Raw genomic sequence first — 57,671 nt, 5'->3', positions numbered from 1 at the left:
TTCAGAATGTGGAGGGAAGAATTGATATTGAACATGTCGGGTTTGCCTATGAAGGAGATCAGGATGTGCTTCAGGATGTTTCTCTTCATATTAAACCAGGTGAAACGATTGCTTTTGTCGGCTCATCAGGCGGAGGAAAGACAACACTCAGTCAGCTGATCCCGAGATTCTATGATGTTACAGAGGGCAGTATTTCAATTGATGGTATGGATGTAAGGAAAGCAACGCAGGAATCTCTGCACAGAAACATTGGTGTTGTGCAGCAGGAGGTATTTCTTTTTGCGGACAGTATTGCAGAAAATATCCGATATGGAAAGCTGGATGCAACGATGGATGAGATCATCAGAGCCGCAAAGATGGCAGAAATCTACGATGACATCATGGAGATGCCAAAAGGGTTTGATACGAATGTCGGAGAGAGAGGAGCACTCCTTTCCGGAGGGCAGAAACAGAGGATTTCAATTGCACGTATTTTTCTCAAAAATCCGCCGGTGCTTATTCTTGATGAGGCAACCTCAGCACTTGACAGTGTGACAGAGGCAAAGATTCAGGAAACCTTCGAAAAGCTTGCGGTCGGAAGGACAACGATCATTATTGCTCACAGACTTTCTACAGTAAAAAATGCGGATAAGATTGTGGTGATCGAGCAGGGTCAGATCGTGGAAAAAGGAACACATGAGGAGCTGATGAGGGAGGCTGGTATCTATGCTTCTCTGGTCCATACACAGGAGTTAAAAGAATAAACAATATATATAAATACAAAAATATAAAAAATTTTAAAAATCTGCTTGCATTTTCTGGAAAATATGATATTATAGTAAATGCATTACAGATGCGGGTGTAGTTCAATGGTAGAACACCAGCCTTCCAAGCTGGATACGTGGGTTCGATTCCCATCACCCGCTTTTTTGCTACAATAAAATACTCCCTGACGATTCAGAACCTTATTTTTCATAAAAGGAACTGAAATGCCAGGGAGTTTTTTGGTTAAAAATGGAATTAGAAAAATTATCCTTCAATCACTTCTTTAATTGCATTGTAGAGTTCGTCATATGTCTCATATGCCGGGATTTCCGGATATTCGGATTTGATGGCATCTGTGCTCTTGAACAGGAATCCTGCCTTGCTTGCCTGGATCATGCCGAGGTCGTTGTGGCTGTCACCGCTGGCGATGGTGTCATATCCGATAGACTGCAGAGCTTTGACGGTTGTGTATTTGGATTTTTCGCAGCGCATCTTGAAATCGGTGATTTCACCGTTATCTGCGACAACAAGGGAATTGCAGAAGATTGTCGGATAGCCGAGTTTCTTCATCAGAGGACCTGCAAACTGAGAGAAGGTATCACTGATGATGATTACCTGTGTTAATTCTCTGAGTTTGTCGAGGAATTCTTTTGCACCCGGAAGCGGATCAATCCTGGAAATTGTTTCCTGAATTTCTTTCAGTCCAAGATTGTGCTCTTTCAAAATGTTGAGACGGTATTTCATTAATTTATCGTAATCCGGCTCATCTCTTGTTGTTCTCTTCAGTTCCGGAATACCGGTTTCTTCTGCGAATGCAATCCAGATTTCAGGTACCAGTACGCCTTCAAGGTCTAAACAAACAATTTCCATAATAATCCTCCGTTCTGAAACGACTTTAGTATTGTAATACGTTGACGCGTTTCTCTAAGTGTGTATTCAGGTATTATTATAACGGAAAGATCTCAAAACTTCTATATTAAATTTAGCGAAATGATAAAATAAAAAAACAGTCAGAATCACTATTGTATCTGAAAGTAAATCGGTGGTATGATAAACAGAAAATATCAGGCAATGAGTTATCCTCATTGCATCAGAGAAAGTTGGTAATTTGAAATGAAACAGGAAAATTATATAAAAGGAATGACGATGATCATTTTGTCAGCGTTTTTCTTTGCATGTATGAATGTAAGTGTGCGTCTGGCAGGGGATCTTCCATCTGTACAGAAGAGTTTTTTCCGTAATCTGGTGGCTGCTGTTTTTGCGGCAGCGATTCTGACCAGAAATCATATTGTACCAAGGGTGCAGAAGCAGTATCTGGGAATACTTTTTCTTCGATGTGCGTTTGGTACACTTGGAATACTCTGTAACTTTTATGCGATCGATCATTTGCTGGTAGCGGATGCCTCCATTCTGAATAAACTGTCTCCGTTTTTTGCCATCATTTTTTCGTTTCTGATCTTGAAGGAAAAAATCACACCGGTGCAGGGAGCCTGTGTATTCCTGGCATTTATCGGATGTCTGTTTGTTGTAAAACCAGGATTCCAGGATGCGGCACTGATCCCGGCACTTATTGGTGTCTGTGGAGGACTTGGAGCAGGAATTGCCTATACAATGGTGCGGGTACTTGGAACACATGGAATTAAGGGGCCTGTTATTGTGTTTTATTTTTCTGTGTTTTCCTGTCTGTTTGTACTGCCATATATGATTTTTCATTATGTGTCGATGACCTGGACCCAGATCGGAACGCTTCTGATGGCAGGTGCTTTTGCGGCAGGCGGACAATTTACGATCACGGCAGCGTATACATATGCGCCGGCAGGCAAGATATCGATCTTTGATTATTCGCAGATTATATTTGCAACACTTCTTGGATTTTTCCTTTTTGGAGAGATTCCGGATAAATACAGTTTCATAGGATACGGACTAATCATTCTGGCATCACTTGGAATGTTCCTTTATAACATGAAAGCAGCAGAGAAAAATTGATTCTCTGCTGCTTTTGCGTTATATGATCCTTGTGCAAAAGAATTATTGTTTTTCGCTGCGTAATTTCTCAATAAATCGCTGAAGATGTGACATTGCCAGTTTAAGATTCTCCAGAGAGTAAGCATACGAGATACGGATAAATCCTTCGCCGCATTTGCCGAAGGCAGAACCTGGAATGACAGCGACATGCTCTTCACGAAGGAGTCGTTCTGCGAATTCATCAGAAGTCAGGCCGAATTCTTTGATTGACGGAAAAACATAGAAGGCACCGAATGGCTCGAAGCATTCCAGACCCATTTCTTTGAAAGCATGCATCAGATAGCGGCGTCGTCCGTTGTAGGCTTCACGCATTTCCTGAACAGCTGTCTCACCGTTTCGAAGAGCCTCAATCGCTGCATACTGACTTGTAGTCGGTGCGGACATGATACCAAACTGATGGAGTTTAGTCATCTGTTTGATGAGCTCGGCAGGTCCGCAGGCATAACCAAGACGCCATCCTGTCATGGCGAAGGTCTTGGAAAATCCGTTCAGAAGAAGCGTACGCTCCTGCATTCCGGGAAGACTTGCGATGGATACATGTGGTTCATCATAGTAGGTAAGCTCTGCATAAATCTCGTCAGATACTACAATAAGATCATTTTCGATTATAACCTGAGCAATTTCTTCGAGATCCCTGCGCGACATGATGGAGCCGGTGGGATTGTTTGGAAATGGCAAGACAAGGATCTTGGTGCGCTCCGTGATTGCAGCACGCAGGTCATCAGCGGTCAGACGGAATTCATTCTCGGCTTTGAGATCGATGAATTTTGGTACGCCGTCTGCCATAATTGCACAAGGTTCATAGGCAACGAAAGATGGCTGAGGAATCAGAACCTCATCACCAGGCTCGAGCATGGCACGCATGGAAAGGTCAATCGCCTCGCTGCCGCCTACAGTTACAAGAATCTCTGTTTTTGGATCATAGGAAACATGATATTTATTCTGTACATATTTGCTGATCTCCTGGCGGAGTTCCAGAAGACCTGCGTTTGAAGTGTAATAGGTACGGCCCTTTTCCAGGCTGTAGATTCCCTCATCGCGGATATGCCAGGGAGTATTAAAATCCGGTTCACCGACGCCGAGAGAGATAACGTCATCCATTTCGCTTACGATGTCAAAAAATTTCCTTATTCCAGATGGCTGGATGGCTGCCACCTTGTCTGCGATAAGTTTTCTCAAGGTGTCACCAGCATCCTTTCGTCTTTGATTTTCTGATCAAAGATTGTACCATGATCTTTGTATTTCTTCAGAATGAAGTGAGTAGCGGTACTTAAGACAGAGTCCAGGGTGGAAAGTTTGTCCGTTACAAACTGGGAAACTTCTTTGAGAGTTTTGCCTTCCAGAATGACCATAAGGTCATAGCCGCCGGAGATCAGGTATACGGAACGGACTTCCGGATACTTGTAAATACGCTCGGCGATGGAATCAAATCCCTGACCGCGCTGTGGTGTTACGCGTACTTCAATCAAAGCAGTGACCATTTCGGAACTGGTCTTGTCCCAGTCAATCATGGTATGGTAGCCGCAGATAATCTTTTCCTCTTCCATTTTGCGGATCTCGTTTTCGACAACATCGGGTTCTGTACCAAGCAGAATGGCAATTTCTCTGGGATCCATTTTGCTGTTTTTTTCAAGATAGCTTAATATTTGTTTTCTCAAGATTATATCCTCCAAATTTAAGTCAGTAATCTGTGCCGGAGTGTTTCCGGAGATTAGTTCTATCATACCACGTTTGATAAAATTTTTACAGTAAAAACAAAAGGATATGCAAAATGATAAAAGTGGATTAAAACAGTAAAGTATATATTCTAAAATGATTGATTTCCATAAAAAGGATGATATAATAAGAGAAGCGTAACTGTTTACATAGTGAACGGTAACAGAGAAAAAGTCAGGAAATGATAAAGCTCAGGGAGGCAGAAGCAGAATGCAGATTACAAATGATATTTTATATGTAGGCGTAAATGACCACAAAGTAGATTTGTTCGAGGGTCAGTATGTTGTACCAAATGGAATGGCATACAACTCTTATGTGATCCGAGATGAGAAGACCGCAGTTATGGATACAGTAGATGCAGGATTTACGAAGGAGTGGCTGGACAATATCGCAGCAGTTCTCGGTGATGCGAAGCCGGATTATCTGGTAGTTCAGCATATGGAACCAGATCATGCGGCAAATATTGAGAACTTTATGAAGGTATATCCGGAGACAACAATTGTTGCAAACACCAAGACTTTTGGAATGATGAAGAATTTCTTCAGAGATATGGATCTTGAGGGAAGAACCCTGGAAGTTGGAAATGGTGAGTCTCTGACGCTTGGTAAACATGTTCTTACTTTTGTATTTGCACCGATGGTACACTGGCCGGAGGTTATGGTGACTTATGACAGTACAGACAAGGTACTGTTCTCCGCTGACGGATTTGGTAAATTCGGAGCTCTTGATGTAGAAGAGGACTGGGACTGCGAGGCTCGTCGTTATTATATCGGTATTGTTGGAAAATATGGACCGCAGGTACAGAAACTTCTCAAAGCAGCAGCAACTCTGGATATCCAGATTATCTGCCCTCTGCATGGACCGGTTCTGACTGAGAACCTGGGACATTATCTGGAGAAATATGATATCTGGTCCTCTTATAAAGTTGAGAGCGAGGGCGTTGTGATCGCATACTCATCTGTATATGGAAATACAAAGAAAGCAGTTGAAGTTCTGGCACAGAAGCTGGAAGAAAAGGGATGCCCGAAGGTTACAGTATTTGATCTTGCAAGAGATGATATGGCAGAGGCAGTAGCAGATGCCTTCCGTTATGGAAAGCTGGTTCTTGCATCCGTTACCTACAATGCAGATATTTTCCCGTTTATGAAGTTTTATATTGACCATCTGACCGAGAGAAATTATCAGAACCGTACAATCGGTCTGATCGAGAATGGAAGCTGGGCACCGAATGCAGCAAAGGTTATGGCTTCTAAATTTGAGAAGAGCAAAAATATCACATGGCTTGATACAACTGTAAAGATCATGTCTTCTTTAAGTGACGAAAATATTGAAGAACTGGATAAGATGGCAGAAGAACTCTGTAAATAAAATTATATAACAGCAACAGCCCCTGCGAGGATGGAGTCGCAGGGGCTGTTGTTGTCTGGAACGAAACGTTACTGTGAACAGTTACAACGAAACTACAATATTTTGACTTTTTACAGAATAACTATTGACAAATATTCTCAATTATCATAGGGTTAGTTCATACGTACTGAGAAAAAATATCAATAGACACAAGAAGAAAGAAGGAAGCAGATTATGACATCATTAAGAGAACTGCCCATCGGAAAAACTGCAACAATTCGTTCCGTTGGCGGTGAAGGAGCATTAAGGCAGCACTTCCTGGATATGGGTCTGATTCCAAAGGGAGATGTGACCATGGTGAAATATGCACCGATGGGAGACCCGATGGAGCTTCGTATCCATAGTTATGAACTGACACTGCGCCTTGCAGACGCCGAAAAGATAGAGATAGAGAATATTCGGGATGAAGTGAAGCCGTATGAGGGGAAGGCTGTGCACAAGAAAGATATTACCAAAGCGATTCCTCATCCGGGCCTGGGCGAGGGCGGTAAATATCATGAAAAGGAAAATGAACATCCATTGCCGGACAGTGAACTGCTTACATTTGCTCTTGCAGGCAATCAGAACTGCGGTAAGACAACATTGTTTAACCAGCTTACAGGTTCAAGTCAGCATGTGGGAAATTTTCCGGGGGTTACTGTAGACCGAAAAGACGGGATGATCAGAGGAAGAAACAATACACTTGTTACAGATCTTCCCGGAATCTATTCGATGTCACCGTATTCCAGTGAGGAGATCGTGACGAGGAATTTTGTTCTGGATGAACATCCGAAGGGAATTATTAATATTGTAGATGCTACAAATATAGAGAGAAACCTTTATCTGACCATGCAGCTGATGGAACTTGATATTCCGATGGTGCTTGCACTGAATATGATGGATGAGGTGAGAGAGAATGGAGGTTCCATTCTTGTCAACCGCATGGAGAAAATGCTGGGAATACCGGTTGTACCGATTTCAGCGGCCAAGAATGAAGGAATTGACGAACTGGTAGCCCATGCACTCCATGTTGCAAAATATCAGGAGAAGCCACAGAATATAGATTTCTGTGATGCGAATGAAGATGGTGGTGCAGTCCACAGATGCCTCCATGCAATCATGCATCTGATCGAAGACCATGCCCAGGCAGCAGAGATTCCGGTTCGCTTTGCGGCAGCGAAGCTGGCAGAGGGAGATCAGCTGATCATGGACAGTCTGAAGCTTGATCAGAATGAAAAGGAAATGTTGGAACATATTATTCAGCAGATGGAAAAAGAGCGAGGACTTGACAGAGCAGCGGCAATTGCCCACATGCGTTTTGATTTCATTGAAAGAGTCTGTGATGAAACTGTCGTGAAACCAAAAGAAAGTAAGGAACATCTTCGCAGTGTAAAGATTGACAGGATCCTCACGGGAAAATATACAGCAATTCCATGTTTTGTCGGAATCATGGGACTTGTATTTTTCCTTACTTTCAGTGTGATCGGTGCATTTTTCCAAAATCTGCTGGAGATGGGAATCACGGCACTTGGAAATTTTGTTGACAACTGGATGACATCGGCCGGGGTGAATGATGTACTGCATTCACTGGTGATCGACGGTGTGTTTAATGGTGTGGGAAGCGTGCTGAGTTTTCTGCCGGTCATCGTAACATTGTTTTTCTTCCTTTCTTTGCTGGAGGACAGTGGATATATGGCGCGAGTTGCATTTGTGATGGACAAACTGCTTCGTAAGATTGGGCTTTCCGGCAGAAGTATTGTACCGATGCTGGTAGGCTTTGGCTGTACTGTACCAGGTGTTATGGCAAGCCGTACACTTCCGTCAGAGAGAGACCGTAAGATGACAATTATGCTGACACCGTTTATGAGCTGTTCTGCGAAGCTCCCTATTTACGCATTTTTTGCAGCTGCATTTTTCCCTGGTCATGGCGCCATCGTGATGATCGCCTTATATTTTGGTGGAATCATAATGGGAATTCTGATGGCACTTCTGATGAGAAAAACTTTATTCAGCGGCGAGGCAGTTCCTTTTGTCATGGAGCTTCCAAACTACCGTATGCCGGGAGCAAAGAATGTAGGTCATCTGCTCTGGGATAAGGCAAAGGATTTCCTGCAGAGGGCATTTACAGTTATTTTTATGGCTACACTTGTTATCTGGTTTTTGCAGACCTTCAACACACATCTGAGTATTGTGACAGATTCGAAAGACAGCATTCTTGCTATGCTGGCAAGTGTTGTGGCACCGATATTCAAGCCGATGGGATTTGGTGACTGGAGGATTTCAACAGCACTGATTACAGGATTTATGGCAAAGGAAAGTGTCGTTTCCACCTTGTCTATTCTGTTTGGAAATACAGCAGTACTGCTAGATAGCATTACACCACTTTCGGCAGCGAGTCTTCTGGCTTTTTGTCTGCTATATACACCGTGTGTGGCAGCTATTGCTTCTATCAAGAGAGAACTTGGCAGTAAATGGGCGGCAGGTGTTGTGATCGGACAATGCGTGATCGCATGGCTGGCAGCATTGGTGGTTTATCTTGTGGGAGGATTGATTTTCTAACAGACAGTAGTTGTTTATTTTTGGAAACATTATTTCCGACAGCGGCTGACATTTAGAGCGAGCCCCATTTCACCGAGCAGGAAGACGATGGAAGTGCCACCGTAGCTTATAAAGGGCAGGGTGATTCCGGTGTTGGGTATTGTGTTGGTGACAACAGCGATATTCAGTATGACCTGGATTGCCAGATGTCCCATGATCCCGGCAGACAGAAGGGCTCCGGAAAGATCTGTGCTGTGCATGGAGATGACACAGAGCCTCCAGAGCAGCAGACCAAAAATAAATAGCAGAAGAATGGCTCCGATGAGTCCGAATTCTTCGCAGATAATAGAATAGATCATGTCATTCTGGGCTTCGGGTACGAAGCCCAGTTTTTGTATACTGTTTCCCAGTCCCCGTCCAAGAAGTCCACCGCTTCCAATCGCATAGAGTCCCTGGATAGTCTGAAATCCTTTTTCATATTTTTCTGGATTTCTCCAGATTGCCAGACGTTCAAGGCGATAGCTTTCGGCAGCCAGAAAAATGGTGATGAATCCAATGCCGGCACTGCCAAGAGCAAGAAACTGGAGATAGTGAGGTGAGGAAACAAATATCAGAATAACACCGATTCCAAGAATGATGATTGCTGTACTCAGGTTATTGGAGCCAACCAGACCGACGATAGGAAGAAGCGTAAACATAGTCCGAAACATAAACCAGAACCCGTCGATCTTTTTTCGAGAATTGTCAATCTGCCAGGTCAGAAAAAGAACAACAGCTACTTTGGCAAATTCTGATGGCTGGAAAGATAACGGTCCAAGGTTCAGCCATCGTTTTGAGCCATTGATCTCCTGCCCGAAAAGGAGTACAGCAGTTGATAACAGCATAGACAGGAAATATGCCGCCGGGGCAAGACGCACAAAGAAACGGTAACTTATATTTGAAACAAAGTACATCACGCCAAGTCCGAGTGAGGAGGCAAATAATTGTTTTTTGAAATAATAGGCAGAGTCATGAAATCGGACTCTGCCATTATATTCACTGGCACTGAAAAGAATAACAAGGCCCAAAACAGTAAGAAGCACTACCAGTGTCAGCAGGGTCATATCTGCCTGGAAAGAAGATTTTTCTCTGTTTTTTGACATGGCAGACTCCGAGATGGATTTTATTTAAAGTTATGGAAAAAATACAAAAAATATGCCTGCGGGATTACCGCAGGCTTTTTAGATAGATTTTCTGTTCTGGTGAGATCCGGTAGCTTTCAACGGCTTTTTGAATCGTTTTTCTGTGTACCCATTCTGAGAGTCGTCGTTCTTCCAGATATGGAATTGTTGCAGTCCATTGCTTTGCAAGAGCTGTTGCCAGATACCAGGCAATCATCATATTTACATAATATTCCTCTGAGGTTATATTGGCTGCCATTTCAAGATATTCCGGCTGAAAAGCATCATCCAGATAAAGTCTCATCAGCATACCGATTCCGTATCTAACAGTGTAAGTTTCACCAGATACGATCCAGTTCTGTATTTCCGACAGAAGTTCTCCGAGATGTTTTGCAAAACATTTCGGAGCAGGAAAATCACAGGTTGCCCAGTTATTTATGTATGGAAGAAATCTTTGGATCTCAGCAAGACAGGTCTCATAATCAGAAATAGAAGTAATGATCATCATATGCATATTATTTTCTTCATAGTATCGGTGCGGAAGCTGGGTAAGAAATTCCTCTGCACCTGGTGTTCTGGCAAATTCTTTTGTGAATTTGCGGAGAATCGGTGTCCGTATTCCTATGATGGTTTCTTTATCAATCCCCGGCATAAGTCTGCTGTGAAAATCCCGATACTTCAGATCCTGCATTTCAAATAATTGTTTTTCTAATTCTGTGATGCTCAGCATTTTTAGTCTTCAACAACCTCAAGTACGTCCATTGGGCATGCTTTTGCACAGATTCCGCATGCAATACATTTGGATGCCGGGTTCCCCTCAGTCTTAACGATCAGACCAAATGGACATGCTTCCGCACATTTGCCGCAGCCGGTACATTTCTTCTTGTTGATCATGTATACACCTTTTGCGTTCTGTGTGATAGCTCCTTCCGGACATGCTTCTGCACATTTACCGCACTGTGGGCAGGTCATTGGACGAATAGATTTCTTTTCTACAATCTCCAGACATGCAAGCTCCGGGTTGAAGGTTTTGTAGAATGCCTGAGAACAGGCATCAACACAGGCAAGACATGCCATACAGGTACTTCCTTTTTTTACTTTAAGTTTTTTCATTTGAATTCCCTCCGCGTGTTTTTTTCTTTTATTGTAACATTATTGATAATTTTACTCAATAAATTTTGTTTTTTTTATATATGAAATAATTTCTTGCCCCATATGTCTCGGGATTTTGTCATATCCATGACAAAACACCTCGCGGGATATTATTTGTGAACAGTAACTCTTGACTTCAAGTGCACTTCAAGTGATAATCTTGTATAAAAGAAAGTTGTAACTGTGAAGGTACTGAACCGTTACAGGAATACAAAAAAACACAGCGGGAGGAAAAGATATGTACACTGCATCAAAGGACAGATATACAACGATGGAATACAGCCACTGTGGAAACAGTGGACTGATGCTTCCAAAAGTATCGCTGGGATTATGGCATAATTTCGGTGACACTGCGAATTTTGAAAATATGAAGAAGCTTTGTTTTACAGCTTTTGATAATGGAATCACGCAGTTTGATCTGGCTAATAATTATGGACCGGAACCGGGAAGTGCCGAAAAAAACTTTGGCAGAATCCTGAAAGAAGATCTGGGTGTTTACCGTGATGAGCTGATCATCACTACAAAAGCAGGATATGAGATGTGGGATGGTCCTTATGGAAACTGGGGCAGTCGTAAATATCTTCTTGCGAGTCTTGATCAGAGTCTGAAACGTATGGGACTGGAGTACGTAGATATCTTTTATCATCACAGAATGGATCCGGATACTCCGCTGGAAGAGACGATGGGGGCACTGGCAAGTGCTGTGCAAAGTGGAAAGGCTCTGTATGTCGGACTTTCCAACTATGATGGAAAGACATTAAGTGAAGCAGCCGCAATCCTTAAAGACCTTCATTGTCCGTTTGTGATCAACCAGAACCGTTATTCTATCTTTGACAGAACTGTAGAGAAAAATGGCCTCAAAAAAACAACGGGTATTCTGAAGAAAGGATTGATTACATTCAGTCCTCTTGCACAGGGACAGTTGACGGATCGTTATCTGAATGGTATTCCAAAAGACAGTCGTATCAGGACAGACGGAAGATTTCTGAAAGAAAGCATTCTCGATGAGCACAGAATGGATCAGATCCGTAAGCTGAATGAACTGGCAGCACAGCGTGGAGAGAAACTTGCGGATATGGCTCTTGGATGGCTTCTTCAGAAGGAAGAGGTAACAAGTGTACTGATCGGTGCTTCAAAGCCTCAGCAGATTCTTGATAATATAAAGGCAGTCAGCTGTGCTCCGTTTACGAAGGAAGAACTGAAACAGATTGATGAAATCTCATTGAACTAAAATAAAAGAGTATAGTTTGAAATTAGAGGGAATGTTTGTAAGAATCCCCTGCATACACTGTAAAAACGGTGTCTTCGGGGGATTTTCCTTTGAAAGATTATATTGAAGAGCGGGCGGTGGAAGTTGCGTGTTACATAATTGAAACCCGTGCCACAGTGCGCCAGGCGGCAAAGAAATTTGGGATAAGCAAGAGTACGGTACATAAAGACTGTGCGGAACGATTGCGGACGATTAATCCTTCTCTGGCAGCAGAAGTGCGGAAGATCCTGGATGTGAATAAGCAGGAACGGCATATCCGGGGCGGACTGGCTACGAAAGAAAAGTATCTTCATATGGCGAGATGAAAAAAGCAGCTGGATTACAGCTGCTTTAATACATTGAGTAAACGGGCGTTGTCCTCTGGCATCATGATGCAGAAACGGATAAATTCTCCTTCCAGACACTGGAAAGAAGCACAGTCACGAATCATAAGTCCCTGTTTGATGCAGGCTTCGAAGACATCGAAAGAGGTCAGTCCCGGTTTCTGGATCTTGAGCAGGATGAAGTTGGCATAAGCCGGATAAACCTTATAGGTTGAAATCTCTTTTAGTTCCCTGTAAAGTTTTTCCCTTTCGGAAAGAATAAGATTTCTGGTAGCCTGAATATATTCCTGATCTTTGAGCATCAGTTCACCGGCATAGGCACCAAGGCTGTTTAAGGACCATGGAGTTTGTTTTTCTTTCATTTTGGAAAGGAAATCCATATTTCCGGTAATGCCATATCCGAGACGCATACCCGGGGCAGCATAAAATTTGGAAATACCACGCAATACCATGAGATTGGAAAATTCTCTGGTAAGCGGAACCGCGGTGATTTTGTCAATTTCCGGTGCGAATTCAACATAGGTCTCATCGATCATTACAAAAATATCATGATTGCTGCAGAAAGTGAGCAGTTTTCTGAGCTCTTCCTGAAAAATTGCAGAGGAGGTTGGGTTGTTGGGATTGCAGAGGATAAGAAAATCATAATTGTCAGCAAGTGTTTGGCAGAGATCATCAACATCCAGACAGAAATCCTGTTCCTCCCGCAGATGATAATATTCCTGCGTGCTTCCGGAGAAAGAAAGTTCGCGGGAGTATTCAGAATAAGTAGGTCCAAGAATCAGGGTATGCTTAGGTGCTTTTTCCTGAATCAACAGAGAAATCAGTTCGCTGGATCCATTTCCAGGAAGGATAAAATCAGCTGGAATATGGCAGTATTCTGAGATCGTATTACGAAGAGTTGTATAGTTTCGATCCGGATACGAAGAAAACAGATCAATATGAGAAGCAAGCGCTTCTCTGACATTGGATGAAAGGCCAAGGGGATTGACATTGGCTCCGAATTTTATGATATCTTCTTTATTTAAATGATAATAACTGCAGATTTTTTCTATATCACTTCCGTGGAAAACCATTTTGGTAGTCATAGTTGCATACTTCCTTACATTTTTTAGTTTAGTACTATCATAAAGCATTGAAGATATATCCGCAAGTAGATAAACTTGCTTTTCCGATGGATTTTGCATATAATAGATTTCATATTATCATAAAAGTAAAAAGACAGAGTGAGAAAACTCTGTCTTTTATTCAGCTAAATGGGGGATAGATATGCGATTAGAAAAAGTACAGGATGCGTTAAGAGCCAAAAATATTAAATACGAATATACAGAGGAAGACGGATGTGGAAGTCTGGATTTTATGTTTCGTGGTCTGAAATTTCATGTATGGGAATATCATGATGGAGTCTGGGGTGCAGAGACCAATATTTATGAGGCGGGAAGAAGCCAGGATATCGAGGGCGACTATGAAGCTGAGATATCTGCAGAGATTTTTTCCTGGCCGGATATGATAAATAATTAAAAGACAGGAGTAGGAAAACTATGAAACTAATGAATATTGCTGATGAGGGGATGCGGTATAAATCACAGCTATATGAATTGTATGAGATGGCTTTTCCGGAGCAGGAGAAAAAACCGCTTCACGTAATGGAACAGCTTGTAGAAGACGGTAAGATGGAAATGCTTGCAATAGTAGATGGAGATGAGTTTGTAGGACTTGCCATCAATATGCTTAGTGGAAATTGTGCACTGCTTGATTACTATGCAATCATACCGGAAAAACGAAGCGGAGGTTATGGAAGTAAAGGTTTGGAAGTTCTGCTTGTACATTTTAAAAATCAGAAATATATTTTTGAGATAGAAATTCAGGATGAACAGGCAGACAATGCACAGGAACGTAAACGAAGAAAAGCATTTTATCTTCGAAATGGACTGAAAGAGACAGGATTGTTTGCGAATGTGTATGATACGGATTTTGAAATTCTTACACCCGATGGAGAACTTACATTTCAGGAATATGTGGATTTCCTGAGAGAAGTGCTGGGTGAGGAGTATGTGCAGTTCCTGAATCCGACTTTACTTTCAGAAACAAAATAAAACAAAAGATAAAATAAACGGGGAGAATTATGGGAGAACATATAGTTTTAGTGTATCTGGTTGTGTGTCTGTTTGTATTTCTGGCGGGATTTGTAGATTCTATTGCAGGAGGTGGAGGGCTGATCTCTCTGCCGGCATATATGATCGCGGGACTGCCTGCACATACGGCAATTGCGACAAATAAGATCAGCAGTGCCATGGGAACGACGGTTTCCACTTTCTATTATCTGCGTCAGGGATTTATGAAATGGAAAATCTGCGTACCGGCCATTGTAGCTGCAATCGCGGGCTCTTCACTGGGTGCGAAGATTACTCTGATGATAGATGAGAAAGTTTTAAAGATAGCCATGCTGGTCGTACTTCCGGTCATTTTATTTTATGTGCTGAGAAGCAAAGCACTTCAGGAAAAGCCGGATTATGAAATAGTAGATAAAGTAACCCGAAATCTGATCATGAAGTGTATAGGAATTGCATTTGTAGTTGGAATATATGACGGAATCTATGGACCGGGAACAGGAACCTTTCTTATGCTGCTGTTTACAGCCTTTTGTCATTTATCACTGAATGATGCGGCAGGAACCACAAAGGCGATTAATCTTACTACAAACATTTCTGCACTTGCAGTATTTTTGTTCAATGGAGCGGCATATATTCCTCTGGGTGTTGCGGCAGGCTGCTGCAACATGGTTGGAAATTATCTGGGAAGTCATTGCTTTACAAGCAATGGAAGTAAAATTGTAAAACCGGTCATGGTGGTTGTGATCGTAATCTTTTTTATAAAAGTAGTGACGGAATTAATTGGATAAACAGAAGAGTAAGACCGGGGTGTTAATAGCCTCGGTCTTTTATAAATTCGTAGGTTCGTCTGCGATTGTTATGGTCATGATAGGCAAAATAGTTTTTCCTCATATCTGCGTACTGCGGCTTTTCTTTGAAACCATTTTTCGCATATTCGGAAATTTTCTGAAGTAGAGCTGTTCTTGTCGTGCAGCGTTCACCAAAAAGATCCTTCTCCATATCGATATAGCTTCCGCAGGTTTCGTTGTATTTCTCCAGATCAAACTGATAAAAGAGAATTGGTTTGCCCAGATAATATGCATCCCATGACACACTGGAGTAGTCCGTGATCAACATGGAGCATTTCATGATAAGCTGATTAAGCGGTACACTTCCAAATGGGATCAGCCTGATCTGAGAATCTTCTGTATGGAAAGAGGAGATATATTCCCGGAGTTTAGGATGAATATAAAAGATCAGTTCCGTATGGGAACTGTGCAAAAACTTCTGAAGCTCCGGATCGTTGAGAAGAGCTGTATATTCCTGGTAATATTGGCTCTGACAGAAAAATTCATCACTCTGGTCTTCCAGCCAGCTTCTCCATGTAGGCATGACAAGGATGGAGGGATGTGCAGGATCTGATTTATCTTTTAAAACATCCCAGCGGCTGAGTCCGGTTACAGGAATCTGTTCGGGCTTATAACCGAAATTCTCTTCAATGATGGATTTTTCCATTTCGGAAGAAGCAGTAAAATATGTCATGGAACTTGCACCTTTAGCTCCAAAAAGATTTTCCACCCGTTTCAGTGCCAGCACACCATGCTGGAGGAAATAGATATCGTGTTTATTGATCTCCCGGGAAATCAGATTTGGCATAGGTTTCCAGACGAATGCATGAAGCCGGCTATCTGATGCAACATATAATTCGGATGTGATCAGATACAGAAGGTGTCGGAAACTTAAAAAAGGAATAACATTGGAATGATATTTACGGGTATCCTTCCATTGAGGAGAAGATTTATCCAGTATGAAGAAAATGTTTTTTCGTTCTTTCTCTGGAAGGTATTTCATACAGTACTGAAAAAAATAAAAGCCGTTATCCTGAGCGGAGACACAGTATTTTTCATAAATAAGCCAGATATGGCACTTTTTCCAGAATGGATGCAGCAATTTGCCAAGCCCGAAAGCCAGAAGTTCTTTAAAATGAAAACTCGGGCTGTCACAGGAGCGCAGAGGACGGCTTCGAAGGATGAAACGATGTCCTGTGCTTCCCATAGGGAAAAACAGACAGCCATTTTGGGAAATACAGTAGTTTCCGAGGATGAGCTGTGTACGCAGTCTGGCACCGAGAATTACCGTCCAGGATTCTGAAGTCTTATCGGAACGAATCAGCAGATCCCAGTCATTTTCACCATTTTCCAGAACAGAAACATCCATCTGGAAAATCAGTTTCTGGGAAGTCCTGGAAATACACCTGAGAGGATGATGGAAATCCTGTGAAGAATTCTGATAATAAAGTTCTGCCCGAAGTTTCAGGTCAGGTTTTGGAAGCTGAATCGTAAGATATAGCTGAGTTTTATTTATTTTAATATGAGTGACATATAATATGTGTTCCATGAAAAAACTCCCTGTCATGTGAATTTTAATTGAAAAAAATTAGTAACTATTCAGAAGGTAGTATTCCGCGAGGTGTTTTGGAATGCATTTTGACTCGTGACTGTGAGGGTGCTGAACAGTTACAAAAATTATACAAAACAGACGGTTAATTTGCAAGACAGTACCTTCCATTGACAATGGATAAGAAAGTGAGATAGAATGATATTCAGTGATAACAGAAAAATGATGAGGAAGAACAGATGGAGAGAAAATTAAAGTTTACCAAAGCAAATACGGCTGCGGTGAAAGGAATTGCAATTATATTTCTGATTTTATATCATGGATTTTCAATAAAAAGCAGGCTCTATGGCTATCCGGTAAGCTTCTGGCCATTGTCAGAGACAACTGCTATGGCAATCTGCCGTGTGATGGTCCAATGTGTGGGAATTTTTGCTTTTCTGTCAGTATATGGTCTTACTTTGTCAATGAAAGCTCAGTATCAGGATTATGAATTTACAGGGCATGAGGCAACTTTGTTTGTGCTGAAACGTTATGTGAAGCTTGTCCTCTCTTTTACCATACCGTTTTTGTTCTGTATGGGAGTCACATATTTGACGCATACTTCTCGTTACAGCGATGGTTTTTCAATCAATCTGATCAATGCAGGAATGGATTTTCTTGGTCTGAGTCATCTTTTTGGAACACAGATGCAGATCAATACCTGGTGGTATTTAAGTCTTGAGGTTCTGCTGATTTTCTTTATGCCGTTTCTGGTCAGATTTTATAAAAGATATGGATGGCTGATGGTTTTTATGTTTCTGCTTGTCGGAAGTTTTATGCTGGAGAAGCACGTACATCTCACAAAATATTTATTTGTAGCTCCGCTGGCAGTCTGCTTTGCAGATCAGAACGTTTTGGAACGGCTCAAAGCATTTTGTATTGTAAAGAACAGGTTCTTGAATAAAATTCTGAAGCTTATTTTGTGTACCGGTATATTATATGTCCTTTGTAAGATGTTTAATATGAAATGGGGAACGGATCATTTTGAGTTCGTACTCAATGGCACGATACCGGTGCTGATCGTTTATATGTCATATGAGTTTGTGATTGAGATTCCGGGGATCCGCCAGATCTTGGAGTTTATAGGAAAACATTCTGCGAACATTTTTTATATCCATACGTTTATAAGAGCAGTATGGTGTAAGGAGTTCACATATTCACTTGGACATGCGGCAGTTATATGGCTGTTTATACTGCTGAGCAGTCTTGCAGTTTCAGTCATGCTTGGCTTTGTGCAGAAGTTAATACATTTTGATCAGTTTTCTGCATGGCTTACAAAGAGGATTCTTGGTTTTGCAGATCGGAATTTATAAGAAAAACGCAGTACGGAATCTGAGGCAGATCAGATTTCATACTGCGTTCTATTAATTTCAATGAAATTTTTTCTTGATTTCTTCACAGATATGTTTGCTGTGGTTGTTATCCTTGAATTGCAGATATTCCCTGCGCATTTTTTCATATTTTGGCTTCAGGTGGAAATCGTTCTGCACAGTTTCTTCCAGAAGATCCAGAAGCTGTGCTTCCGTTGAAGCTCTGTCTCCAAAGAGTTCCGTCTCCATATCAATATAGCTTCCATGAGCTTCATTGTATTTATCAATATCAAACTGATAGAAAATACTTGGTTTATCCTGATACAAAATGTCCCAGCATACACTGGAATAATCTGTGATAAGCATACGGCATCGCATCAGCATTTCATTTACAGCAACTTCGCCAAAGGAGATCAGATGTATGCGGTAGCTGATAGATTTAAAGTTGTCTGCGTATTCCTGAAATTTTGCATGCAGGTAAAAGTTGATCTCAAGGTCATATTTTTCCAGGATATTATTCAGACGGACGGAATTCAGAAGTCCCATATAGTGGCGGAAATAGTCACTTTCTTCAAAATCTTTATCTGGTACAGAATCGAGCCAGTTTCTCCAGGTAGGCATGATCAGAATCTCACGTTTTCCCTGAGACTTATCCTTAAGTACATCCCAGCGAGGGAGACCGGTATTGATAACTTCGTCCGGTTCATATTCAAAATTGTCGATAATGGTCTGTTTTTCTTTGTTCGTAGAGACAACAAAGAGATTACAGCCGCCTTTTTTGCCTTTTCCATAGAAATTGTCAACGCGTTTCAGGGCAATGACACCATGCTGGAGGAACACAAATGGTATTTTTTTGATATAGCGGTTAAAAATACTGTGTCGGGACTGCATGGCATACGTATGGTATCTGGAATCGGAACTTACAATAAGGTCTGCTGCAAGCAGGTAGATCATGTGCCGGATGGACATGAAATTCAGAAGTCGGTTTTTATAAGGCTCTACTTTGGAACGATCCGGAGAATCTTTGGTTATAATATAGTAGATTTTTTTATTAAGAAAAGCTTCTTCGTTTTGTTCCATGCAGTGTTTAAAGAAATAATATCCGTTATCCTGTGCCATGGAAGAGAATTTCTCACAGACCAGACAGATATGTTTACGTTTCCAGTAAGGTTTGGCGATCCGATAAAGAAAAACAGACAAAAATTCCTTAAAGACAATGTCCATTCCATCGTATTTTTCCCGCTGGCGATTAGTAAATGCAAGAGTACGTTTGCTTGTATAGTATGGGAAGAAATAAAAGTTATCAGCTGTCCTGTAAGAGAGAGTGGAAAGAAATTTTTGCTGTATTCTTTGCCATGCAGTCATATAAATCGGAATTTGAGAAATTTTCCCGGTGTCTGCATTTTGAACCAGGACGAAAATATCCCAGTACAGACTTTTCCATTCAACAGAACGCAGGTCGAGAGAAATACTTATTCGCTGAAGGTTCTGATGAGATTTTATATTTTCGGTGGTAAAATCGTAAACTGCAGCGTCTTCTGCAAGCTTACTGCGGAAAAAAAGTCCGGTTTTTATATATTTGTGTCTGCTCTGTTCAAGATCAAAAGATACTTTGAGGATTCCGTGGGTGATCTTGAGTTTATGATAGGCACAGATCAGAAGATTTTCCATAAAAAATTTTCGTGAGCATAACCTTATAATAAGAAGATTGTCGAATCCTGCGGTAAGTATGCCGATATATTCATTAGGTTCGGGAGAAGTATCCTCCGGGAAATAAATATCGTTGATGAAAATATGATAGTCCATATTTAAATTTCTGTCAGGATGCAGAGAATATAAAAGTTTTTGATTGTCGGAAGTTATGCAGTTTAAGGTGAGAATAAGTGTATGATTCTTTTTAAAACAAATAAATTCATGAAAAACGGACAGATTTAGCCGGAAAGTATCAGGACTAAGCTGGATAAAAGGAACGGAAACTTCTTCTTTGGTTTCAGGATCACGTGCAAGGAAACTGAAAGAAGAAAAAGCGGTTACAGAAAAATCACTGAACTTTAAAACAATCTCTGCAGATGAAAGATCGGAAACGCTGACAGAGATGCTGTTCTTGATCCAGGAAAAAGATGAATCGGATGTATGTGATTTAAGTTTCATAATTCCTCCATATAAAATAGCTCCGGCTACACTTTCAAATACAGGGCAGACGGAAGCAGTGTTGTTTTTTTGTAAGTAACATAATCATAACATAAAATTAATAAAAATTAAACATTTTTTGAAAGACAAAATATTAAAAAAACACTTGACATATAAAAAATGATATGATATTCTCTTACAGAACGCTGCCGAAGACAGTAGGTGCCGTAAGGCATAAGGATTAAAACGCCTACCGAGGACTTAGTATTCTATATAAGATTACATGAGACCTTACTGTCGTTATGCAGTAAGGCTTTTTTTATGACGCGGCGGTATATCAAAATCTATAAGGAGGTGTACCATTTATGGCAAAAGTAGAACTGAAACAACCAATCGTAGAAGAAATCGCAAACAGCATTAAAGACGCACAGGCAGTAGTTCTTGTTAACTACAGTGGTCTTACAGTTGAACAGGATACAATTCTGCGTAAGGAATTAAGAGAAGCTGGTGTTCATTACAAAGTTTACAAAAACACTATGATGAACCGTGCTTTTGCAGGAACAGCATGTGAAAGCCTTTGCCCACATCTGGAAGGAACAAACGCTCTGGCTATTTCCGATACAGATGCTACAGCACCGGCAAGAATCCTTGCTAAATATGCAAAACAGTTCCCGGCTCTTGAACTGATCGCAGGTGTAGTTGAAGGAAACTACAACGATCAGGCTGGAATCCAGGCTCTGTCCCAGGTTCCGTCCAGAGAAGAACTTCTTGGAAAACTTCTTGGAAGCATCCAGTCTCCTATCACAAACTTCGCTCGTGTGCTTAACCAGATCGCAGAGGCACAGGGTGGTGCTGATACAGAGGCAGCAGCAGAGTAAATCTGAATTCATCAGATTTACGGTACGCAGACGAAGCGTAGCGTAATTCGCAGTATACAGAAACTGCGAATCCTAAAATAATAAAATCTAATAAATGGAGGAAATTAAAATGGCAAAATTAACAACAGAAGAATTTATTGCAGCAATCAAAGAATTATCTGTATTAGAATTAAATGAACTCGTAAAAGCTTGCGAAGAAGAATTCGGTGTATCCGCAGCAGCAGGTGTTGTAGTAGCAGCAGCTGGAGCAGGTGCTGAAGCAGCAGAAGAGAAAGATGAGTTCGACGTAGAACTGACAGAAGTTGGACCGAACAAAGTTAAAGTTATCAAAGTTGTTCGTGAAGTTACCGGACTTGGACTGAAAGAAGCTAAAGCAGTAGTTGACGGTGCTCCGAAAGCTCTTAAAGAAGGCGCATCTAAAGCAGAAGCTGAAGACATCAAAGCAAAACTTGAAGCAGAAGGTGCTAAGGTTACTCTTAAATAATTCTGTTAAAGAAATAAGTGATGCGGGGACACCTGATGGTGTCCCTAAATTTTTGTGTAAAAAATTAAAAAAGTTGTTGACAGCATAAAATTGCTATGCTATAGTGAAGAATGCTATATTATGGCAAGATATGCCTGTTTATCTCAAACCGTAAACAGGGTCGTGTTATAAAATAAATAAAAAAACAGGGGTGAAACGTCAATGGAAAAAAACAGAATTCGTTCTGTAAAAACTGGAAAAAGCATGCGCATGAGCTACCAGAGACAAAAAGAAGTTCTGGAAATGCCGAATTTGATTGAAGTCCAGAAAGATTCCTATAAGTGGTTTCTCGATGAGGGCCTCAAAGAAGTGTTTGATGATATTTCTCCGATCGCGGATTATGGCGGAAAGTTCAGCCTGGAATTCATCGATTTCACGTACGATGCAAAAGATGCGAAATATAACATTGAGCAGTGCAAAGAACGTGACGTAACTTACGCGGCACCTTTGAAGGTTCGCGTACGACTGATAAATAAAGAAACAGAGGAAATCAACGAACACGAGATCTTCATGGGAGATCTTCCGTTAATGACAGAGACAGGTACTTTCGTTATTAATGGTGCAGAACGTGTTATTGTCAGCCAGTTGGTGCGTTCCCCTGGTATCTATTATGCAATTGCACATGATAAGATCGGTAAGAGACTGTTTTCCAGTACCGTTATCCCCAACAGAGGAGCATGGCTGGAATATGAAACGGATTCCAACGATATCTTCTATGTGCGTGTGGACAGAACCAGAAAGGTTCCGATCACTGTGCTGATTCGTGCCCTTGGTGTCGGCAGCAATGCAGAAATCGTTGATTTGTTTGGTGAAGAGCCAAAGATCCTTGCAAGCTTTGCAAAGGATACTTCCACAAACTATCAGGAAGGTCTTCTGGAACTCTATAAGAAGATCCGTCCAGGCGAGCCGCTGGCAGTAGATAGTGCAGAGAGCCTTATCATGGCTATGTTCTTTGACCCTAGAAGATATGATCTTGCCAAGGTCGGACGTTATAAATTTAATAAGAAACTTCATTTTAATAAGCGTATTGCAGGTCACAAGCTGGCAGAGGCTGTTGTAGATCCGTCTACAGGAGAGATTCTGGCAGAAGAAGGTGCCAACATTACAATTGAACTTGCAGATCAGATCCAGAACGCTGCCGTTCCATATGTATGGATTCAGGGAGAAGAACGTAAGATCAAAGTTCTTTCTAATATGATGGTAGATCTTGCAGCATATGTTGACTGTGATCCAAAGGAACTGGGTGTTACAGAATTAGTATACTATCCTGTTCTTGAGAAAATTCTGGAAGAGAATGATAATCTTGAGGATATCAAGGCTGCAATTGTCAGAGATATCCATGATCTTATTCCGAAGCATATCACAAAAGAAGATATCTTTGCATCTATCAACTATAATATGCATCTGGAATATGGAATCGGTAACGATGATGATATCGATCATCTGGGCAACCGTCGTATCCGTTCTGTAGGAGAACTTCTTCAGAACCAGTATCGTATCGGTCTTTCCAGACTGGAAAGAGTTGTACGTGAGCGTATGACAACTCAGGACACAGAGAATATTTCCCCACAGTCCCTGATCAATATTAAACCTGTAACTGCAGCGGTTAAGGAGTTCTTTGGATCTTCTCAGCTGTCACAGTTCATGGATCAGAACAACCCTCTTGGTGAGCTGACACATAAGAGACGTCTTTCCGCACTGGGACCTGGCGGTCTGTCACGAGACAGAGCCGGATTCGAGGTACGAGATGTCCATTATTCTCACTATGGCCGTATGTGCCCGATCGAGACTCCTGAAGGTCCTAACATCGGTCTGATCAACTCTCTTGCATCTTATGCAAGAATCAACCAGTATGGTTTCATTGAGGCACCATACCGCAGAATTGACAAAACAAATCCGGCCGAGCCGGTTGTAACAGATGATGTTGTTTATATGACAGCAGATGAAGAAGATAATTACCATGTAGCACAGGCGAATGAGCCGCTGGATGAAGAAGGTCACTTCATTCACAGAAATGTGTCCGGTCGTTTCCGTGAAGAAACACAGGAATATGAGAGACATATGTTTGATTACATGGACGTATCTCCTAAGATGGTATTCTCCGTCGCTACTGCACTGATTCCTTTCCTGCAGAACGACGATGCTAACCGTGCGCTGATGGGATCAAACATGCAGCGTCAGGCCGTTCCGCTTCTTACAACAGAGGCACCTGTTGTTGGAACTGGTATGGAAACCAAAACTGCTGTTGACTCTGGTGTTTGTGTTGTAGCTAAGAAGTCCGGTACTGTTCTTCGTTCTACATCTACAGATATCAGTATCAAGAATGATGATGGAACAAAAGATGATTATCATCTTACTAAATTCCTTCGCAGTAACCAGAGTAACTGCTATAATCAGAAACCAATCGTATTTCAGGGTGAGCATGTAGAGGCAGGACAGGTTATCGCTGATGGTCCTTCTACTGCAAACGGTGAACTGGCTCTCGGTAAAAACCCGCTGATCGGTTTCATGACCTGGGAAGGTTATAACTACGAGGATGCCGTTCTGTTAAGTGAGAGACTGGTACAGAACGATGTATATACTTCTATTCATATGGAAGAGTATGAAGCAGAAGCAAGAGATACCAAACTGGGACCGGAAGAGATCACAAGAGATGTTCCGGGTGTCGGTGATGATGCACTGAAAGATCTGGATGAACGTGGTATTATCCGTATCGGTGCAGAAGTTCGTGCCGGTGATATCCTGGTTGGTAAAGTTACTCCTAAGGGAGAAACAGAACTGACTGCAGAAGAACGTCTTCTGCGTGCAATTTTCGGTGAGAAAGCAAGAGAAGTTCGTGATACTTCCCTCAAGGTTCCTCATGGAGAATATGGTATTGTTGTAGATGCCAAAGTATTTACAAGAGAGAACGGTGATGAACTGTCTCCAGGAGTAAATCAGTCAGTTCGTATTTATATTGCTCAGAAACGTAAGATTTCTGTTGGTGATAAAATGGCTGGTCGTCATGGTAACAAGGGTGTTGTTTCCCGTGTACTTCCGGTTGAGGATATGCCATTCCTTCCAAACGGACGTCCGCTGGATATCGTACTGAACCCTCTGGGCGTACCTTCACGTATGAATATCGGACAGGTCCTGGAAATCCACTTAAGTCTTGCAGCCAGAGCACTCGGATTTAATGTTGCAACACCTGTATTTGACGGTGCGAGCGAAATTGATATTCAGGATACTCTGGAACTGGCAAACGATTATGTAAATATTGAAGATTTCGAAGAATTCCGTGCAAAATATCAGGATACACTTGCTCCTGATGTTATGGAATATCTTGATGAACACAAAGATCACAGAGATCTGTGGAAAGGTGTTCCGATTTCCAGAGATGGTAAGGTTCAGCTTCGTGACGGACGTACCGGTGAGTACTTCGATGGACGCGTAACAATCGGTCACATGCACTATCTGAAACTGCACCATCTGGTAGATGATAAGATCCATGCACGTTCAACAGGTCCATACTCTCTCGTAACACAGCAGCCTCTGGGTGGTAAAGCTCAGTTCGGTGGACAGCGTTTTGGAGAGATGGAGGTTTGGGCTCTGGAGGCATATGGTGCTTCTTACACACTTCAGGAGATCCTGACAGTGAAGTCCGATGATGTTGTAGGACGTGTGAAGACCTATGAAGCAATTATCAAGGGAGACAACATCCCTGAGCCGGGTATTCCGGAATCCTTCAAGGTACTTCTTAAAGAACTTCAGTCTCTGGGTCTTGATGTCAAAGTTCTTAAAGATGACAATACAGAAGTACATCTTCTGGAAACTGTAGATTATGGTGATACAGATCTTCGTTCTGTAATTGAAGGCGACAGCAGACATCGCAGAGAAGAGGAATCCTTTGGTAAACATGGTTATACCAAACAGGAATTCGAAGGCGAAGAACTTGTAGATGTAGAAGAGGATGAGGACGAAGAAGAGTTTCTTGACTTCGACGATTCCTACGATGATGATGACGACAAGTAAGAAAGGGGAAAGAATACATGGCAGAAACAACAACTACCAATGAAACATATCAGCCAATGACTTTCGATGCCATCAAGATTGGACTGGCGTCCCCTGAGAAGATCAGAGAATGGTCCAGAGGTGAGGTAACAAAACCTGAGACTATCAACTATCGTACTCTGAAACCAGAGAAAGATGGTCTTTTCTGTGAAAGAATTTTCGGACCAAGCAAGGACTGGGAGTGCCATTGTGGTAAATACAAAAAAATCCGCTATAAAGGCGTTGTCTGCGATCGATGTGGCGTAGAAGTTACGAAATCTTCTGTCCGAAGAGAGCGTATGGGACATATTGAGCTTGCAGCTCCGGTATCCCATATCTGGTATTTCAAGGGTATTCCGTCCCGTATGGGACTGATCCTTGATCTGTCTCCGAGAACATTGGAAAAAGTTTTATATTTTGCTAACTATATTGTACTGGATCCGGCAGATTCCAAGCTGCAGTACAAACAGGTTCTCACTGAGAAAGAATATCAGGATGCCCGTGAAGCATATGGATATAATTTCCGTGTTGGAATGGGTGCAGAATCCATCATGGAACTTCTGAAAGCAATTGATCTTGAGAAAGATGCTGAGGAACTCAAAACAGAACTGGTAGATGCAACTGGACAGAAACGTGCCAGAATCATCAAAAGACTGGAAGTTGTAGAATCTTTCCGTGAGTCTGGAAACCGTCCGGAATGGATGATCATGACTGCAATCCCGGTTATTCCGCCAGATCTGCGTCCTATGGTACAGCTGGATGGGGGTCGTTTTGCAACTTCTGACCTTAACGATCTGTACAGAAGAATTATCAACCGTAATAACCGTCTGAAACGTCTTCTTGAGCTGGGAGCACCGGACATTATCGTTCGTAATGAGAAGCGTATGCTCCAGGAAGCTGTAGATGCACTGATCGACAATGGTCGTCGTGGCCGTCCGGTAACAGGACCTGGAAACAGAGCCCTTAAATCCCTCTCTGATATGCTGAAAGGTAAATCCGGACGTTTTCGTCAGAACCTCCTTGGTAAACGAGTTGACTATTCAGGACGTTCTGTTATCGTCGTTGGACCGGAACTGAAGATTTATCAGTGTGGTCTTCCGAAAGAGATGGCAATTGAGCTTTTCAAACCTTTCGTTATGAAAGAACTGGTTGCAAACGGAACTTCTCACAACATCAAAAATGCCAAGAAAATGGTAGAGAAACTTCAGCCAGAGGTATGGGATGTACTGGAAGAGGTTATCAAAGAGCATCCGGTTATGCTGAACCGTGCACCTACACTGCATCGTCTGGGTATCCAGGCATTTGAGCCGATCCTTGTAGAAGGTAAAGCTATCAAACTTCATCCACTCGTTTGTACCGCGTTCAACGCAGACTTCGATGGTGACCAGATGGCTGTTCATCTTCCGCTTTCTCAGGAAGCTCAGGCAGAGTGCCGTTTCCTCCTGCTTTCACCAAACAACCTTCTGAAACCTTCAGATGGTGGTCCGGTAGCCGTTCCTTCACAGGATATGGTCCTTGGTATCTACTATCTGACACAGGAGAGACCGGGAAATCCAGGAGAAGGCAAATTCTTCAAGAGCATAAATGAAGCAATTCTTGCTTATGAGAATAAAGTTATCACTTTACAGTCCAGAATCCATGTGCGCTGCACAAAAACAATGCCGGATGGAAGCGAACTGACAGGAACTGTAGAATCTACACTTGGACGTTTCCTGTTCAACGAGATCATTCCGCAGGATCTTGGATATGTAAACAGAAGTATTCCGGGCAATGAACTTCTTCCGGAAGTTGATTTCCTGGTAGGTAAAAAACAGCTGAAACAGATCCTTGAAAAAGTCATCAATACTCACGGAGCTACCAAGACTGCTGAGGTTCTTGACGCTATCAAGGCAATGGGTTATAAATATTCTACCCGTGCAGCTATGACAGTATCCATTTCTGATATGACTGTGCCGCCTCAGAAGCCTGAGATGATCCAGAATGCACAGGATATCGTTGACAAGATCACAAAGAACTATAAGCGTGGTCTTATTACAGAAGAAGAGCGTTACAAAGAAGTTGTTGAGACATGGAAGAAGACAGATGATGAGCTTACCAAAGCACTTCTGAATGGTCTTGATAAATACAACAACATCTTTATGATGGCTGACTCCGGTGCCCGTGGTTCCGATAAACAGATCAAACAGCTTGCAGGTATGCGAGGCCTGATGGCGGATACAACCGGTCACACTATCGAGCTCCCAATCAAGTCAAACTTCCGTGAAGGTCTTGAAGTACTGGAATACTTCATGTCCGCACATGGAGCTCGTAAAGGTATGTCCGATACCGCTCTTCGTACCGCTGACTCTGGTTACCTGACCAGACGAATGGTTGACGTATCTCAGGAACTTATCGTTCGTGAAACAGACTGCTGTGAGAACAGAGAAGAAATCTCCGGTATGTATGTCAAAGGATTCATGGATGGCAAAGAAGAGATTGAAAACCTTCAGGAACGTATTACAGGACGTTTCTCCTGTGAGACCATCACAAACAAAGATGGAGAAGTTCTTGTTAAGGCAAACCATATGATCACACCAAAACGTGCTGCCCGTATCATGAGTGAAGGTGTAAATGCAGCCGGTGGCCCGATTGAAGAAGTTAAGATCCGTACGATCCTTAGCTGTAAGTGCAAGGTTGGTGTCTGCGCTAAATGTTATGGTGCAAACATGGCAACTGGTGAAGCTGTTCAGGTTGGTGAATCTGTTGGTATTATTGCAGCACAGTCTATCGGTGAGCCTGGTACACAGCTTACCATGCGTACATTCCATAGTGGTGGTGTAGCCGGTGGAGATATCACACAGGGTCTTCCTCGAGTTGAGGAGCTTTTTGAGGCAAGAAAACCGAAAGGTCTTGCTATCATTACAGAGATCCCTGGTGTTGCAGTTATCAATGATACCAAGAAAAAACGTGAGATCATTGTTACCAATCCGGAGGACGGAGATTCCAAGACTTATCTGATTCCTTATGGATCTCGTATCAAGATCACAGACGGACAGGTACTGGAGGCCGGTGATGAACTGACAGAAGGTAGTGTAAATCCACATGATATCCTGAGAATTAAGGGTGTTCGTGCGGTTCAGGATTATATGCTCCGTGAGGTTCAGCGAGTATATCGTCTCCAGGGTGTAGAAATCAGTGATAAGCATATCGAGGTGCTGGTTCGCCAGATGCTGAAGAAGATTCGTATCGAAGAAAACGGAGATACAGAATTCCTTCCAGGTACACTTGTTGATGTCCTTGAATTTGAAGAGGTTAATGAAAAACTTGAAAAAGAAGGCAAGACACCGGCAGAAGGAAAGCAGATCATGCTTGGTATTACCAAAGCATCTCTGGCAACAGATTCCTTCCTGTCAGCAGCATCTTTCCAGGAAACAACAAAAGTCCTGACAGAAGCTGCTATCAAAGGTAAGGTTGACCACCTGGTAGGTCTGAAGGAAAATGTTATCATTGGTAAACTGATTCCTGCAGGTACAGGTCTGAAACGTTACAGAGATATCCAACTGGATACCGGAATGCCGGAGGAAACTCCTGTTGCAGAAGAAGAGCCGGCAGATGAACTTCCAGAGGATGAAGAAATGCTGACTATGGAAGAAGAAGCAGATGAGGATGTTTCTGATAATGAAATCCTGTTTGATGACACAGACTCTACAGAAGAATAAATAAAAAACAAAAGAAGTTCCAGATTTATGACAGAAGTAAATCTGGGGCTTCTTTTTTTAAATATAAAGATTATATGAAAAAAGAAGAAAGAAAAGCGAAAACTACAGACATACACGAGTGGACATGCTATACTAATAGCACTTCCTGAGGGAAGTTTTATAAAATAGACTTTTTGATTGAAATAAAGTAACTGTTCAGTAGCCACTAAGAAGGTATTGAAGAGTTACAAATTAAATTTGAAATTACATTGCAGATAAATATAGATTATATATAACTGTTCAGAAGGAAATATCCCGTGATGGTGTTGAACAGTTACGAGTGTATTACGAAAGGAGAGGAGGGGAGGATAGATGGACAAACAACTTCCGGTTTCTGCATGGCCGGAATGGAAGATCGTAGAAAAGATCGGAGAGGGCTCTTTCGGAAAGGTGTATAAAGCCAGACGTACAGAGCAGGGAAAAACCTTTTATTCTGCGATCAAAGTTATTACAATTCCTTCGAATGCCGGAGAATTGAGCAGTGTTCGCTCAGAAAATCCGGATGAGCAGTCGGTGAAGGAATATTTTTACAGCCTCGTAGAAGAATGTATTCAGGAAGTGAATACAATGGAATATTTTCGTGGCAATTCTCATGTAGTTTCTGTGGAAGATTATAAAGTAATGGAATATCTGGATGATATAGGATGGGATATTTATATCCGTATGGAATATCTTACCAGTTTTCTGGACTATTGTGCGGGACGTGCACTGACAGAAGAAGACGTGATACATTTAGGAATTGATTTGTGTAAGGCACTGGAATACTGCCAGTGTCAGAATATCATTCACAGAGATATTAAGCCAGAGAATATTTTTGTCTCCCGATTTGGGGAGTTTAAATTGGGAGATTTTGGAATTGCCAGAGAACTGGATCGGACAATGAGTGGGTTATCGAAGAAGGGTACATTTTCTTATATGGCACCGGAGATGTACAGGGGAGAGGCGTATGACGCACGAGTAGATATATATTCTCTTGGAATTGTACTTTATAAATTAAGAAATCATAATCGGCTTCCTTTTATCAGCCTTAAGAAGCAGCTGATAACTTACAGAGACAAGGAAGAGGCACTGAACAGAAGGATGGCAGGAGAAAAACTGCCTGTGCCGGTAGAAGCAGGGGAGGCTTTTGCAGAAGTAATTCTTAAAGCCTGCGCGTATGATCGTCATGATCGTTATGAAAGTGCGGAAGAATTTCGAATGGCATTGGAGCAGATTTTGTATCCGGGACAACCGGAAATGCAGGAAATCCGAAAGCCTGCGATCACACCGGATTTTGAAGGATCCGGGAAAATTTTTCCGGAACAGGAGGAAGAACCGGAGGGTACGAGAGTACTAAAACGAACAGATCCGAAAGCAAGGATACATGGGGAGTATTCTTCAAAAAACAGGAAATCGACCAAAAGAAAGAAGAAGTTTGAGCCACTTTTTGCGGCTGCCGTCATTATGGTGATAGCAGTCTGTATTGTTGTGAGCGTTTTTATCTGGCTTCTGAAAGAAAATGCGGAACTGCAGAAATTAAAACAGTCGGTTACAGAGACTGTGCAGAGTGCAGAAAATAAGCAGTTACAGGAAACATTGGAAAAAATTCAGTCACAGGCAACAGAAATCAGCGATAATCTGAATGATTACAGCTGGATCGGATCAGAAGACGAGGGAAAAATCAGTTATTTGCGGCAGAAGGATGATGGAAGCTGGCAGGTAATGAAGATTCTGATCTATCCATCTTTATCACAGGATGGATATTACCAGGAATATTATTACTGGAATAATGAATTGTTTTTTGCCTACATATGGGCAGACAATAATACGATGAGTGACCTGAAGGACGGAGAGCAGAAAATAGACAGATATTATTATGAGGATGGTAAACTGATTCGATGGATCGATGATAAAAACCGTTGTCATGATAACGAGACAGACAGTGAGGAGTATGTAACACGAGGAGAGAAATACTGGGATTATGCAGATGAGTATAAAACCCAACTGAATCTTTCTGACGACAGTACATCTGCATCCTGAGAAAGGAAGGACTATGGCGTATCAGATTGAATATGCATATACGTGCCATATTGGTAAGGTACGTAATAATAATGAGGACAATTTCTGGTGCTGTGGTGAAAGCCTTGATTCAGAAAATAAGGGAATGAGTCATGTCTGCAGCGGGCATATAAAACAGGCAGACCTACCGCTCCTGGCCGTATTTGACGGGATGGGCGGAGAGAGCTGTGGTGAAATGGCGGCATTTCTTGCTGCAGAAAGCTGTGGACAGTATTATAAAGAAAAAAAGAAGGAACTTTCAGAAGATCCGGAACAGTTTATGAACGGACTATGCAGTATAATGAACCATGCAGTATGTCATTATGGGAAGGAAAACAAGATAAACAGCATGGGGACTACAGCGGCTATGCTGGCCTTTGGGAAAGAGAATGTATACTCATGTAATCTGGGGGACAGCCGTATTTATAAGATTTCGCCAGAGGGAAAACTGGGGCAGCTTTCGCTCGATCATGTCCTTGGGGGCGGAAGGTTTGGAAAGCCCCCGTTGACGCAGTATCTTGGTATTCCGGAAGAAAGCATGGGACTTGAACCAACGATTGTGCCGCAAAAAGCAGAAATAGGGACGCGTTATCTGATCTGTTCAGATGGTATCACGGATATGCTTTCGGATGGGGAGATTGCAGACATTCTTACTAGAGAAATTTCCGTATCTGAAACAGTAGAGCTTCTTGTTGAAAGGGCTCTTATAAAAGGCGGCAGAGATAATATTACAGTAATACTCTGTGAACTTGTGGAACAGGAAAAAAGCCTGTTTGGAAAATTATTGAATTATTTTTTATAATTATGAAGGTGACAGACTATGAAAAATCGTATGCAGGATCTGGATTTTGAGCAGACAGTTGCTTTTGATTCGGTCAAAGACTTTGAATTTACACGAAAAGCTGCACAGCGATTCCGACAGGTGGTCAGTCTGGATGGCTTTGAGGATGAGGATGCAGATGTTATTTTCCATTATCTTTATAAAGAAATGGAACTGGTATCTTTTGGGGATCATCTGAAACGTTATATTTACGAACGTTCAGGACTGGAAGAGCCTTATAATGAAGTAACGCAGGAGATATACAGGGATATTGTGATTGAATCCTTTCATGAAACCTGCACGCCGAAATCAATGAATCCAACTTCTACGAAGCTGACCTCTCTTGTGAATAACTGGCTGACACAGGCTTCTGTCAAGAGAGAAACTGTATTTCTGCTGGGATTTGGACTTCGCATGAGTGCCGAGGATGTCTCTGATTTTCTGACAAGAGTGCTGAGAGAGCAGGATTTTGATTTCCATAATCCGGATGAGGTGATCTACTGGTATTGCTATACCATGCAGCTTGGATACCATAAAGCAGAGGAGTTTAAGAAAGCTTATGAGAGACTGGAGCCTGATCCGGATTATACGGATGCATCCAATGTTTATTCAGGTACACTGATATTGGATAACGAGGAAAAGCTTCTGAAGTATCTGGCATATGTAAAGGTCGGAGCAGATGATCCAATGTCGGAGAAAAGTCAGGCTTTCCAGGAATTTGTACGTCTGCTGACTCATGCCAAGGAAATCATTGCCAAAATGTATCAGGGCGATGAGGCGGAGAAAGATCGCAATAAAGTGTGGAATATTTCTGATATTACAGACTCTGATGTGGAAAAAGTTATCTGCAGCGGAATTCCGGTAAATAAAATGGGAAATCTCAAAAAGATGTCGGCTTCCATTCTGGCAAAACATTTCAGCCAGAAAAGATTCAGCCGTCAGAGAATAAACAGTATCATGAATCATAAATTTCCGGTTGAACGTTTTGATCTGATAACACTTGAGTTTTTTATTGTATCGCAGGAGATGCAGGATGATGATCCATACAACAGATATCATCATTTTCTGGAGGAGATACAGAAGATTCTTCACAAGTGTGGAATGAGTGAGATTTATATTGTAAATCCATACGAATGCTTTCTTCTAATGTGTCTTCTGACAGATTGTCCGCTGGCAGTTTTTGCTGACATTTGGGAGATGTCCTATGAGGATAAGGACGGAGAGAATTTGTAAAAAGTAATAATCAGAAATTCATAAATAAAAAGAAAAAATCATGTAAAATACCTTGACAGCCGTATTTTTACAGGATATAATGAGCAAGCGTGCAATAAGAACGCTGTTTTTTTGTTGCCGCAGCATATTCAGGAAATTGCCAGTGGCAGATCCTGAAGATTGATTTATTAATTTGACAATAGCAACCGCGCTACCCCATGGCAAACCATGGAGAAAATAATCGGGAGGTGAAATGGAATGCCAACATTCAACCAGTTAGTAAGAAAAGGACGTCAGACATCTGTAAAGAAATCTACAGCACCGGCTCTGCAGAGAACATTCAACTCTTTAAGAAAGAAAGCTGTTGAGCAGTCTGCACCACAGAAACGTGGAGTTTGTACAGCAGTTAAAACTGCAACACCTAAGAAACCTAACTCAGCTCTTAGAAAGATCGCCAGAGTTCGTCTTTCCAACGGTATCGAAGTAACAAGCTATATCCCAGGAGAAGGACACAACCTTCAGGAGCATAGCGTTGTTCTTATCCGTGGTGGACGTGTTAAGGACTTACCTGGTACCAGATACCACATCATCAGAGGTACACTGGATACTGCAGGTGTAGCCAACAGAAAACAGGCCCGCTCCAAATATGGTGCTAAGAGACCTAAAAAGAAATAAAGTTAATTTTGCGTAAGTAAATTAACGATACTTCTTGAATGCAAAGCATTTAAGAAGGTTCCCGTTTGAAGGGAAAATAAATTAGACAAGTAATCAATCGAAGATTCACTTATAGCTATAAATATTGTACGGTATTCCATATACCCTGTCGGTTGCGGGTTAAATATAGGACTTTACCAGTGCGAACACCTTAGTTTTAATAGTGAGTACCGATGATTTAATCATTTTGATTAAGGAGGGAAGTAACGTGCCACGTAAAGGACATACTCAGAAAAGAGACGTTCTGGCAGACCCGATGTACAACAACAAAGTGGTTACCAAACTTATCAACAACATCATGTTAGATGGTAAGAAAGGTGTCGCTCAGAAGATTGTATACGGCGCTTTCGCTAGAATTGAAGAAAAAGCTGGCAAACCAGCTATCGAAGTATTTGAAGAGGCTATGAACAACATCATGCCACTTCTCGAAGTAAAAGCAAGACGTATCGGTGGTGCTACTTATCAGGTTCCGATCGAGGTAAGAGCAGACAGACGTCAGGCACTGGCTCTTCGCTGGCTCACCACATATTCTCGTAAAAGAGGCGAGAAGACCATGGAGGAGAGACTTGCAAACGAGCTTCTGGATGCAATGAACAACACAGGCGCATCTGTTAAGAAGAAAGAAGATATGCACAAGATGGCTGAAGCAAATAAAGCATTTGCTCACTATCGTTTCTAATCAAGGAGGAAATCCAATTGGCTGGAAAAGAAGGTAGAGAATACCCGCTTGAGCGTACCAGAAACATTGGTATCATGGCTCATATCGATGCAGGTAAGACAACTCTTACAGAACGTATCCTTTATTATACAGGTGTCAACTACAAAATCGGTGATACTCATGAAGGTACCGCAACAATGGACTGGATGGAGCAGGAGCAGGAGAGAGGTATCACAATTACTTCCGCTGCTACCACATGTCACTGGACTCTGCAGGAACACTGCAAGACAAAACCAGGTGCTCTGGAACATCGTATCAACATCATTGATACACCAGGACACGTAGACTTCACCGTAGAGGTTGAGCGTTCACTCCGTGTACTTGACGGCGCTGTCGGTGTCTTCTGTGCAAAAGGTGGTGTAGAACCTCAGTCCGAAAACGTATGGCGTCAGGCTGACACTTACAATGTACCGCGTATGGCATTCATCAACAAGATGGATATTCTCGGTGCAAACTTCTACAACGCTGTAGATCAGATCAAGACTCGTCTTGGTAAAAACGCTATCTGCTTACAGCTTCCAATCGGAAAAGAAGATGAATTCAAAGGAATCATCGACCTTTTCGAAATGCAGGCTTATATCTACAATGATGAGAAAGGTGAAGACATTTCCATCACAGATATTCCGGAAGACATGCAGGAAGAAGCAGAACTTTATCATACAGAACTCGTAGAGAAAATCTGCGAACTGGATGACGATTTAATGATGGAATATCTGGAAGGTGAAGAACCGTCTAATGATAAATTAAAAGCAGTTCTTCGTAAAGCTACTTGCGAATGTACAGCTGTACCGGTATGCTGCGGTACTGCATACAGAAACAAGGGTGTTCAGAAACTTCTGGATGCAATCATTGAATTCATGCCTGCTCCTACAGACATTCCTCCAATCGAGGGTGTTGACCTGGAAGGCAACCCGATCGTGAGACATTCTTCTGATGAAGAGCCGTTCTCCGCCCTGGCATTCAAGATTATGACAGACCCATTTGTTGGTAAACTGGCATACTTCCGTGTATACTCCGGTACTATGAATTCTGGTTCTTATGTACTCAACGCTACTAAGGACAAGAAAGAACGTGTTGGCCGTATCCTTCAGATGCACGCTAACAAACGTATGGAACTGGATAAAGTATATTCAGGAGATATCGCTGCAGCAATCGGTTTCAAATTCACCACAACTGGTGATACAATCTGTGATGACCAGCATCCGGTAATCCTTGAATCCATGGAATTCCCGGAACCGGTTATTGAGCTTGCAATCGAGCCTAAGACAAAAGCTGGACAGGGTAAACTTGGTGAAGCTCTTGCAAAACTGGCAGAAGAAGACCCGACATTCCGTGCACATACAAATCAGGAAACAGGTCAGACAATCATCGCTGGTATGGGTGAGTTGCATCTGGAAATCATCGTTGACCGTCTGCTTCGTGAATTCAAAGTAGAGGCTAACGTTGGTGCACCTCAGGTTGCATATAAAGAAACAATTACTAAATCAGTAGACGTTGACAGCAAATATGCTAAACAGTCTGGTGGTCGTGGACAGTATGGTCACTGTAAAGTTAAATTCGAGCCTATGGATGCCAACGGAGAAGAACTGTACAAGTTCGAATCCACAGTTGTTGGTGGTGCTATTCCGAAGGAATACATCCCGGCAGTTGGTGAAGGTATTGAAGAAGCTATGAAAGCTGGTATTCTGGGTGGATTCCCGGTAGTCGGCGTTCATGCAAACGTATACGACGGTTCTTATCATGAAGTCGATTCCTCTGAAATGGCATTCCACATTGCAGGTTCCCTTGCATTCAAGGATGCTATGCAGAAAGCAGCTCCGATTCTTCTTGAGCCTATCATGAGAGTCGAAGTTACTACTCCGGAAGACTACATGGGTGATGTTATCGGTGATATCAACTCCCGTCGTGGTCGTATCGAAGGTATGGATGATATCGGCGGTGGTAAGATGATCCGTGGATTCGTTCCGCTTTCTGAAATGTTCGGATATGCAACAGACCTTCGTTCCAGAACTCAGGGACGTGGTAACTACTCCATGTTCTTCGAGAAATACGAACAGGTTCCGAAGTCCGTTCAGGAAAAGATTCTTTCCAAGAAAGACTGATAAATAAAGAGATTACTGTTTGCAAGGTGAACAGTAACAAAATACTTGCAAATATCCTTGATTTGCAATATAATCAAGGATAGCAAGTCAAAAACTGATAAAAATGCTCTGAAAGAAAGAGCAAAGTTTTTAAGGAGGACATTTTAAAATGGCAAAGGCTAAGTTTGAGAGAACAAAACCGCATTGTAACATTGGTACCATCGGACACGTTGACCATGGTAAAACAACTTTAACAGCAGCTATCACAAAAGTTCTTGCAGAAAGAGTTGAAGGTAACTCTGCTACAGATTTCGAGAACATCGATAAAGCTCCAGAAGAAAGAGAGCGTGGTATCACAATCTCTACAGCACACGTTGAGTACGAAACAGAGCATAGACATTATGCACACGTTGACTGCCCAGGACATGCTGACTACGTTAAGAACATGATCACAGGTGCAGCTCAGATGGATGGTGCTATCCTCGTTGTTGCTGCTACTGATGGTGTTATGGCTCAGACAAAAGAGCACATCCTTCTTTCCCGTCAGGTAGGTGTTCCGTACATCGTTGTATTCATGAACAAATGCGATATGGTAGACGATGATGAACTTCTTGAACTGGTTGAGATGGAAATTCGTGAACTTCTTTCCGAGTATGACTTCCCAGGAGATGACATCCCGGTTATCCAGGGATCTGCTCTTAAAGCACTTGAAGATCCGGCTGGCCCATGGGGAGATAAGATCATGGAACTTATGGATGCAGTTGATAAATACATTCCGGATCCACAGCGTGACACAGACAAACCGTTCGTTATGCCTGTAGAGGATGTATTCTCTATCACAGGTCGTGGAACAGTTGCTACTGGTAGAGTAGAAGCTGGTGTTCTTCATGTATCTGAAGAAGTTGAAATCGTTGGTATCAAAGAAGAAACACGTAAAGTTGTTGTTACAGGAATCGAAATGTTCCGTAAACTTCTTGACGAAGCTCAGGCTGGTGATAACATCGGTGCTCTTCTTCGTGGTGTTCAGAGAAACGAAATCGAGCGTGGACAGGTTCTTGCTAAACCAGGAACACTTACATGCCATACAAAATTCACAGCTCAGGTTTACGTTCTGACAAAAGATGAAGGTGGACGTCATACTCCATTCTTCAACAACTATCGTCCACAGTTCTACTTCAGAACAACAGACGTAACAGGTGTTTGCAACCTTCCAGAAGGAACAGAAATGTGCATGCCTGGAGATAACATCGAAATGACAATCGAACTGATCCACCCAATCGCTATGAGCCAGGGTCTTACTTTCGCTATCCGTGAAGGTGGACGTACTGTAGGATCAGGACGTGTTGCTACAATCATCGAGTAATCACTGACTAATATATATTGAGTACCGCAAGGTACATTGTGTCCAAACGTAAGATACCCCGGAACCGTAAGGTTTCCGGGGTTTTTCTGTTGAACAGAAGATTAAAATAAGGCTGTAAAGAATAGCGAATAAATTAAAAACAGGCAGGTATGGGAAGAAAATGAAAACCTTCGCATATCTGCCTGTGATACTGTTATGATACTATTTCTGTTCGTTATTGGAAAATTTCTGTGTTAAAAGTTCATCTCGTTTACGGATTCGTGTCTCAAAATCCAGTTCTTCAATTTCTTTATGGGTGACGGGTTTGGAAGTGTAGTATTCCAACGTCTGTTTCTTCCACATATCAAACATATCTTTACCTGTGAAATAAGATTCCAGGCTTTCTCTGTTCTCCTGCAGATCGGCAAGAAAATTACACATATCTGCATTTAAAGAGTGTTCCGGATCATTTCCATAAAAGCGAAGTCCGGCATACCATTTCTGTGTTTCTGTTTCTATATCACCGGGAAATTTATTATTTATATCCAGTTCATACCGGAGTTCATTGGATTCATTCATCTGCAATAAAACCCAAATAATATCGCTGAGAGTAGAAATCTGTACTTTATTTTCAGATAATCCAAATAACCAGTCCAGTGAGACATGAAATTTCTGAGCAATAGTCAATAACACATCATTGGAGGGAGTAACCACACCATTTTCATAACTGGATAAAGTTGACTGACGTATACCGATAGCTGCGGAAAAGTTTTTCTGATTCATCTTCAGATCAGTTCGCAGCTCTTTTATTTTTTCTGAAATAGATGATTCCTGCATATTATCCACCTCCTTAAAAGCTATGATTAGTATATCACAAATGATAAAAATCAACAATATAGAAAAATATCATTCATACAGATAAAAATTATTGACAATGATTATTTAAAATGATATAGTATCAGTGAAAATGATAATTATAGATAAGGAGGAAATGATATGCAGAGACAGAACTATATGATTACAGCGGAAGAAGTTGCAGAGAGCATGGGGATTTCACTTGGATATGCTTACAAACTGCTTCGCAAACTGAACAAAGAGCTTGCAGATCAGGGATATGTAACCGTTTCGGGCAAGATACCGAGGGCATTCTGGGAAAAGAAATTTTATGGATATTCCCAGATTGCAATGTAAGGGGGTGAGAAAGTATGGCAGCATACAAAGATGAAGAAAGAGGAACCTGGTATGTTTCATTTTATTATGAGGACTGGACAGGAGCCAAAAAGCGAAAAGTAAAAAGAGGATTCCGCACTAAGAAAGAAGCATTAAATTTTGAAGCGGAGTATAAAAGAACAGCGAAAGCAGACATGGATATGACAATGGGAGAGTTTGTAGAAGTCTACTTCCGAGACAAGTCTCAGTCATTGAAGGACAGGAGTATCAAGAACAAAAGAGATACGATGAATGCTCAACTGTTACCGTATTTTAAGGACAGACCGATGAACAGTATCACACCAGCAGAGATTATCCAGTGGCAGAATATGATTATTGAAAAAGGATATTCAGATGATTATCTGAAAACAATACAGAATCAGATGACGGCATTGTTCAATCATGCGAAGAATATCTACAATCTGGCAGATAATCCCTGTGACAAAGTAAAACGTATGGGAAAGACTTCAAAAAAGAAAATGAAGTTTTGGACAATTGAAGAATATCGGCAGTTTATGACCGGAATCGAACCGGGAAGCAAATATTATGTGCTGTTTGAATTATTATTCTGGACAGGAGCGAGAGAAGGCGAAGCACTCAGCATTACACCTGCTGACATTGATTTTGAAAGGAATCTACTTCATATCAATAAAACTTACTACCGTATGCATGGAGAGGACGTGATTACATCTCCCAAAACAGAAGAATCGAACCGTACGATTTCCATACCGGAATTTCTGAAAAAAGAGATTCAGGACTATATTAGCAGACTGTATGAGTTGCCCGAAGATGAACGGATTTTTCCAATGGTTCATGAAGCGGTACAGCATAAGTTAAAACAGGTGGTTCAAAAGACCGGAGTAAAAAAGATAAGAGTACACGACATTCGTCACAGTCATGCGGCATTTCTGATTAATAAGGGAGTGCAACCATTGATGATTAAAGAAAGGTTTGGACATACGGACATTCGCATTACATTGAATACTTATGGGCACTTATATCCAGATCAGCAGAAAGTGGTGGCAGATATGCTGGATGATGAAAATATAAAAAGCTCCGGAAGTACGAACAACCGGAGCAATGTGACAAATGGGGACGAATCCACAAATGTCAACCCTAGACAAGTTGATTATAGCAGGGATTCTTCCAGAGAACAACAGAGAATTGGCGAGAACAGTTGGGAAAATGGAGGAATTTATGGAACAGAGAAATGAGAATAAAACAGAATTGAAAATGATAAAGATGTCAGATGTCCAGTCTCAGACAGTGGACTGGCTCTGGTATCCATATATCCCTTATGGGAAATTAACGATCATTCAGGGTGATCCGGGCGATGGAAAAACTACGCTGATATTAAATATTGCAGCGAGATTGTCTAAAGGAGAAGGTCTGGATAACGATATGAAAGTAACAGAACCAGTAAATATTATTTATCAGACAGCGGAAGATGGGCTGGCAGATACGGTAAAACCCAGACTGGAGCTGGCAGAAGCGGTCTGTGAAAGAATCATGGTTATAGATGAAACAGAAAAATCACTTTCCATGATAGATGAGAGACTGGAAACTGCTATCAAACGGACTGGTGCGAGAGTGCTTATTTTAGATCCGATTCAGGCATACCTTGGAGGAACAATGGATATGAACCGGGCAAATGAATCAAGGAATATGACAAAAAGATTGAGCTTGCTGGCAGAAAAGTATAAATGTGCAATTTTATTAATCGGACATATGAATAAAGCTGGTGGAAATAAAGCTGCATATAGAGGAATGGGTTCGATTGACTTTTTTGCAGTAGCCAGAAGCGTATTACTGGTAGGAAGAATAGAGGGAGAACCGGACTTAAGAGCAGTGGTTCAGATTAAAAATAATCTGGCTGCATTTGGACATTCCAAAGCATTTCGCCTGACAGAAACCGGATTTGAGTGGATAGGTGACTATGAAATCACAGCAGATGAGGTGCTTGGTGGAATTGCTCCAAAGGCAAATAAACTGGAACAGGCAAAAAAGATGCTGAGGGAACTGGCAGAAACATCAACTTCTGTGCAAAGCAGTGAAATCTTTGATATGGCAGAAGATTTGAATATTTCTAAAAGAACACTGGAAAATGCAAAAAAGGAACTTGGAATTAAGGCAAGACGAATCGGTAATTCATGGTATTGGGATTTAGATAAAGTTAAGCCGGAATAAATTAAGGGTGCAACATTGCAGAGTATATAGAAAATGCGGAATTAAAATGCAAGGTTGCAATCTGTAAAGACATTGTAGTGTTGCGTCCTTACATAAATTGTAAGAAGGTGAGAACTTGAAAAACGTTATGATTCCAGAGGAGTTATTTGGAAAGATTATAAAATATCATTTACTGGATCAGGAACAGGAAGCAGATGATATAAGAAAAGGTTTAGAGAAAAAACTGGATGCAATGGTAAATCGTGAGGTATACAGTAAATCCAAAACTGCACCAACAGAAGAAGAACGGGAAAAGTTCCGGCAGGAGTATCTGGACAGAAAAGGAATGCAAGAGAGCTTTCGATGGTAACAGTTCTTATTGACTATCTTTTTACAGGAGCGTGTCACGCACCTGTGAGAAGTAAACAAGGAGAAAGTTGGTAAGGTGCAGACGGAAAACTATGGCTGGAATGTGAGATTACTGTAAATTTGATAGTTGTGAAGAAGGGAGAAAGATATAATGAAACAGGGAAGATTAGGATATAACAGCAGTAATGACAGATATGGATTGTTGGCATCAGACTTATGGATTGATACGGGATTTCACTGTGGAGAAGGTCTTGAGGTGCTGGTTGATGATAAGTGGGTACGGACAAGAATGGAGATGAATCCGGCAAGAGAATGGTATCTGGTGGGAACATCATATTGCGGAGATCTGGAATATGTACAGGCAAGAATACCGGAATAATTTGATTGGATAGCCCCCGGCAGGGCGCAAGGGTACTTTTGATGGACGGTACGGCTGTCGAAAGTGCTTTTGCGTTACTTTTGACAAAAGTAACAAAACCGCCGTATCCGGCGAAAGTTTCTTAATATCGCCATGACTGGCGTAAATAAAAATTATGTGTCATATCTGGCACTTGCTCAGAGAAGAGGTGAGAAATATTATGATAAAACGAACAATTAGCGGTATGATTGGGAAAGGCTCTCTGGCTCATAACAGGAGAGAGTTTTTCGCAGAGAATGTAGAACCGGACAGAGTACAATTAAATATTTGTTACCAGAATGAAAATCTGAAGGAAGTCTATAAAGAGTTATTTGATGATGCTGTGGGGAGATACAACATCGGAAAAAGAAAAGATCGGCAGATTACAAATTACTATGAAAAAATCCGGCAGGGAAAACAGGAAAAATTGTTCCATGAAGTGATTTTCCAGATTGGAAATCGAGAAGATATGGCTGTCGGAACAGCAGAAGGAGGTCAGGCTGTAAAAGTACTGGATGAGTATGTAAAGGACTTCCAGAAACGGAATCCAACGCTACGGGTATTTGGTTGTTATCTACATCAGGATGAAGCTACGCCACATCTACATATTGATTTTATTCCTTATGTAACTGATTGGAAAGGAAAAGGAATGGACACCAGAGTTTCGCTGAAACAGGCATTAAAAAGTCTTGGATTTCAAGGTGGGAATAAGCATGATACTGAGTTAAACCAGTGGATGAACCATGAAAAAGAAGTTCTGGCAGGGATTGCAAAACAACATGGCATTGAATGGGAACAGAAAGGTACTCATGAGGAACATTTGGATGTTTATAACTTCAAGAAGAAAGAACGAAAAAAGGAAGTACAGGAGCTGGAGCAGGAGAAAGAGTATCTAACTGCAGAAAATGAAGAACTGACAGCACAGATTGCGGAATCCAGAGCAGATATCCAGATTTTAAAAGACGATAAGGAACAGGCAATTAGGGAGAAGCAAGAAGCAGAACAAAGGGCAGAGGACGTAGAAAAAGAACTAAAAAGTCTGGAAGATCGACGGAATGTGCTACAACCAATTATGGATAATGCCAGTAAGGAAATAAAAGAATATGGAATGATTAAGACGTTTTTACCGGAGGCAGGAACATTTGAACGTGCAGTACCTTACAGGGAGAATAAAATCAAGCCATTGTTTATCAAGATGAAAAATCAGATTGCTGCATTAGCTGGAAAGGTTGTAGAACTTAACAAAATGGTAGAAAGTTGGAAAAATAAATATCAAAAATCTGTTGAGGAATGTGATAATATCCAGAAACAGTTAGACGATGTACGTAAGGAAAATGGAAAATTATCAAATGATAATCAACGTTTACAGGAGACTTCGGACAGATATGACAGAGTGGTGCGTATTCTGGGAACAGAAGTTGTAGAGGATGTAGTGCAGCAGGATATTAAAGAACAAAAGGAATTGGAAGAGCAGCGTCGAATGGAACAAATGCCAAAGGGAAGCGTTCTGAAACAGTTGGAATGGGCAACTCAAAAGAGCCAGATTGAAAACCAACAACGTAAGAAAAATAAAACAAAATACAAAGGATTGGAGATTTAGACTATGAAAAAACAGATTTATGATGAGAAAAATGGAATGAGCTATACGTTGCATGGAGATTACTATTTGCCGGATCTGGTTTTAAGAGAAGAAGAACCGACATATGGAAAATATGGAATGTTACGAAAGCAGTTCTTAAAAGAACACAGATCAGCAAGATATCAATACATGTTATTGACCGGAAAATTGAATGAACATCTGAATCAGATCGATCAGGAAGTCAGAGAACAGGTGGAAATGCTTATGAAACAGATGGTAGAAAAACAGGGTGTAACTGAAGAATTAAAGGTACAGGATCAGATGAAGTGGGTTAGGTTAATGAATAATATAAAAGCCAGTGCAGAAGAGATTGTATTGAAAAACCTGGTATGTGTGTGATTGTAAGTGACAGTCGATAAGATTGCCCTTTTACACTTTTGTATATATTAGAATAGCACTTTAGAAAGCACTATGGTAAAATAAAGTGAAGGTAAATCGAAAGTTACCGAATTAAGTTAATCGTGCCATATGGCTTGGTTATCAAAACAAAGATAAAAACGCAACGTGCATCTTTGATGTGCCAGAGCCGGTAGGTAGCCCGGCCGTCCTATGTAAATAGGGTAAGTAACCTGCCCCTCCGGGTTGTCCATTCTTTGCCCAATAAATTTTAGGAGGGATTTTTATGGACAAAGTAAATGGAAAACTGACGGTATATTTTGAAGAACCATTTTGGGTAGGTATATTTGAGCGTATTGAAGATGGAAAATTATCTGTGGCAAAGGTAACATTTGGTGCAGAACCAAAAGATTATGAAGTGCAGGAATATGTTCAAAAATACTATTTTGGTTTGAAATTCAGTCCAGCTGTTGAAGCTATTGTAAAGGATATAAAAAGAAATCCGAAACGGATGCAGCGTGCAGCAAAAAAACAGATACTGGAAACTGGCATTGGCACAAAATCGCAACAAGCGTTGAAATTACAACAGGAACAGAACAAGCAGGAGCGTAAAGAAAAAAAAAGAAAGAAAAAAGAGGCGGAAGAACAGCGAATGTTTGAACTAAAACAGCGAAAGAAAAGAGAAAAGCATAAGGGACATTAAAAGTCCTTTGGGCTTTTTCTCAAATTCGGGATTTGAAGGTATAAACAATGAGGAAATGTGAAAAGTGTGGAGCAAGTATGAAATTAGATTTAAGACTTAAAGTTAATGGCGGTGGCTATGGGATGGTTGTTCGTGTAGATGAAAAACAAAAGGCGACAACTATAGATGATGTTAGAGTTGCAGTCTGCCCAGAATGTGGCTATACAGAAATGTATTTAGAGGATTTAACGAAATTGAAATCTTAAAAGACAACTTTCAGATTTTTAGAATTAAGAAAAACGGAATTTAGGGAGGGGTCTATAATTGAAATTAGCAGATTTAGCAACAGGTTCTGATTGGATAGTGTGGATTGTCTTTGTAATATTTGCTGTACTTTCTATAGTTTTACTTTCTGGACACGGAAGCTGGTTTATTTCTGGATATAATGCAGCTTCAAAAGAAGAAAAGAAAAAATATGATGAAAAGAAGTTATGCAGAACAATGGGAGTTGGAATGTCTATTATAGCAATTCTTGCATTAATTATGGGCTTGCTTGAAAATATTTTGCCTGCATTTTTTGTATATATTGCATTGGGAATCATTGTAGTTGATGTCGTGGTTATTATCATTTTAGAAAACACACTATGCAAAAAGTAATAACTTCTGGTTTGAGGAATTGACTGAAAGGAAGGCATTATATGTTCTATATTTATATTATTTTTGACTTTGCAATGGCAGTGATTATGCTTTTATTTGGAATATGGTTTTATAGGTCAAAAGGACAAGCATCCAAATTCTTGTCTGGTTATAATATGAAATCAGCAGAAGAACGAAAAAAATATGATGAAAATGCTATGTGTAAGGCATATGGGAAGAGAATGATGTTTATGTCAATTCCTTTTATTGCTGGAATGATTATAGATATTTGGCATATAGGAATCGGTTGTTTAATTGCATGGGTGATATGGTTTGTTATGTTTATTCTGCTGCTTATGGATAGACATAAAAGAGAAGGTTAATTTATAGAGGAATAGAATGCTTTTGGGGTGAAAATACCGTTTATTTGTTTTAGACATACGATGTCCGGTTGAAAATTAGCGGATTCTCGTTTTATGTCGTGGTAATTTTGATACATATTGGTAAGCTGTAAGTGGAAGAGAGGTAGAGACATGGACACAAAAAAGATTGGAGCTTTTTTAAAGCAATGTCGTAAAGAAAAGAATCTTACGCAAGAGCAGCTTGCCGAGAAGTTTGAGGTATCTGCAAGAACAGTTTCCAGATGGGAAACAGGAATAAATATGCCGGATCTCAGTATACTTGTTCAACTTGCTGAATACTACGATGTTGAGATGAGAGAGCTCCTGGATGGAGAAAGGAGCCAGACTATGAATAAAGAGATGAAAGAAACACTGGACAAAGTTGCGGTGTATGAAGGATGGGTGAAACAAAAAGCATTAAAGGCTGGAAATCTTGCATTTGCATCAATGTTTGTGATTGGTGTGTTAGCGATTATTATTCAGATGCTATTAATGGTGGATACTCGTTTGGTTTTGGGAGAGATAGTAACTGTCTTAGTAGGAGGAATCCTATATGTAGCTATTATGGTGTATAATGGAATATGGGATAAATGCCTGCCAAAAAGTGCTGTTATATGGCGGAATTTTCTCACCAGTGTAATATGTGCAGGAATTTTTACAGTCATCTATGGTACATGTTTATTTAGAATGGGAGCTACAGAAACACAGATAACACGATTGGCATTGGGATTTCTGATAGGTATTACTATTGTGTCATTTATTATTCTTAGGACCTTAGCATTTATTAATCGAAAAAGAAATCAGAATTCACCAAATGTTCAGGAGAGAAAAGAAACTTCCCAATCTAAGACAGAATGGACAAAAATTTATAATGCACAGAATATAGTAGAGACAGAACAACTTGTAGAAATGTTAAAGCAAAATGGAATAGCAGCTTTTTCACAGGAAGCAGGTGCGAATGTTGCAATGCATGGGGCACCTGGATTTGGAATATATGGTGTGGATATATTCGTGAAAACCGATGATGCAGAGAAGGCAGTACAGCTGATTAAGGAGATTAATAACCAAGAGAATGAAGAAAATTTTGTCAAGCGTTTTTGAAAATGTCCTAAAATAATTGAAGTATTAGCCCCGGCTTTTTGCTGGGGCTTGTTAAATTGATTCGTTTCATTCCTCAGGCAATTTTTGTATCTTGATCATTCTGGTGGTGTTCTTGCTGTTTGACAAACTTTCCAAACTGTTGGCGACGCCAGGGATGATTCATTGGTGGAATGCGGGGCTTCTTTGGTTTTGGCGGAGTATAGTCTATATCTAAGTCTTTTGATTTTGTTTCGTGCTCGGGTATTTCTTCCAGTGCGTAGATGTCTTTGTCATTTACACAGCAGTATTGACTGCCATCAAAAGCCTGAATAAACATTACCTTTGTTCCTTTTCGGTAGTGGACCTGATTGCCTCTGCTGTCAATCATACGGTAGTATTTATTGGAATGCCTTAAACAGTGTCCGGTATCTACCGTTCTTTCGCATAAAACTGCAAGAATCAGGTTAATTTTTTCAATTTGGGGTTGCACTTCGAACACAGACTTGATACCATGAATGGGAAGGGAAAACTTCTCATTGAATTCCTTTATGTAGGAGTTTAGGAATTCATTGGCAGCGTCTATGGTCGTTATGCCTGCAAGTCTTAACTCGACTGGCAGGCGCGACTGTAGCGTCTGGTTCAGGCGTTCTACACGTCCTTTTGCCTGAGGCACACTGCTTGATCCCAGTTCAACCCCCAGCTGTTTACAGGCATAGGCAAACTGTGTATAGGTATCCTCATCGATAGATGGGGAGTTTTTCTTTTTATAGGTGAAAACAGTACGGCGGTCTGTAAAGAACTTGTAGGGGATACCGTAAGTTGTGAGGATCTGATGGAAAACGTGGTAATAGCCATTCAGAGTTTCCTGGGTATCAAACCAACCGCCGGTAATCCTTCCTGTAGCATCATCTATAGCCAGATGCAGATGCCATATCTGACCGGGGATCCATTCGTAGGGAGTTGCGTCCATTTGCTGCAGTTCACCGAAATAAGCGGCTCTGGGACGGCGGGAATGGGCGTCCTCAAGAGCAACAAGATTAATCTGTATCTGATCCGCTTCTTTCTGAGATTTCGCTGCTTTTTTATCGGCTTTTAATTGTTCTTTGATTCTCTTTTTCTTAGCTTTTGTAGCCTTGGGAGAGAGAATGTATTCAGCTTCGAGAATAGACATAACCGCTGAAGGGGAGATGTGGATATCTTCATGTTTTCCTAATAACTCAGTGAAATGCACAAAATTGGCATCATAGTATTTGTTGCGGTATAAATCGACAACAAGATTACGAGTTTCATTGGGGATGGTATTGGCTGGCTTACGTCCTCTGTTGCCATGGATAAAATAGGCTTTGCCATGCTCTTTGTAGCCTTTAAGCATACGGTTAATGTGACGTACAGTACAACCGAGAGTAAGGGCAGCTCTCTGCTTGTTAGGGGCTGGATGATCTGCCAATGATTTGATCACCTCATACTTCTTTTGTTCATCCATTGATAATTCTACCTTTCTGATAATCGTTACCTCCATCTGTTGATGGAAGCATTATACTACATTGGGACATTTTCCTTTGTGGTATATTAGGACATTATCATAAATGGTTCATATAATAACCAAGAGAATGAAGAAAATTTTTGACATTTTCACACATGCGTGCTAATATGATTATAGATAAAGAGTGCTACCGATAGACGGTTAGTCCGATATATGTTTTGACAAAAATTGCCGCTTAGTTTACCAGACCAGGGCGGCTATTTTTGTGGTTTATTATTATCCTTGCCAAAGGTATATCCAAGACCAAAGCAGGTTAAGCCGAAGCTCACTACTGCTATAAAATCAACAATACTCATGGCTTAGCCCTCCTTTCCAGTGGATTCTCTTTCGAGTTTCTATGTAATCAGAGGGTCACAGTCCCTCTGCTGAAGGACTAACCGCCTACCGTTATGATAGCACCCATGATGTAAATTATAGCAGTCAGGGACATTGTATGCAATAAAAAAATACGAAACATAAAAGAGGCTGTAATGAAGATAAAAGATGTTGAAAAACGAACTGGAATTACAAGTTATAATATCAGATTTTATGAGAAAGAAAATTTATTAATTCCGAAAAGAAATCCTGTAAATGGATATCGTGAATATACAGAGGAAGATATTCTTTGGTTAAATCGTATAAAAATGTTAAGGATGTTAGATATTCCGGTTTCAGATATTAGAAAAATTTTATATGAAAAGGAAGCATTAACTAGTGTTTTAAATACACATTTGCTTAAAATTAAAGAAGAAGAAAATAGACTTAGGCAGAATTATTTTTTATGCGAAGAGTTGATAAAAATGGATATGAGTGTGACTGATTTATCAGAAGAGATGTTAGATAAAATGATATCAGGAAAAGAGGAATATATTTACCAATTGGAGAGAATAAAACGGCAGGACAGGATACAAAAAATTTTCGATATTTCTAAATTAATTGTTTGTATTGTAGGGGGAGTAATTGCTGTCATTATGTGCGTGCAATTATATTTGGAATTATGTAATACATATATGAGTGCTCCGTTTAAAGTAATAACTTTTGTTTTGGGTTTGATTTTGGTTGTTTCAATATTACGGATTATAGTGTGTAATGAAACAAAATAAGAATGCGAAGATATTTTTGAGAAAAAGAGGACAAATAGAAAATGTTCTCTTTTTTTCTTGACCTTAAACTTCCTCTAAGGTGTATATATAAGAAAAACAGGGAGGCGAGAGATATGTATGTAAATGTAGAAAATGTAAATTTTGCTTATGATAAGAAGCCAATATTACATGATATTAATTTTGGAATGAATAAGGGAGAGATAACAGGCTTAATTGGTCCTAATGGCGCAGGAAAATCAACAATGCTAAAACTCATGATAAAAAAAATGAAACCTAATAATGGTAAAATTATTATTGGTGATAATGATATATTTTCTATTAAAAGAGAGAATAATCCTGTGACGTTCATTCCAGATATTCCAGTGTACTATGAAGAGTTGACTGTTTGGGAGCATCTTCAGTTTATTAAAGCACTGTACCCTGAGAACTCAGTGACAGTTGATTCATTAATTCGAGAATTTAATCTTAATCAGCACCTTAACAAAATTCCATTAGCACTTTCAAAAGGAACGTTGCAGAAACTTATGATTGCACTTGCATTGTTGCGGCAATACGATGTGCTGCTGGCAGATGAACCGTTTAATGGGTTGGATCCAGCACAAACATATAAATTCAAAAATACTTTAAAAAATTTGAAGAAACAAGATAAAACGATACTCATATCTACACATTTACTAAGTTTGGCTGAAGATTTTTGTGACAGATATATTTTTTTATATGATGGAAGAATAGTTGAACAAGGAACAAAGGCAGAAATATTACAAAAGCAGCAGATGAATAAGGAAACTTCGTTGGAACAAATATATATGTCCTTAATTGGTGAGGGAGAGCATTATGCAGGAGTACAGAAAACTGTTATGTGTGAATAAGATTAGAGAAACTAAAAGATTAATAGAAAATATGCTGATACCTATATTGTCTTTGGTAGTTGCGGCAGCTGTTGTTGGATATCAAATTGTGATTAATTTTTTTCCAATAATTCGGAAAATAAATGCATGTAATCTTCGAATATGTTATCTGGTATTTGGATTTTTGATATTATACTCGTTTGGCGTTTGTTTTATTAATGTTAAACCGGCAATTATAATAAAACCGGTATCATTATTTTTTATTCAAGAGAAAAAGATAAGACAAATGATATCAATAAAATATATAGGGTTAACCTTAAAGGACATTATATTTTCAATCATTCTTTCAGCTTGTATTAATGGCATTCATTTGAATAGAAATTTTCTATTTATATTACTCATAATATTTTTGTTATTAAATACAACCAATTTAATGAAATGGAAAATATATCATGCAAATCAAAGAAGAGATATTGGAATATGGCTGTTATTTAGTATAATCTTGGTAATATCGCTTAAATATTTTTTTATGTGCATTATAGATATAGGAATATGGATGTATATGCTAGTTTATGATTTTGGTGTTCTGGAAATAAATGCTTTAAAGTATGAAGATGAGATGCAATTTTTGGAAAAAGTACGTATTGCTCAAAATTTTAATAATACTGTATTGTTAGATCAATATGCAAAAGAAAAAATGGTGAGATATTTACAGAGAAAAAATAAAGTATCCAATTTTTTATACTACTTTCCATTGATATGGAAAGCTCAAATATCTATTTATAGATTAGGCAGAAATTGGATAATAATGGGAATGATTTTGTTTACGATATGTCTAGGAATTTATAAAATGCCTTTTTATTGGACGCTGCCATTTTTACAGCAAGAAGAAATACGTTATATGTTGTTGTTAGGCAGTATATTTGCCGTTTTTCGATTGACTTTACGGAGTATGGTTCAACAGTTGGATAGTATTCTTGAAAAAGCCACAGATGGTCTATTTATTCCTATATCGGAAAATCGAATTGTGAAACAGTTTATGGTGATACCAATTACAATTGTTTGTGGCGAAGGAATTATAATGGCTTTTGTTGTAAACAGCAGTATAGCGCAAATACTGTTAGGGTGTGCAATACTTATATGTGCGACAGTCCTGAATCTCTGGCTAGAAGTGAAATATAAAAATTTTCTGGTGAAAAAGGATTTTATTTTAAGTATTGCTGTTTTCTTAGGAGCATTGATACTTACCAAATAGATAAGAGATATCATAGTGAGAAATGAAGTCGCTGTGATACCATTTTGATACTAAAAAATGCAGAGAATAGAAATATAGCTTGGAAAATCCACAACACAAGAAAATATGGACACGGAAATCACAGAAAATAATGGAATTTTAAGAACCTCACAAACGTGAAGGTGGACGTACTGTAGGATCAGGACGTGTTGCTACAATCATCGAGTAATCACTGATTAATATATATTGAGTACCGCAAGGTACATTGTGTCCAAACGTAAGATACCCCGGAACCGCAAGGTTTCCGGGGTTTTTCTGTTGAATAAAAAATAATAATGGCTTCTGAATAATTCAGAAGCCATTCAAAAAAATAAATTTAATAAATTTCATGGTTGACCCTATTTTGACCTTGCTTTTTTCAGAAATGAGAAGATTATAAAATTAATTGACCTTTATTTTTTACGAAGTTTATCATAAAAATTCAGATAATCAATAAACAGTGTCTTTTCAGATTCGTTGTGGCAATGTAAAATGTCTATGACAAAAGATGGTAGAGATGTTTCTACAGTTTCATAGTCTTGTCCTTTAATTAAATAATCTAAGCTGCAGTAAAGATGGTTACTTAGAAGAACCTGCATGTCTATAGAAATTCCTGTAATACCACGTTCGATCTCTGAAATATGTTTTGCTGTAGCTCCTACTAGATCAGCTAGTTGAGCCTGTGTCAAATGTTGTTTTTTTCGTAGCGCGGCTACACGTTTTCCAATGCTTTCATTAGAAATAGGATTCTCCATATAATCAACCTCACTTTCTCTAATAGTATAGAGTAAAAATGAATTAGGATATTCAACTTTGATTCGTCAATATCTAATAGAAAAATCATAAAGTGGGTTTACCTATATAAATGAACGGGATATAATAAAATATAGTTTTAGTTATATATACATGGGAGGTTAAAAGTGAAATGAAAAGAAAAGTAATTTGTATACTGATGTCGTCAATTCTTTCTCTATCATCTGCACAGGTACAAACAATATTTGCTGAGGAAATGACTATTACAGACGGATTGTCAGAATCAGAAAATTCAGATGTGATTGAGAATGAGAATTTACAAATAGAAGATCAAACAGAAACGGTTGATGCAGATAATGAAACAATTCCAGATTGCATAGAAAATCAGGAAGTGGAAGTATTACAAAACGACTCAGAGTTTTCTGATGGAGCTTCGGAAAATACAGAAGGATTGAAAGAATTTTCCGAAAACAATACGAGAGTGACACAGAGTGAGTATAATGGATTTTTGTATGATATTACGGATGAAAATGAAGTTACAATAACAGGATATGATGGCGATGTTGAAAATGGACTTATTATTCCAGACACAATTCAGGATTATCCTGTTACTGAGATTGGAGATTCAGCATTCGCAGGAAAAGATATTAAGGGAGAATTAAAGCTCCCTGAAAAATTGAAACGTATAGGAGAATATGCATTTTCTGGTTGCTATAATTTAACAGGAAATTTAGAATTCCCATCTACATTAAAACAAATTGGTCGAGATGCATTTAAAGGGTGCAGTGGCTTTACTGGTAACCTGATTCTGCCGGAAGGCTTGAAAACAATTGGAGAAGAAGCTTTTTACAGATGCACAGGATATTATTATGACGAAGAGGAAGAAGAAAATGACAAAGGATTATCTGGCAAATTAACACTACCATCTACAGTGACTGACATTGGTGATAATGCATTTAATAGTGGTTCAAGTTTTGATGTTACGGAATCAGGCTACATAAATTGTAACAGATATTTTACAAGAGTAGAAAATTATTCCAATACTCCATTGAATATGAATCAGATAATGGGTGACTGGTATGATTTGCAAGGCCAAAAAATGTTTACAGAATCAGATAATTATTTAATAAATTCTACCGCTGTCTTTGTCCCATATCTGATGAATATTGCAGGAACTCCCGATTATGTAAGAGTTGGTGAAAAAAGAAAGATAAATTATATGTTTTATCCTGAAAAATTGGATGCTGAATGCCCTTTATTCGTGAAATTTAGTAGTAGTGATTCGTCAGTAGTGTCAGTTGATGAACAAGGATACATTATTTCTAAAAAGCCAGGAAAAGCTACGATTACGGCAACTGATCTGACGGGACGGAGTGATTCTGAATCAATAACTGTGGTCGAAACTAAAGCAGAAGTAAAAAAGGGTAATATAATATGGTATATTCCAGAAGAAATTGGACTGGGTTACCAGATTGGGACTTTGAGAAGCGAAAGTTGTGGAGGAATTAGCATTGCCAAAGTGATAAATTTGCCGTCTGACACTATAGGAAAAAAATTACATTTTAATACGGACAGTTCAAAATGGGGATATGGCGATGATTATCATTTTACAGGACCACATGCAGGCGATATGGATTCGACTATATATGATACGTCGGCTGCTTTTGTACATGCATATTATGATACTGCTACTTATCCGGGAACAGTATCGTTTCGGTTAAAATTGGGAGAGGATACTACACAGGGATGGGTTGATAGCCAAATAGTTGGTGATGTTTATAAAGTAAAAATAAAAACTCCTACAATAACAGTTAATGCACCAAGTACTGGAGTTGTTGGCGATTCGTTTACGCTAACTTCTACATTACAGGATACAGCATTAAAAAATGAATTGATATCTAAGTACATAATTGGAAATAGATTTTATCATACACTGGTATATCAGCCAACATTTGAAATTATACAAGGTGCAGACTTGGTAGCATGTAGTGATGGGAATTTTTCACATATGTTGACAGCAACTGAGAAAATATCTTTTAAAAAGGCTGGTACTGTAAAAATTAGAATAAAGTATAATCCAGTTTTTCTTTGCAATTGGTGCGAAGAAAACGGCAGAGAGAGTTATTATGTGCCTGAGAAGACGATTACGTTAAAAATAAAACCTGCTACAACTTTGGGAACAGTCAAACTGGGAACAGTAAAATCAGCCGGTTACAACAAACTTTCTTTGACATGGTCTGCCGTTCCGGATGCAACAGGTTACAGTGTTTTTCGGAAAAACGGAAATCATTGGGAGAAAATAGCTACTACATCCGAAAATTCATATAAACATATTTCATCCAAAAAATTTCCAATAAAAACGGGAGTTACTTATATGTATACAGTAAGAGCGTATAGAAAATCTGGAAAATCAATAATTTATGGTAACTATGATAAAAATGGAATGAAAGGAAAAACAGTTGCAGAGAAACCAGTGCTGACTTCAATTTCGTCTCCAGCGTATAATCAAGTTAAGATAACTTGGAAGAAAGCAACTGGAGCGACAGGTTATATTGTTTATCGTAAAAACAGTAAAGACAGATGGGAACGTCTTGCAGTATTAAAAGGGAATATGACGTCTTATACCCAGACATCTTCAAAAGATTTTCCAATTGTATTGGGAAGAACTTATACCTATACAGTTCGGTCTTATACTTCTACAGAAAAAACATATGGACTTTATGATTCTAGCGGAAAGAAAATTCAGGTTACGCTTGCAGCACCACAATTAGAAACTGTAAAAAGTGTTTCTTCAGGATTAAAAATCCAGTGGAAAAAGGTTGCAGGAGCTTCTGCTTATGTTGTCTATAGATGTGAAAATGGAAAGTGGGAACTGTTAACAAGAACGAAAAGACTGTATTATATAGATTCAAAAGCCCAAAAAGGTATTACATACAGATATGCGGTAAAAGCTTATAGCACTGTTGATCGAAAAAATATATATAGTAGCAAGTCTAATACGAAAAGTGGTCGTTATTAGATAAGCATTGTAGAAAGATTGAATGAAGTAATTGTTTATAAGTTGATCAATAAAACGCCAGCGATTTTTGAAATATTTAGGAATCTCTGGCGTTTTTTATATACAAATTATTATTTTTTATGCCTAGAAATGAAATCTCTTACAGAGTCAGCAGGGATTTTCCAATGTGATCCTAATTTAAAGGCTTCAATTTCGCCAGACCTCATAAGGCGATAGGCGGTTGATTCTGATATCATAAGGTGTTCACAAAGTTCTTCAAGGGTAATAAGATCATCTGCTATATTTTCGTGTGTCATTTTTCGGTATTCTCCTTTATATGTTTCTTTTTACTGGTATGTTAAAGAAATATTTTTTATTAAAAGTACAAATAGCATGATAAGCTGCTCAAGATAGAATGAATGAGGAGCAAATGCAAAACGGTCCCAACTAACGTATTCTTGTATATAATAATAGAAATAAATATACAGATTTAGACAAGGTATGGTAGCAATAAATAATATTTATAACCTTAAGATTATGATAAAGAGTAATACAACATAAGGAATAGTATTAAAAATTAAAAAATGACAATAAATACCAACATATAAATAAAAAAATTAGAAGGAGAGTACCGATGGATAATATAAAGATTATGAGAAATATGGTATCTGTTGTAGATGAAAAACGTAAGAGTCGCAAATTTCCCCTAAGTGATACAGAATTTGTAAAAATTAATAATGTAAGTAAGCAACTGGGATTTAAGAAGCCTCGCGATTTAATGGTGTATCTTTGCTGCGGTGAAAACAGTTTTATAGAAAAAATGGCTGAAAATGAAAGAGCGCATTTTGCTATTCTATTAAATCCATTGGCTACTGCTATAAATAAAATTGAGTCAGGAATTGATATTGAAAATTCACAAAAACAGTTAATAGACGAAGGGAAAAAATTATGCCGAACTTACAAGTTGTAAATCAAGTAAAACATGATTTTGTTGCGTATAATAACTTGCTTTATTATGTAGCGCGACCAGATAGATGTAGAAATCGTATGATTGGAATGACAAATGTATTTTTTGATTTTAGTGAAGCACCGAAAAATCTTGTGAATAAGCAAGTGCAGCGTTTTAGAGAGTATCATTCGGTCAACAGTCGGTACGCAATACATATCATTGTATGTTTTTCACCTGATGAAGTAGAATATCTCAGCTGTAATAGAGTTTTGGAAATTGGATATTTTCTTGCAGAAACAGAATTTAAAGACTGTATTTGTTTCTTTGCAGTTCACGATCATTCTACATATGAAGGGACAAATAAAGTGTATTTACATCTAGATTTTATGTTAATTCCCTTTAGCATTTATGATGGACGAGGATATGATTGCGGAAAAGCTGGATGGTATAAGATTGCGAATGATATTAAAGAATATTTGAAAAAGTTTATGCCATCATCTGTTATTTCAACTCATATTATATTTCCTGGCAGAAGGGAGAAAAATGATTTGTTTAATGAGATCTGACTGGAAACATAGATAAGCTTTAATAAGGTGTAAGAAAAAGAAAATATGGTTGCATATTATATCTGTGTATGAAGAATATATTGGTTGATAGTGGAAAGGAGGTGGAACTTTATGAAGGCCAGATATTATGAATACTCTATACAATATAAGCACAGAAAATATCGGATTCTTACACCACAATCATTGCCGGATGAAATGTATTTGTGCTGTAACTACTATAAAAATAGTGATTCAGATTACATAGACGGTGATCGTTATACATTTCAGTCATTGCGTAATGCAGCGGTTACGCTTGCTTTAACATAATATATAGCAAGAATTCTCCTTCCTCTACAGGTGGGAGATGAATTGCAAAAAATAAAAAAGAACACTT

Annotated in this window: 52 protein-coding genes, 1 tRNA gene, 1 pseudogene and 1 other annotated feature (1 of these 55 running past the window's edge); of the genes and pseudogenes, 41 read left to right on the top strand and 13 right to left on the bottom strand. The window is 39.9% G+C overall.

What is annotated here, in order from left to right; genetic code table 11:
* Positions 1-743 carry the 3' portion of an ABC transporter ATP-binding protein gene (locus GT674_RS10360; RefSeq protein WP_161285621.1) on the top strand. It extends 1,006 nt beyond the left edge of the window, so the window shows 743 of its 1,749 coding nt (coding positions 1,007-1,749); its start codon lies off the left edge, out of view; its stop codon occupies positions 741-743.
* A 91-nt stretch (positions 744-834) separates the two neighbouring features.
* Positions 835-905: transfer RNA gene (locus tag GT674_RS10355), tRNA-Gly, on the top strand.
* Between the two features lie 103 nt (positions 906-1,008).
* On the opposite strand, the gene thrH is transcribed toward GT674_RS10355, so the two are convergent.
* Positions 1,009-1,614 carry a bifunctional phosphoserine phosphatase/homoserine phosphotransferase ThrH gene (gene thrH, locus GT674_RS10350; protein ID WP_161285620.1) on the bottom strand — a complete coding sequence of 202 codons (606 nt, stop codon included), beginning with the start codon at positions 1,612-1,614 and terminating at the stop codon, positions 1,009-1,011.
* Positions 1,615-1,857: 243 nt separating this feature from the next.
* Between thrH and GT674_RS10345 the strand changes: the two genes are divergently transcribed.
* On the top strand, positions 1,858-2,730 hold the full coding sequence (locus GT674_RS10345) for a DMT family transporter (protein WP_161285619.1): 873 nt from the start codon (positions 1,858-1,860) through the stop codon (positions 2,728-2,730).
* Between the two features lie 42 nt (positions 2,731-2,772).
* Here the strand turns inward: GT674_RS10345 and GT674_RS10340 are convergent, their stop codons facing one another.
* Both GT674_RS10340 and GT674_RS10335 read right to left on the bottom strand, forming a co-directional pair.
* Entirely contained in the window at positions 2,773-3,948 is a 1,176-nt protein-coding gene (locus GT674_RS10340) for an aminotransferase class I/II-fold pyridoxal phosphate-dependent enzyme (protein ID WP_161285618.1), read from the bottom strand.
* Entirely contained in the window at positions 3,945-4,427 is a 483-nt protein-coding gene (locus GT674_RS10335) for an Lrp/AsnC family transcriptional regulator (RefSeq protein WP_227240237.1), read from the bottom strand. The genes GT674_RS10340 and GT674_RS10335 overlap by 4 nt, the downstream gene beginning before the upstream one ends.
* A 268-nt stretch (positions 4,428-4,695) precedes the next feature.
* On the opposite strand from GT674_RS10335, the pseudogene GT674_RS10330 reads away from it, so the two are divergent.
* Together GT674_RS10330 and feoB are read left to right on the top strand one after the other, a co-directional pair.
* Positions 4,696-5,850 (top strand): annotated as a pseudogene (locus tag GT674_RS10330) (FprA family A-type flavoprotein); the annotation flags it as partial.
* Between the two features lie 216 nt (positions 5,851-6,066).
* Positions 6,067-8,430 (top strand): ferrous iron transport protein B, encoded by a 2,364-nt coding sequence (feoB, locus tag GT674_RS10325; RefSeq protein WP_161285616.1) that lies wholly within the window; start codon positions 6,067-6,069, stop codon positions 8,428-8,430.
* A gap of 29 nt (positions 8,431-8,459) precedes the next feature.
* Here feoB and GT674_RS10320 read toward each other — a convergent pair whose 3' ends face one another.
* The 3 genes from GT674_RS10320 to GT674_RS10310 form a co-directional block, all read right to left on the bottom strand.
* On the bottom strand, positions 8,460-9,551 hold the full coding sequence (locus GT674_RS10320; RefSeq protein WP_161285615.1) for an FtsW/RodA/SpoVE family cell cycle protein: 1,092 nt from the start codon (positions 9,549-9,551) through the stop codon (positions 8,460-8,462).
* 64 nt (positions 9,552-9,615) lie between these two features.
* Entirely contained in the window at positions 9,616-10,299 is a 684-nt protein-coding gene (locus GT674_RS10315) for a DNA alkylation repair protein (RefSeq protein ID WP_173901624.1), read from the bottom strand.
* A gap of 2 nt (positions 10,300-10,301) precedes the next feature.
* On the bottom strand, positions 10,302-10,682 hold the full coding sequence (locus GT674_RS10310; protein ID WP_161285614.1) for a 4Fe-4S binding protein: 381 nt from the start codon (positions 10,680-10,682) through the stop codon (positions 10,302-10,304).
* 277 nt (positions 10,683-10,959) lie between these two features.
* Here GT674_RS10310 and GT674_RS10305 point away from each other — a divergent pair, with 277 nt between their 5' ends.
* Both GT674_RS10305 and spoIIID read left to right on the top strand, forming a co-directional pair.
* A complete protein-coding gene (locus GT674_RS10305) occupies positions 10,960-11,952 on the top strand; it encodes an aldo/keto reductase (protein ID WP_161285613.1) in 993 nt (330 codons plus the stop codon).
* 89 nt (positions 11,953-12,041) lie between these two features.
* The gene (gene spoIIID / locus GT674_RS10300; protein ID WP_161285612.1) at positions 12,042-12,296 is read left to right on the top strand and encodes a sporulation transcriptional regulator SpoIIID; all 255 of its coding nucleotides are present in this window, start codon (positions 12,042-12,044) and stop codon (positions 12,294-12,296) included.
* Positions 12,297-12,310: 14 nt separating this feature from the next.
* Here spoIIID and GT674_RS10295 read toward each other — a convergent pair whose 3' ends face one another.
* On the bottom strand, positions 12,311-13,399 hold the full coding sequence (locus tag GT674_RS10295) for a pyridoxal phosphate-dependent aminotransferase (RefSeq protein ID WP_161285611.1): 1,089 nt from the start codon (positions 13,397-13,399) through the stop codon (positions 12,311-12,313).
* 181 nt (positions 13,400-13,580) lie between these two features.
* Here GT674_RS10295 and GT674_RS10290 point away from each other — a divergent pair, with 181 nt between their 5' ends.
* The 3 genes from GT674_RS10290 to GT674_RS10280 are packed head-to-tail and all read left to right on the top strand — an operon-like array spanning position 13,581 to position 15,213.
* Entirely contained in the window at positions 13,581-13,832 is a 252-nt protein-coding gene (locus tag GT674_RS10290) for a kinase (protein WP_161285610.1), read from the top strand.
* 20 nt (positions 13,833-13,852) lie between these two features.
* The gene (locus GT674_RS10285) at positions 13,853-14,407 is read left to right on the top strand and encodes a GNAT family N-acetyltransferase (protein WP_161285609.1); all 555 of its coding nucleotides are present in this window, start codon (positions 13,853-13,855) and stop codon (positions 14,405-14,407) included.
* A gap of 29 nt (positions 14,408-14,436) precedes the next feature.
* On the top strand, positions 14,437-15,213 hold the full coding sequence (locus GT674_RS10280; RefSeq protein WP_161285608.1) for a sulfite exporter TauE/SafE family protein: 777 nt from the start codon (positions 14,437-14,439) through the stop codon (positions 15,211-15,213).
* A gap of 22 nt (positions 15,214-15,235) precedes the next feature.
* On the opposite strand, the gene GT674_RS10275 is transcribed toward GT674_RS10280, so the two are convergent.
* Complete coding sequence (locus GT674_RS10275) at positions 15,236-16,801, bottom strand: CDP-glycerol glycerophosphotransferase family protein (RefSeq protein ID WP_161285607.1); 1,566 nt, start codon at positions 16,799-16,801, stop codon at positions 15,236-15,238.
* 239 nt (positions 16,802-17,040) lie between these two features.
* On the opposite strand from GT674_RS10275, the gene GT674_RS10270 reads away from it, so the two are divergent.
* Positions 17,041-18,153: an acyltransferase family protein gene (locus tag GT674_RS10270; protein WP_161285606.1), complete on the top strand. Its 1,113-nt coding sequence runs from the start codon at positions 17,041-17,043 to the stop codon at positions 18,151-18,153.
* A gap of 57 nt (positions 18,154-18,210) precedes the next feature.
* Here GT674_RS10270 and GT674_RS10265 read toward each other — a convergent pair whose 3' ends face one another.
* Entirely contained in the window at positions 18,211-20,301 is a 2,091-nt protein-coding gene (locus GT674_RS10265; protein WP_161285605.1) for a CDP-glycerol glycerophosphotransferase family protein, read from the bottom strand.
* Positions 20,302-20,471: 170 nt separating this feature from the next.
* Positions 20,472-20,609: a sequence feature (ribosomal protein L10 leader region), on the top strand.
* Between the two features lie 36 nt (positions 20,610-20,645).
* Here GT674_RS10265 and rplJ point away from each other — a divergent pair.
* The 11 genes from rplJ (at position 20,646) to tuf (ending at position 38,392) form a co-directional block, all read left to right on the top strand.
* Positions 20,646-21,158: a 50S ribosomal protein L10 gene (rplJ, locus tag GT674_RS10260; RefSeq protein WP_161285604.1), complete on the top strand. Its 513-nt coding sequence runs from the start codon at positions 20,646-20,648 to the stop codon at positions 21,156-21,158.
* 109 nt (positions 21,159-21,267) lie between these two features.
* A complete protein-coding gene (gene rplL / locus GT674_RS10255; protein ID WP_161285603.1) occupies positions 21,268-21,642 on the top strand; it encodes a 50S ribosomal protein L7/L12 in 375 nt (124 codons plus the stop codon).
* A 201-nt stretch (positions 21,643-21,843) separates the two neighbouring features.
* Positions 21,844-25,692, top strand: coding sequence for a DNA-directed RNA polymerase subunit beta (rpoB, locus tag GT674_RS10250; protein WP_161285602.1), 3,849 nt, complete (start codon positions 21,844-21,846; stop codon positions 25,690-25,692).
* A gap of 17 nt (positions 25,693-25,709) precedes the next feature.
* Complete coding sequence (rpoC, locus tag GT674_RS10245; RefSeq protein WP_161285601.1) at positions 25,710-29,408, top strand: DNA-directed RNA polymerase subunit beta'; 3,699 nt, start codon at positions 25,710-25,712, stop codon at positions 29,406-29,408.
* Positions 29,409-29,759: 351 nt separating this feature from the next.
* A complete protein-coding gene (locus tag GT674_RS10240) occupies positions 29,760-31,466 on the top strand; it encodes a serine/threonine protein kinase (RefSeq protein ID WP_161285600.1) in 1,707 nt (568 codons plus the stop codon).
* A 13-nt stretch (positions 31,467-31,479) separates the two neighbouring features.
* Positions 31,480-32,286: a PP2C family protein-serine/threonine phosphatase gene (locus GT674_RS10235; RefSeq protein WP_161285599.1), complete on the top strand. Its 807-nt coding sequence runs from the start codon at positions 31,480-31,482 to the stop codon at positions 32,284-32,286.
* Between the two features lie 18 nt (positions 32,287-32,304).
* Entirely contained in the window at positions 32,305-33,537 is a 1,233-nt protein-coding gene (locus tag GT674_RS10230; protein ID WP_161285598.1) for a hypothetical protein, read from the top strand.
* A 237-nt stretch (positions 33,538-33,774) separates the two neighbouring features.
* A complete protein-coding gene (rpsL, locus tag GT674_RS10225; RefSeq protein WP_161285597.1) occupies positions 33,775-34,191 on the top strand; it encodes a 30S ribosomal protein S12 in 417 nt (138 codons plus the stop codon).
* A gap of 247 nt (positions 34,192-34,438) precedes the next feature.
* Entirely contained in the window at positions 34,439-34,909 is a 471-nt protein-coding gene (gene rpsG, locus GT674_RS10220; RefSeq protein WP_044925146.1) for a 30S ribosomal protein S7, read from the top strand.
* A 17-nt stretch (positions 34,910-34,926) separates the two neighbouring features.
* Positions 34,927-37,050 carry an elongation factor G gene (gene fusA / locus GT674_RS10215; RefSeq protein WP_279286407.1) on the top strand — a complete coding sequence of 708 codons (2,124 nt, stop codon included), beginning with the start codon at positions 34,927-34,929 and terminating at the stop codon, positions 37,048-37,050.
* A 148-nt stretch (positions 37,051-37,198) separates the two neighbouring features.
* On the top strand, positions 37,199-38,392 hold the full coding sequence (tuf, locus tag GT674_RS10210) for an elongation factor Tu (RefSeq protein ID WP_161285596.1): 1,194 nt from the start codon (positions 37,199-37,201) through the stop codon (positions 38,390-38,392).
* 201 nt (positions 38,393-38,593) lie between these two features.
* Here the strand turns inward: tuf and GT674_RS10205 are convergent, their stop codons facing one another.
* On the bottom strand, positions 38,594-39,208 hold the full coding sequence (locus tag GT674_RS10205) for a helix-turn-helix domain-containing protein (RefSeq protein ID WP_227097291.1): 615 nt from the start codon (positions 39,206-39,208) through the stop codon (positions 38,594-38,596).
* A 159-nt stretch (positions 39,209-39,367) separates the two neighbouring features.
* On the opposite strand from GT674_RS10205, the gene GT674_RS10200 reads away from it, so the two are divergent.
* From GT674_RS10200 to GT674_RS10145, 12 genes are all read left to right on the top strand, one after another.
* Positions 39,368-39,562 (top strand): hypothetical protein, encoded by a 195-nt coding sequence (locus GT674_RS10200; RefSeq protein WP_008373524.1) that lies wholly within the window; start codon positions 39,368-39,370, stop codon positions 39,560-39,562.
* A 14-nt stretch (positions 39,563-39,576) separates the two neighbouring features.
* Entirely contained in the window at positions 39,577-40,794 is a 1,218-nt protein-coding gene (locus GT674_RS10195) for a site-specific integrase (RefSeq protein ID WP_161285595.1), read from the top strand.
* A complete protein-coding gene (locus GT674_RS10190) occupies positions 40,766-41,767 on the top strand; it encodes an AAA family ATPase (RefSeq protein ID WP_173792152.1) in 1,002 nt (333 codons plus the stop codon). Before GT674_RS10195 ends, GT674_RS10190 begins: the two co-directional genes overlap by 29 nt.
* Positions 41,768-41,882: 115 nt before the next feature.
* Complete coding sequence (locus GT674_RS10185) at positions 41,883-42,116, top strand: complexin-2 (RefSeq protein ID WP_330412578.1); 234 nt, start codon at positions 41,883-41,885, stop codon at positions 42,114-42,116.
* A 150-nt stretch (positions 42,117-42,266) separates the two neighbouring features.
* Positions 42,267-42,494, top strand: coding sequence for a DUF5348 domain-containing protein (locus tag GT674_RS10180; RefSeq protein WP_008373529.1), 228 nt, complete (start codon positions 42,267-42,269; stop codon positions 42,492-42,494).
* Positions 42,495-42,693: 199 nt separating this feature from the next.
* The gene (locus GT674_RS10175) at positions 42,694-44,112 is read left to right on the top strand and encodes a plasmid recombination protein (protein WP_276513514.1); all 1,419 of its coding nucleotides are present in this window, start codon (positions 42,694-42,696) and stop codon (positions 44,110-44,112) included.
* Between the two features lie 3 nt (positions 44,113-44,115).
* Complete coding sequence (locus GT674_RS10170) at positions 44,116-44,490, top strand: TnpV protein (protein ID WP_161285592.1); 375 nt, start codon at positions 44,116-44,118, stop codon at positions 44,488-44,490.
* Between the two features lie 283 nt (positions 44,491-44,773).
* Entirely contained in the window at positions 44,774-45,190 is a 417-nt protein-coding gene (locus tag GT674_RS10165; protein ID WP_161285591.1) for a YjdF family protein, read from the top strand.
* Positions 45,191-45,237: 47 nt separating this feature from the next.
* Positions 45,238-45,435: a zinc ribbon domain-containing protein gene (locus tag GT674_RS10160; protein WP_008373560.1), complete on the top strand. Its 198-nt coding sequence runs from the start codon at positions 45,238-45,240 to the stop codon at positions 45,433-45,435.
* 58 nt (positions 45,436-45,493) lie between these two features.
* The gene (locus tag GT674_RS10155; RefSeq protein WP_161285590.1) at positions 45,494-45,826 is read left to right on the top strand and encodes a DUF3784 domain-containing protein; all 333 of its coding nucleotides are present in this window, start codon (positions 45,494-45,496) and stop codon (positions 45,824-45,826) included.
* Between the two features lie 41 nt (positions 45,827-45,867).
* On the top strand, positions 45,868-46,188 hold the full coding sequence (locus GT674_RS10150) for a DUF3784 domain-containing protein (protein WP_008373564.1): 321 nt from the start codon (positions 45,868-45,870) through the stop codon (positions 46,186-46,188).
* A gap of 150 nt (positions 46,189-46,338) precedes the next feature.
* Positions 46,339-47,307, top strand: coding sequence for a helix-turn-helix domain-containing protein (locus tag GT674_RS10145; RefSeq protein WP_161285589.1), 969 nt, complete (start codon positions 46,339-46,341; stop codon positions 47,305-47,307).
* Positions 47,308-47,380: 73 nt separating this feature from the next.
* Here GT674_RS10145 and GT674_RS10140 read toward each other — a convergent pair whose 3' ends face one another.
* Complete coding sequence (locus GT674_RS10140) at positions 47,381-48,769, bottom strand: ISNCY family transposase (RefSeq protein WP_161285588.1); 1,389 nt, start codon at positions 48,767-48,769, stop codon at positions 47,381-47,383.
* Positions 48,770-49,299: 530 nt separating this feature from the next.
* Here GT674_RS10140 and GT674_RS10135 point away from each other — a divergent pair.
* From GT674_RS10135 to GT674_RS10125, 3 genes are all read left to right on the top strand, one after another.
* Positions 49,300-49,911: a MerR family transcriptional regulator gene (locus GT674_RS10135; RefSeq protein WP_161285587.1), complete on the top strand. Its 612-nt coding sequence runs from the start codon at positions 49,300-49,302 to the stop codon at positions 49,909-49,911.
* Positions 49,912-50,024: 113 nt separating this feature from the next.
* On the top strand, positions 50,025-50,780 hold the full coding sequence (locus tag GT674_RS10130; RefSeq protein ID WP_161285586.1) for an ABC transporter ATP-binding protein: 756 nt from the start codon (positions 50,025-50,027) through the stop codon (positions 50,778-50,780).
* On the top strand, positions 50,746-52,014 hold the full coding sequence (locus tag GT674_RS10125) for a hypothetical protein (RefSeq protein ID WP_161285585.1): 1,269 nt from the start codon (positions 50,746-50,748) through the stop codon (positions 52,012-52,014). Before GT674_RS10130 ends, GT674_RS10125 begins: the two co-directional genes overlap by 35 nt.
* A 431-nt stretch (positions 52,015-52,445) precedes the next feature.
* Here GT674_RS10125 and GT674_RS10120 read toward each other — a convergent pair whose 3' ends face one another.
* The gene (locus GT674_RS10120) at positions 52,446-52,787 is read right to left on the bottom strand and encodes a helix-turn-helix domain-containing protein (RefSeq protein WP_161285584.1); all 342 of its coding nucleotides are present in this window, start codon (positions 52,785-52,787) and stop codon (positions 52,446-52,448) included.
* A gap of 170 nt (positions 52,788-52,957) precedes the next feature.
* Here GT674_RS10120 and GT674_RS10115 point away from each other — a divergent pair, with 170 nt between their 5' ends.
* Entirely contained in the window at positions 52,958-55,804 is a 2,847-nt protein-coding gene (locus GT674_RS10115; protein WP_161285583.1) for a leucine-rich repeat protein, read from the top strand.
* Between the two features lie 110 nt (positions 55,805-55,914).
* On the opposite strand, the gene GT674_RS10110 is transcribed toward GT674_RS10115, so the two are convergent.
* Entirely contained in the window at positions 55,915-56,100 is a 186-nt protein-coding gene (locus GT674_RS10110) for a helix-turn-helix domain-containing protein (RefSeq protein ID WP_161285582.1), read from the bottom strand.
* Between the two features lie 317 nt (positions 56,101-56,417).
* On the opposite strand from GT674_RS10110, the gene GT674_RS10105 reads away from it, so the two are divergent.
* The 3 genes from GT674_RS10105 (at position 56,418) to GT674_RS10095 (ending at position 57,604) form a co-directional block, all read left to right on the top strand.
* Complete coding sequence (locus GT674_RS10105; RefSeq protein ID WP_161285581.1) at positions 56,418-56,753, top strand: hypothetical protein; 336 nt, start codon at positions 56,418-56,420, stop codon at positions 56,751-56,753.
* Entirely contained in the window at positions 56,732-57,298 is a 567-nt protein-coding gene (locus GT674_RS10100) for a hypothetical protein (RefSeq protein WP_161285580.1), read from the top strand. The genes GT674_RS10105 and GT674_RS10100 overlap by 22 nt, the downstream gene beginning before the upstream one ends.
* 111 nt (positions 57,299-57,409) lie before the next feature.
* Positions 57,410-57,604: a hypothetical protein gene (locus tag GT674_RS10095; RefSeq protein WP_161285579.1), complete on the top strand. Its 195-nt coding sequence runs from the start codon at positions 57,410-57,412 to the stop codon at positions 57,602-57,604.
* Positions 57,605-57,671 lie beyond the last annotated feature (67 nt).

Source organism: Blautia sp. BIOML-A1, from assembly GCF_009883055.1.
GTDB lineage: Bacteria > Bacillota > Clostridia > Lachnospirales > Lachnospiraceae > Blautia_A.
This window is presented reverse-complemented; position numbering and strand designations above follow the sequence as displayed.

Coding starts and splice junctions, on each gene's coding strand:
- GT674_RS10295 (WP_161285611.1), bottom strand. CDS start 13,399: ATGACTACCAAAATGGTTTTCCACGGAAGTGATATAGAAAAAATCTGC.
- GT674_RS10195 (WP_161285595.1), top strand. CDS start 39,577: ATGGCAGCATACAAAGATGAAGAAAGAGGAACCTGGTATGTTTCATTT.
- GT674_RS10130 (WP_161285586.1), top strand. CDS start 50,025: ATGTATGTAAATGTAGAAAATGTAAATTTTGCTTATGATAAGAAGCCA.
- GT674_RS10170 (WP_161285592.1), top strand. CDS start 44,116: ATGAAAAAACAGATTTATGATGAGAAAAATGGAATGAGCTATACGTTG.
- GT674_RS10135 (WP_161285587.1), top strand. CDS start 49,300: ATGAAGATAAAAGATGTTGAAAAACGAACTGGAATTACAAGTTATAAT.
- GT674_RS10160 (WP_008373560.1), top strand. CDS start 45,238: ATGAGGAAATGTGAAAAGTGTGGAGCAAGTATGAAATTAGATTTAAGA.
- rplJ (WP_161285604.1), top strand. CDS start 20,646: ATGGCAAAAGTAGAACTGAAACAACCAATCGTAGAAGAAATCGCAAAC.
- GT674_RS10205 (WP_227097291.1), bottom strand. CDS start 39,208: ATGCAGGAATCATCTATTTCAGAAAAAATAAAAGAGCTGCGAACTGAT.
- GT674_RS10145 (WP_161285589.1), top strand. CDS start 46,339: ATGGACACAAAAAAGATTGGAGCTTTTTTAAAGCAATGTCGTAAAGAA.
- GT674_RS10235 (WP_161285599.1), top strand. CDS start 31,480: ATGGCGTATCAGATTGAATATGCATATACGTGCCATATTGGTAAGGTA.
- GT674_RS10285 (WP_161285609.1), top strand. CDS start 13,853: ATGAAACTAATGAATATTGCTGATGAGGGGATGCGGTATAAATCACAG.
- GT674_RS10345 (WP_161285619.1), top strand. CDS start 1,858: ATGAAACAGGAAAATTATATAAAAGGAATGACGATGATCATTTTGTCA.
- GT674_RS10320 (WP_161285615.1), bottom strand. CDS start 9,551: ATGTCAAAAAACAGAGAAAAATCTTCTTTCCAGGCAGATATGACCCTG.
- GT674_RS10275 (WP_161285607.1), bottom strand. CDS start 16,801: ATGGAACACATATTATATGTCACTCATATTAAAATAAATAAAACTCAG.
- GT674_RS10115 (WP_161285583.1), top strand. CDS start 52,958: ATGAAAAGAAAAGTAATTTGTATACTGATGTCGTCAATTCTTTCTCTA.
- GT674_RS10270 (WP_161285606.1), top strand. CDS start 17,041: ATGGAGAGAAAATTAAAGTTTACCAAAGCAAATACGGCTGCGGTGAAA.
- GT674_RS10290 (WP_161285610.1), top strand. CDS start 13,581: ATGCGATTAGAAAAAGTACAGGATGCGTTAAGAGCCAAAAATATTAAA.
- rpoC (WP_161285601.1), top strand. CDS start 25,710: ATGGCAGAAACAACAACTACCAATGAAACATATCAGCCAATGACTTTC.
- GT674_RS10175 (WP_276513514.1), top strand. CDS start 42,694: ATGATAAAACGAACAATTAGCGGTATGATTGGGAAAGGCTCTCTGGCT.
- GT674_RS10110 (WP_161285582.1), bottom strand. CDS start 56,100: ATGACACACGAAAATATAGCAGATGATCTTATTACCCTTGAAGAACTT.
- thrH (WP_161285620.1), bottom strand. CDS start 1,614: ATGGAAATTGTTTGTTTAGACCTTGAAGGCGTACTGGTACCTGAAATC.
- GT674_RS10165 (WP_161285591.1), top strand. CDS start 44,774: ATGGACAAAGTAAATGGAAAACTGACGGTATATTTTGAAGAACCATTT.
- GT674_RS10240 (WP_161285600.1), top strand. CDS start 29,760: ATGGACAAACAACTTCCGGTTTCTGCATGGCCGGAATGGAAGATCGTA.
- GT674_RS10125 (WP_161285585.1), top strand. CDS start 50,746: ATGCAGGAGTACAGAAAACTGTTATGTGTGAATAAGATTAGAGAAACT.
- GT674_RS10095 (WP_161285579.1), top strand. CDS start 57,410: ATGAAGGCCAGATATTATGAATACTCTATACAATATAAGCACAGAAAA.
- GT674_RS10310 (WP_161285614.1), bottom strand. CDS start 10,682: ATGAAAAAACTTAAAGTAAAAAAAGGAAGTACCTGTATGGCATGTCTT.
- tuf (WP_161285596.1), top strand. CDS start 37,199: ATGGCAAAGGCTAAGTTTGAGAGAACAAAACCGCATTGTAACATTGGT.
- feoB (WP_161285616.1), top strand. CDS start 6,067: ATGACATCATTAAGAGAACTGCCCATCGGAAAAACTGCAACAATTCGT.
- GT674_RS10305 (WP_161285613.1), top strand. CDS start 10,960: ATGTACACTGCATCAAAGGACAGATATACAACGATGGAATACAGCCAC.
- GT674_RS10190 (WP_173792152.1), top strand. CDS start 40,766: ATGGAGGAATTTATGGAACAGAGAAATGAGAATAAAACAGAATTGAAA.
- rpsL (WP_161285597.1), top strand. CDS start 33,775: ATGCCAACATTCAACCAGTTAGTAAGAAAAGGACGTCAGACATCTGTA.
- GT674_RS10120 (WP_161285584.1), bottom strand. CDS start 52,787: ATGGAGAATCCTATTTCTAATGAAAGCATTGGAAAACGTGTAGCCGCG.
- GT674_RS10180 (WP_008373529.1), top strand. CDS start 42,267: ATGAAACAGGGAAGATTAGGATATAACAGCAGTAATGACAGATATGGA.
- GT674_RS10280 (WP_161285608.1), top strand. CDS start 14,437: ATGGGAGAACATATAGTTTTAGTGTATCTGGTTGTGTGTCTGTTTGTA.
- GT674_RS10100 (WP_161285580.1), top strand. CDS start 56,732: ATGCCGAACTTACAAGTTGTAAATCAAGTAAAACATGATTTTGTTGCG.
- GT674_RS10105 (WP_161285581.1), top strand. CDS start 56,418: ATGGATAATATAAAGATTATGAGAAATATGGTATCTGTTGTAGATGAA.
- GT674_RS10315 (WP_173901624.1), bottom strand. CDS start 10,299: ATGCTGAGCATCACAGAATTAGAAAAACAATTATTTGAAATGCAGGAT.
- GT674_RS10265 (WP_161285605.1), bottom strand. CDS start 20,301: ATGAAACTTAAATCACATACATCCGATTCATCTTTTTCCTGGATCAAG.
- GT674_RS10230 (WP_161285598.1), top strand. CDS start 32,305: ATGAAAAATCGTATGCAGGATCTGGATTTTGAGCAGACAGTTGCTTTT.
- GT674_RS10150 (WP_008373564.1), top strand. CDS start 45,868: ATGTTCTATATTTATATTATTTTTGACTTTGCAATGGCAGTGATTATG.
- GT674_RS10200 (WP_008373524.1), top strand. CDS start 39,368: ATGCAGAGACAGAACTATATGATTACAGCGGAAGAAGTTGCAGAGAGC.
- rplL (WP_161285603.1), top strand. CDS start 21,268: ATGGCAAAATTAACAACAGAAGAATTTATTGCAGCAATCAAAGAATTA.
- rpoB (WP_161285602.1), top strand. CDS start 21,844: ATGGAAAAAAACAGAATTCGTTCTGTAAAAACTGGAAAAAGCATGCGC.
- GT674_RS10140 (WP_161285588.1), bottom strand. CDS start 48,769: ATGGATGAACAAAAGAAGTATGAGGTGATCAAATCATTGGCAGATCAT.